Here is a 45,574-nt window from a genome sequence, read left to right as displayed (position 1 = left end):
TCTTTGCTTATCTTTCTTTGCGGCGGCAAAGAAAGTAAGTGCCGCCCCGCACAGGGGCAACGCTAATAAACCAATAACAAAACAAGGAAAGGCCAACGCCACAGGCCAACAGACAATAAACGCCGCGCAGGCAAAAAAATCAATCGAGGAAAGGAAACCCCCACCGCCAAAGGCAAAAAACCCTCATACAAGAGCCACTTCCACAGCGCGAACGCGCTCCTGATGCACCGCATCCTTAATCCCTGCAGGCGAATCAACGAGCCGCTTAGCCACACCCCCTGCATCCACGCCTCGCGCAGCGACCAGCGCAACCCGCAACCGCTCAGCCTGCGGATACTCCCGCATCTCAAACCCAAGCCGCCCACGAGCATCCGCCTCACAAGCCTGCAAGGCTTCAGCAAAACGCGCTGGTTTCCGAATCGCGTCGCTGCGCTCAAGCAGCCTCACCAACGCGCCAGCGCCCATCTCCATCACGCGATGAATATTCCCATGCTCCCGTGCGACCAGCAGCGCCAGGTCGCGACACTCATTCGGCACCCGCAACCGCTCGCATAACGGCTTCAGCAAATCCACACTGCGCCCCTCATGCCCGATATGCCGCGGCAACACGTCATCCGGCGTCGTCGCTTTGCCCAGGTCGTGCGTGAGTGCCGCAAACCGAACCGGCAACGCGTACCCCTGCTGAGCAGCATGGTCGATCACCATCATCACATGCACGCCCGTATCCACTTCAGGGTGGTAATCAGCCCGCTGCGGCACGCCGAACAACGCGTCGATTTCCGGCAGGATCCGCGCCAGTGCGCCACATTCCCGCAGTACCTCGAACATGCGGGACGGCTTCTTCTCCATCAACCCGCGCGACACTTCCTGCCATACACGCTCGGCCACCAGCGCATCCACCTCACCGTCGGCCACCATCTTGCGCATCAGCGCCATCGTCTCCGGCGCAACAGTGAAATCGACGAAACGTGCCGCGAACCGCGCAATCCGCAAAATTCGCACAGGATCTTCGAGAAACGCATCGCTAACGTGACGGAAGAGTCGTGCCTGCAAATCACCCTGACCATTGAACGGGTCGATCACCGGACCGGTCAGTTCGCCGTCCGGGCGCACCTCGCGCGCCATCGCGTTGATCGTCAGGTCGCGGCGAGCGAGATCCTCTTCGAGCGTGACGTTCGGCGCGTAGAAGAACTGGAAGCCGTGATAGCCCGCGGCCGTCTTGCGCTCGGTGCGCGCGAGCGCGTATTCCTCGTGAGTCTGCGGGTGCAGGAACACGGGGAAATCCTTGCCCACCGGACGATAACCCTGCGCCACCATCTGTTCAGGCGTCGCGCCAACCACCACGTAATCACGGTCCTGCACCGGCACGCCCAGCAACTCGTCGCGGATGGCTCCGCCTACCGCGTAGATATTCATGGGCATACGTCTTGATAGGGAATCGTGTGCGTTTCCCGATGCGCGTCGTCGACCCACGCCTTCACCGCCGGCAGCGCTATCACGCGATCCACATAGGCCGCAGAGGCTTCCGACAGCGCCGGCTGCCACGTCTTGAAGCGCATCACGACTGGTGCGTACATCGCGTCGGCAATGCTGAACTCACCGAACAGGAAGGGGCCACCATACGTGTCGAGACCGTGGCGCCAGATCGCCTCGATACGAGCGATATCGGCCAGCGCGCCCGGCGTGGCGTTCTTGCCAGGAAACGATGCGCGAATGTTCATCCACATATTCGAGCGCAAGTCGCCGAAACCCGAATGCATTTCGGCGCTCACGCTGCGCGCGTGGCTGCGCGCCACCGGGTCGCGCGGCCACAGCGCATGCTGCGGGAAGCGCTCAGCCAGCGTCTCGGCGATCGCCAGTGAATCCCAGGTGGCCGATCCGTCGTCGCCGATCAAACACGGCACCTTGCCTGGACCCGTCGGCGCGTGCGCCAGGATCGCGGGCTTCGTACCGGGCACATACAGGTGAATCAGCACCTCTTCGAACGGAATGCCGAAATGTTTGAACAGCAGCCACGGACGCATCGACCATGACGAATAGTTTTTGTCACCGATGAGCAGCTTCATGCTTCGTATAAAAAGGAAGTTGAAAAAGGTTCAGCGGCCCGCGCTGGCGCGAAACGAGTCGAAGCGCGAACGCGCCGATGCGCCGGTCAGATATACAGGTGCGATCGCTTCAATGCTGGCGGGTTCGATGCCGAGTTCAGGCGCAAGCGGTCCGCTCAACACGTTGTCGACTTTCATCGAATCGAGGTTGTCGCGCGAGATCACCGGTTCGCCTGGCGCCATTTCGAACGTCAGCGCTTGCAGGCGCGCCAAGGCTTCCGGCAAGCGAATGATTCGCGCATGCCGGCCAATCACATCGCCGCAATACTTCACGAGGTCTTCGAGCGCATAGACGGTGGGACCACCGAGTTCGTAGGTATGGCCGCTGGCCGCATCGAGGTCGAGCACGTTGCAGATCGCTTTTGCCACGTCGCCGACGTACACCGGCTGGAATTTCGCATCCGGCATGGCAAGCGGAATCACCGGAAACATTCGCTGCAAGAACGCAAACTTGTTGAGGAACTGGTCTTCGGGACCGAACACCACGGACGGCCGGAAAACCGTCCACGCGAGGTTCGCCGCGTGCACGGCTTTTTCGCCATCACCCTTCGAGCGCGAATACATGCTCGGCCCGTTCGAATCGGCGCCGAGGGCGCTGATATGAATCAGCCGGTGCACGCCCTTGCCTTCACACGCCGCAACGATTTTGGTCGGCAATTCGACGTGCGCGCGCGCGAATTCCGGACCATAGGGTGTGCCACGTTTGCCATGTAGCGTGGCAACGAGGTTGATCACGCAATCGGCGCCTTCCACGAAACGCGCGAGCTGCACCGGATCGAACACGTCGGCTTCGATCACGTCGATGGGTAGCAGGGTGAGATGGCGGGCGTTGTAGCGGCGCCGGGTGGCGATGCGCACGTCTTTGCCCATTTCAACGAGGGCGTTGACAAGATGGCTGCCAATAAAACCGGAACCGCCGATAATCGCAATGGCTTTATGTCGCATTTTTCGACTCCCTGGTGGAAGCCGCGGCAACAGCTGGCGTGCACACCGCCGCATCAGCAATGACGCGACGGCGGCACGGCGCTTACGGTGCGATGTAACCCAGACGCGCCTTCAGCGATTGCGGACGGCCTTCGAACAATGCCGCGTAGTAGACCGTGTTGGACAACACATTCTTCACGTAATCGCGCGTTTCCTGGAACGGAATCGATTCAGCGAAGATCGCGCCTTCAACCGGGCGCTGCAACGACTGCCGCCAGTTGCGCGGACGGCCGGGACCGGCGTTATAACCGGCGGTGGCCAGCACAGCGGATCCGTCGAACTGATTGTAGATCATCGACAGATAGTTCGTGCCGAGCAGGATGTTGGTGTTGATGTCGTTCATCTGCTCGCGCGAAATGGGGCCGAGGCCGATCTTCTTCGCCACCAGTTGCGCGGTGCCCGGCATCAGTTGCATCAAACCGCTCGCGCCGACTTCCGAGCGCGCGTTCATGATGAAGCGCGATTCCTGGCGAATCAGCCCGTACGCCCATTCCACATCCAGCCCGTTCGACTGCGCATCGCGCTCAACGATATCCTTGAATGGCGACAGATAACGCAGCGAGAAATCGTGCTCGGTCTTCGTGCGGTCCGCCGTGTTGACGGTGCGGTCATATAACTCGATCCGGCGCGCGTATTCGGCCACGGCGATCAGCTGCCGGTCGCTCATGGTGCGCAGCGGCCAGTTCCATTCGCGATTGCCTTCGAGCCGCAGATTCAATGCGTAGAACCGTTGCGCCAGATCGAAGCCCGGCGTGTTGCCGGCCTGCTGGACTTCGGCGTCGCTCACCGTCGTTTTCGGCGGCACGGTGATCTTCTGGCCGAGCTCTTCCGAAGCCAGTTGGCCGTAGAAGTTGAAGCCCTGCGAGATCGACTCGAATTCCTGATTGGCCGTGGCCGTGTCGCCAGCTTGCTTGAGCGCACGGGCATGCCAGTACACCCACGACGGCTGATTGCGCAGCGCCGCCGGCATCTGTTCGATCGACCAGCGCACCATCGTCCAGTCGCCCGCGAGCAGCGCGGTGCGGGTGCGCCATTCGTACGCCGGGTTCGACAGCGGTGCATTGACCGAGAGCCGGTACCAGTCCACCGCGCTCGGCATCTGCTTGGCGGCGGCCTGATAGGCGATCGTGCCCCAGCCAATGGCACGCTCGGGCGAACTCAGCGACGGCGCCACAGAAGCAAACGTGGCCGCCGCCATGGCCGGATCGTTGCGCGCCATGCGCGTGATCGCGAGCAACGCGAGTTGGTGCGACTGCGTATCCGGACCGACGCCCCGCGCCAGCAGCAACGGCGGCGTACTCGTGGCCTGGTTGAACAGCACCGGGTCGGGCGGCTGGTTGCTGAGCGCATCGACGAGCTTGCTGCCCGTGTTGGTGTAGTTCTGTTCGTACGCGAGACGGATCTGTTGCCACACGTCGTCAGAACTGAATTGCTGGTTGACTGCCAGTGAGGTGATCAGATCGACGCAACCATCGCCGTACCACTTGGGATCGACCAGCAACGCACGCGCCTCAGCCGCGACGTTTTCACCACGCGCGGCGCGCGATTCGAGCGCATAGCACTTCACCTGCGTATCGTCGTTCAACACGAAGCGCGCGTATTGCTGATCGAAGTTGCGCCAGTCGTGACGTGCACCGAGTACGGTGAGGTAGTCGTTGCGCATGCGGTCGGCGATCGCTTGCCCATCGTACTTCTGCAGGAACGCCAGCACCGGCGCATCCGGCGCGTCGATACGCGCATGGCCGCTGGAATCGAACAACTGCGGCTTGATCTGGAAGTACTCGAGATACGAAGGCGCCGGATAGTTCGGGATCATGCTCGCCAATTGCGCCGCGCGCGCCGCGTCATTCGTGCGGGCGGCTTCGCGAAGCTGGACGAAGGTCTGGTCGTCGTTTGTGAGTTGCGAAAGGGGAATGGGCTTGACGGCCGAGGCCGTGCTGCACGCGACGAGTGCCGCAGCGGCAAGCGCCAGACCGGCCGCGCGATATACTCGATAGAGGCGTTTTGACATCGTTGTTTCTGGAGCGCGAATTGAACCCAAGCATAGCATGCAACCCCGTCGCGGAATCGAAAAAGGCACTGCGTCGAATGCTATTGGAAGCAAGGCTACAAGCGGCTTCCGAGCCGGCGCACGCCTCCGCGCTCAGTCGTCGCATTCTCGATGCGTTGAAACACTACGGCGTGAGCAGCGTGGGGTTCTATTGGCCGCTGGCGGGCGAATTCGACGCACGCGCCGCCATTGCGATCTGGCTCGCAGCCGGCGCGCAACGCGAGGCGAGCTTACCGATCGTCAAGGAACGCGGCGTACCGCTCGAATTCCACGCATGGGCGCCGGATACGCCGATGAAGATCGGCCATCACAAGATCGCCGAGCCCACCTCCGGGCGTGTCGTGGTTCCCGATCTGCTGTTCGTGCCGTGCGTCGGCTTTAACGCCGACGGCTTCCGGCTAGGCTACGGTGGCGGCTACTACGACCGCACGCTGGCTGCGTGGCCGGGTGGGAAGAAACCGGTCACGGTCGGCATCGCCTATGAAGCGTGCCGCACGGATGCGTTGCAGCGCGAAGCCCATGACATCCCGCTCGATCTGATCGTGACGGAAGCCGGCCTCTATCCACGCCCGGCAGAGTAGGCGTTCGAACAGCGGCGCGGCGCATCCTTCATCAGCCGCCGAGCCCGCGGCCCCTGTTATAAAGACGCCGCCGCCCGCGCGGCCGTGTCATACAGTCCGGACGCATTGCGCATCAGTTGCGCCGCCTCGCCGATCTGCTCATTGGTCAGGCCGCTTTCTTTCAGTGTCGAAATCAGGCAGCTCTCGCGCACCTCGCGGTACTTCAGACAGAGCTCACGGCCCGCATCGGTGGCCGAGAAAAACACTTCCTTGCCGGTCTTTTCGCTTTTTACATACCCTCTAGCTACGAGCTTCTTCAACGCGTAAGTGGCGACGTGCGTGTCTTCGATGTTCAACACGAAGCAGATGTCCGCCAGCTTCTTGCGCCGCTCGCGATGGCTGACGTGGTGCAGCAGCGAGACTTCGATCGCGGTCATGTCCTTTTCGCCGGCTGCCGACATACAACGCACCATCCAGCGGTTGAATGCATTGCCGGCCATGATGAGCGCGTACTCCAACTCGGATAGCTCCGCGCTTGTGTCAGACACGAGATGTTCCGAGGACACGATCTTGGTGGGATGGCGCGACATGGTGAAAATTCTCGAGAAACAGGATGGGAAGGTGTCGGGAGTGTACGACGAGCGGCCCACTCCCGGGAGCCTGGCGAAAACGCTTATAGATAAATTGTTGATATTTTATTGATAATGTACGCTTCAAACATTGCATGCCCTATGCCGATAAATGTCCATAGGGTCCGATATGCTCGACATTTCCGACTCGATCTGGGCCATTAAACGATGAGCCAACCAAGAATCTTTCCGCTCGGCGATGCGGCGCTAGTCTGCGAGGCGCCTCCACCTGCCACGCTGGACTGCCAGCGGCGCGTGTGGGCGGCCGCCGAGGCTGCGCGCGACTGGCCGCACGTGCTGGAGGTCGTGCCGGGCATGAACAATCTGACGCTCGTGTTCGATCCGCTCGAAGCCGACCGCGAGGCGCTGGTCGGTCACCTGCAAGCGGCCTGGAACGCGGTGAGCGACGTGCCCGCGCCCGGCCGCGAAGTCGAAATCCCGGTGCAATACGGCGGCGAGTTCGGCCCCGACCTGCAAGCGGTCGCCAATCACACCGGCCTGAGCGTGCGTGAGGTCGTGCAACGTCATGCGGACGGCGAGTACGTGGTGTTTTTCCTCGGTTTTCAGCCGGGCTTCGCCTATATGGGCGGCCTCGATGAAGCCCTGCACACGCCGCGCCGTTCGTCGCCGCGGCTGGAAGTACCGGCCGGTTCGGTCGGCATCGGTGGGGAGCAGACCGGTATTTATCCGGCGACCTCGCCTGGCGGCTGGCAGTTGATCGGCCGCACCGAACTGCCGCTGTTCGATCCGGCTCGCCGTCCGCCCACGCTGTTGCAACCGGGCGACCGGGTGCGCTTTACCGTCGCGGGGATACACGCATGATCGATGTGATTCGCGCGGGCCTTCTGACCACGATTCAGGATCTTGGCCGTCACGGCTACCGGCACCTCGGCGTTGCGATGGGCGGCGCGCTCGACCGTCTGTCGCTCGAAGTCGGTAACCGGCTGGTCGGCAACCGGCCCGACGCGGCCGGACTGGAAATTACCTTCGGCCCGACCGTGCTGCGCTTCCTGCGCGCCACGCGCGTGGCCATCACCGGCACCGAATTCGGCGCAACCCTCGACGGCAAGCCGGTCTATTCATGGTGGAGCCTGCCGGTGCAGGCCGGTCAGGAGCTGGTGCTAAACGCAGCCAGGCGCGGCATGCGCGGCTACGTCTGCATCGCCGGCGGCATCGACGTTTTGCCGATGCTCGGCTCGCGCAGCACCGACCTCGCGGGCCATTTCGGCGGACTCGGCGGCCGGGCGCTGCGCGATGGCGATCGTCTGCCGGTCGGCGCGCCGCTGCAGCGCGGCCACGTCGGCTTTACGCCCGAAGCGCCCGAGTTCGGCGTGAAAGCGCCCGCCTGGTGCAAGTTCGTGCTGGTTCACGAACCGCTGCGGCGCGGCCGTCATCCGTCCGGCGTGCCGTGGGCCGTGCCGATCCGCGTGCTGCAAGGCCCCGAGTACGACGGCTTCACCGAAAAAGCGCACGAATCGTTCTGGTCCGATGAATGGCTCGTCACACCGAACAGCAACCGCATGGGTTACCGCCTCGCCGGCGCTGAGCTAAAACGCACCCAGAAAAGCGATCTGCTCTCGCATGCGGTGTTGCCAGGCACCATTCAGGTCCCGCCGAACGGCCAGCCGATCGTACTGATGAGCGATGCGCAGACCACCGGCGGCTATCCGAAGATCGGCGCCGTGATCCAGGCCGATCTATGGAAGCTCGCGCAGGTTCGCCTGAACGCGGCCATCCGGTTCATCCCGACGACGCTCTATGAGGCGCGGCAGGCTTTACTGGAAGAACGCACGTATTTGCGGCAGATCGACGCCGCGATTGGCATGCACGAAGAACGCTGCGCGCGCCAGCCAGCGGCCGCAGCGCTGTAACAATGAGCGCCCTCGAACCTGGCGCTTCGCACCAGGCCCCCCAAGCGGCAATCCCCCAAGGGGATTGCCTGCGGAGCGGAAAACTTGGGGCGGCCCGGCGCTTTCTTGAGAGTAGAGGAACACCATGGAAATCGATTTGAACGCCGACCTCGGCGAAGGCTGTGGCTCAGACGAGGCGCTGCTTGATCTCGTCAGCTCGGCCAACATCGCGTGCGGCTGGCACGCGGGCGGCGCCAACGCCATGCGCGACTGCGTGCGCTGGGCAGTGCAAAAAGGCGTGTCGATCGGCGCGCATCCAAGCTTTAACGATCCTGAGAATTTTGGTCGCAAGGAAATGGACCTGCCGGTCAACGACATTTACGCGGGCGTGCTGTATCAGCTCGGCGCATTGTCGGCGATCGCACAGGCCGAGGGCGGCCGCATCGCGCACGTCAAGCCACACGGCGCGCTCTACAACCAGGCCGCGCGCGACGCGAAGATCGCCGACGCGATCGTCTCGGCGGTCCACGATTTCGATCCGTCGGTGGCGGTGTTCGCGCTCGCCAATAGCGGGCTCGTGACAGCCGCACGCGAAGCGGGCCTGACTGCTGTCGAAGAAGTATTCGCCGACCGTGGCTATCGCGCCGACGGCTCGCTCGTGCCGCGCAAGGAGCCGGGCGCACTGCTCGACGACGAAGACATGGTGCTGGAGCGCACGCTCGCCATGGTGCGCGAGCGCCGCGTGCAGGCGGTCGACGGACACTGGGTGCCGCTCAACGCGCAAACCATCTGCCTGCATGGCGACGGACCGCATGCGCTGGCATTCGCGCGACGCATCCGCAGCGCGCTAGAGGATGCCGGCATTGAAGTTCACGCGGCCGGCGCCGCGAGCGTCTGATCCGGGCGCCAATCAACGCGAGCCGGACAGCGCGATTCAACCGTTGCCCAACCCCGAACGCCCCGCTTCATGCGGGGCGTTTGCCAGGTGCAGGACGCATTGCAGTACCGCAGTGAGCAGAAGCAGATGTAAGTGCAAATGCAGGTGCAGGTGTAGTCGAAGCAAGGCGGCCATCAAGAGCCGCGGCAACAAGACGGCGCATGGGTACCCTGGCGCCGGCCCACGTTAGCCGCCACAAGCGGCAAGGTTGAAACCCTGTTTGGAGATCCAGATGCAGACAACAGTCAGTCTATGGCCGCTCATTGGCGTGGCCGTCATCATTGTCGGCTTTTTATTACGGTTCAATCCGATGCTGATCGTGGCGGTTGCCGCGATCGTCACGGGTCTGGCCGCGCACTTTCCGCCTGAAAAGATCCTCGCTGAAATCGGCACCGGCTTCATCAAGACCCGCAATATCCCGCTAATCATCCTGCTGCCGCTGGCGGTGATCGGCCTGCTGGAACGGCATGGCCTGCGCGAGCGCGCACAAGCGTGGATCGGCGGCATCAAGGCCGCGACCGCGGGGCGTTTGCTGATCGTCTATCTGCTGGTACGGGAACTGACCGCCGCTGTCGGCCTAACCGGTCTCGGTGGTCATCCGCAGATGGTGCGTCCGCTGATCGCGCCGATGGCCGAAGGCGCGACTGAAACCCGCTTCGGCAAGATCAGCGACGCGGTCCGCTTCAAGCTGCGCGCCTACTCCGCGGCGACTGACAATGTCGGCCTGTTCTTCGGTGAAGATATCTTCGTCGCCTTCGGCGCGATCGTGCTGATGACGACCTTCCTGAAAGAAGCCGGCATCGTCGTCGAGCCGATTCACGTAGCCGTCTGGGGCATCCCGACCGCGATCTGCGCGTTCATCGTTCACGGCTTCCGCCTGTATCTGCTCGACCGCAGGCTCGAACGCGAACTGCGCGGTAACGCGACTGCCAATGCCGCAGCTGTTTCGCCGACGCAATCCGCCGCAGGAGACAAAGCATGACGCTCACGATTACCTATCTGTTCTGGTTGCTGGGCGTGGTGCTGCTCATCATTGGCGGCATGATCGTCACGGACAAGGAACACCCGCGCCGTTTCACCGCCGGCGGTTTCTGGATCCTTTACGCGCTGATCTTCCTGATCGGTGACAAGCTGCCGCCCTCGGTAGTCGGCGTGCTGGTGATCGTGATGGCGCTGATTGCGGGCTTCGGCGGTGTGACGGCGGCCAAACCGAAAGTGTTGTCGCTCGAAGCGCGTATGGCCAGCGCCGCGCGTCTCGGCAACAAACTGTTCGTGCCCGCGCTGACGATTCCGGTCGTCACCGTGATCATTACGCTGTCGGCCAGCCATCTGATCTTCGGCGGCATGCCGCTGATCGAAAAGGCTAACGTCACGCTGATCGGCTTCGGTATCGGCTGCGTGATCGCACTTGCGATTGCCTGCGTGATGACGCGCGATACCGTCGGCCAGTCGATGAAAGAGGCGCGCCGCCTGGTCGATGCGCTGTCATGGGCCGCGGTGCTGCCGCAGATGCTCGGCATGCTCGGCCTCGTGTTCTCGGACGCCGGCGTCGGCAAGGCGGTGGCGCACGTCACCACGGCCTACATCAGCCTCGACTACCGGTTTGTCGCGGTGGCCGTGTACTGCATCGGCATGGCGCTGTTCACGATGGTGATGGGCAACGGCTTTGCCGCGTTCCCGGTGATGACAGGCGGCGTCGGTGTGCCGATTCTGGTCGGCGTGTTTCACGGCAATCCCGCGGTCATGGTCGCGATCGGCATGTTCTCGGGCTACTGCGGCACGCTGATGACGCCGATGGCCGCGAACTTCAACATGGTGCCCGCCGCGCTGCTGGAACTGCCGGATAAGAATGCGGTGATCAAGGTGCAGGTGCCCACTGCGCTGACCTTGCTGGTCGTGAATATTTTCCTGCTGAATTTCTTGATGTTCCTGTAGGAATCTTGACTCACCGCTTCGGCAAACATAAACGAACAACGCGTTCGAATGTGTGGGCTGAAGCGGCGCTGCGCGCCCGGTCCGCCGCCAGCAAGACAGTAGCCAGATTGGCGCGTGCGCGACGTGTGACGACCCGTAACGAGTCATCGCGAGACGCTCATCAATCGGTCGGGCGCATCTGCCTGCGGCAAACAGACGCCGCGGATTTAGGAGGCGTCCGATCGTCAGGAAAGGGGCCGGAACATAAGCTGATGGATGGTCTCCCCATCCACATACGCTGGCGACGCGTGCAATGCGCGCCGCCGGCGCTTTCCAGCAGGTCTCTCATGGAACACCCATCCCATCCCGACACGGCGCCCGCCAACGCGCAACCCTCCACCTATCTAGCCTCGCTGATCGACGCCGCGCTCGAAGCGCATCAGGCCGGCCAACTCGATACTGCTGAACCGTTCTATCGCGAAGCCCTTGCGCTCGATCCTGCTCACGCCAAAGCGCTGCACTACTTCGGCGTGCTGCAACATCAGCGCGGCGACCATGTCCTCGCCGCTGAGTTGATGAGCGAAGCGCTCAAACTCGATCGTACCGACGCCGTCTGCTGGAGCAACCGCGGTCTCGTAGCTGCCGCGCTCGGCCATTCCAGCGAAGCAATGATCTGCTATGACCAGGCGTTGCAGTTGCAGCCCGATTTCGCCGACGCACGCAACAACTTCGGAGTCGCTCTACAGGCGCAAGGCGCGTTCGAAGAAGCGATCGGACAGTATCGGCTGGCGTTGGCGGCGAATTCGTCGCTGGTCGACGCGCATCTGAACCTCGGCACGGCGCTGAGCAAGGGCGGGCGCTACGAAGAAGCGCTGGTCTGCTATCAAAACGCGCTGTCGCTCAATCCGCAATCGGCGGAAGCGCACTTCAACGCGGGCAATGCGCACAACGCGCGAGGCGATCACGCAGCGGCCATCGCCAGTTTCGAACGGGCCCTGGCACTGCGCGGCGACTACGCCGAGGCGCATATCAATCTGGGCAGTCTGATCGGCAAGCTCGGCGACTACGCCGGTGCAGAATCGCAATATCGCCGAGCGGTCGCGCTCCGGCCGAATCCCACGAATCTGGTTTGCCTCGGCGGGTCGCTCGGCGCACAGGGCCGCCTCGACGAAGAGGAAGGCTTTTACCGCCACGCGCTAAACCTCGATCCACACTATGCCGATGCGCATCAAAACCTCGCGTGGCTGTTGCTCAAGCGCGGCGATTACAAGCGGGGTTGGGCAGAGTTTGCGAAACGCTGGCGCAAGAGCGACTACGAGGCGATCGCCGTGCCGGGTGTTGCCGAGTGGCATGGCGAGCCGCTCGACGGGCGCCGTCTGTTGCTGGTTGGCGAACAGGGTTTCGGCGATCATTTCCAGTTTCTGCGCTATGCGCGTGTGCTCGAGCAACTCGGCGCGACCGTCGACATTTGCGTGCGTGAGCCGCTGCTGCCGCTGGCTGAGCGCATTCCAGGCGTGCACCGCGCGTTCAGCGGCGAGCCCGAAGGCCAGTACGATTTCTGGGTGCCGATGATGAACGTGCCGTCGTGCGTCGACACCGAACTGTCGACCATTCCCGCAGATGTACCGTACGTGTTTGCGGACAAGGCAAAGATCAAGGCATGGCGCAAGCGGTTGGACGCAGCCGGCAAAGCAAAACGCAAAGTGGGTCTGGTGTGGTCCGGCAGTCCGACATTTGGCAACGACAGCTACCGGTCGATGGCGCTCGCCGATCTGAGCCCGCTAAGCGAACTGGAGAGCATCGCATGGTACCCGCTGCAAAAGGGCTCCGCGCACGCACAATTGATCGATGCGCCTGACGCTTTCCGCGCTCACGATTTCACCGCCGATCTGCATACCTTCGACGACACCGCCGCGCTCATCATGAGTCTCGATCTGGTGATTGCTGTGGACACCGGCGTGGCGCACCTGGCGGCCGCACTGGGCAAACCGACGTGGGTGCTGTTGCCCGCCAACTCGGACTGGCGTTGGCTCGAAGAGCGCAGCGATTCGCCGTGGTATCCGACAATGAAATTATTCCGGCAGAAGTTGCTGGGCGATTGGGCGCCGGTAGTCGCCGAAGTCGCCAAAGCGCTGCAGGACCAATAACCTCACCACGCATCCACCACGAACCCGTGCTGCCGCAAAAGCTGCAGCACACCCTTGCGGCCACCCAGATGCAACGCGCCGATCGCCACGAACACGGGCTTATTCGGCCCGGCGATCAGCAGCATCCGTGACACAAAACGCCGGTTGCGCTCGTACACGATCCTGTTGTCGATCGAGTCGGAGACGCGTTTGTCGCGTGCCAGCTTTTCGGACTTCGCCGCCTGCCAGGCCGCAATCGCATCGGCATCCCCCACTCGCCACAATCGATGCAACGTCTTCACATCGTCGACATTTTCAGCAGGCGTCTGCACCAGGTCCTGCGCGAGCATTTCGCGCTGCTGCGCAAGTGTGAGGCTGGTGAATGCGCGCATCTGCTGATGCAGCGTCTCGAGACCGACGATCTTGCCGCGCGTCCTGATATACACGTTCTGCAATTGCGCTTCCGTGCCGTACTCAGTCTGCAAACCGGCACTCAATGAATCATAGGTTTCGACCACCAGCGACGCGAGCCATGGCCGCATCTTCTTGATTTCATCCAGCGCCGCGGGATTGCCCCGCAGGCGAAAGGCCAGCTTGCGCCACAAAGGCTCGGGCAGCAGGCCCGGCAGACAGTCCCGGCGGCATATGCCGTACTTCGACACGTCGTCTTGCGACACCAGCAGTTCGTCGGGCGAGAGTTCGAGCGCCAGCGTCGGCGAGGCCGCCAGTGCGCCGAGGATTGGCGCGCGGAACGGTTGCCTCGCCGGATAGTCGGCGGGATCGCCCACGTGCAACGTGCCGAGCACGTAGAGGGTCGTGGTGCCGCGCGTCGCGACATAGAACGGCATGCGCGCCGGCTGCGTTTGCACGGGTCCGCTCGCCGTAGTGCCCCGAGCGGCGGGCGGCGGATTGAAACCCGGTAAGGTGGCGCGTGGCGGCGCAGGCAGATTGGGCACCGGCATCGCCGGCCGCCCTGCCTGAGACGGTGCGTTGGCGGCTGCGCCGGCCGCATGCGCGACGCCGATCAGCCCCGCGCTCAGGTGAAAAACGGAACAAACACCAAAGAGCGCGGCACCGGTCAGTGCGCGTGCTCCCCAGCGCCGCGCCAAAGCAGCGTTGCGGCCGCCATTACGCGAGCGGCGCGTAAGACGACGCGCCGCCACTGCATCAGGCATCCATGTCCCCCACCTCCTCGGCGCGGTGACATGACACCTGACGACCATCCACTTCGCGCAACTTCGGCTCTTCGCTACGGCAACGGTCGATCACGTAAGGGCAGCGCTGATGGAACGTGCAACCCGACGGCGGATTCAGCGGCGAGGGCATTTCGCCTTGCAGCTTGATCTTGATCGTGCGATCCGCTTCGAAGATCGAAGGCGTGGCCGACATCAGCGCGCGCGTGTACGGATGCCGCGGATTCGAGAAAATCCGCTTCTTGTCGCCGAGCTCCGCCACGCCACCGAAGTACATCACCATCACATCGTCGGCAATATGCTCCACCACCGAGAGGTTGTGCGAGATGAACACATAGCTGGTCTTGAACTGCTCCTGCAGATCCATGAACAGATTGAGAATCTGCGCCTGGATCGACACGTCGAGCGCGGACACCGGTTCATCGGCGACCACGATCTGCGGATCGAGAATCATCGCGCGCGCGATCGCCACACGTTGCCGCTGACCACCCGAGAACATGTGCGGATAGCGCTTTGCATGTTCCGGACGCAGGCCGACCGTACGCATCATCTGCGCGATCCGTTCAGCGCGTTCGGAAACGCTCAATTGCGTGTTGATCGCGAGCGGTTCGCCGAGCGTCTGCTCGACCGTCTTGCGCGGATTCAGTGAGGCAAACGGGTTCTGAAACACCATCTGCACGCGCCGCCGTAACGCGGCGATCTTCGCGTGATCGGCGCCGGCCACATCTTCACCGTCGATCAACAGGCGGCCCGCGCTGGGCGCTTCGATCATGGTGAGTTGCCGCGCGAGCGTCGATTTGCCGCAGCCGGATTCGCCGACTACTGCCAAGGTCTTGCCGCGCTCGAGCGCGAATGAAACCCCGTTGAGCGCCTTCACCGTGCCGGACGTGAACATGCCCCGCTTCACCGTGTAGTAACGCGCAAGCTTGTCGGCGACCAGCACGTGATCGCCCGCATGGTCCGACTGGCGCCGCGGTTCGAGTACTGCGTTCATCGTGCGCCTCCATGAGTGTGAACGTTGGCGTCGCCGCTCAGGTTCAGGGGTTTGATGCAGCGCACGCGCGCAACTTCCGCGTGGTCTTGCAGCGGCGCGAGTGCCGGCCGCGCCTTCATGCAGTCATCGACCACGTACTTGCAGCGTGGTGCGAAGAGACAGCCTTTCGGCCGGTCGTCACGCCCCGGCACCATGCCCGGCAATGCAGCAAGCCGCACCGCGCCGACATTGTGCTCAGGAATCGCCGCCAGCAACGCTTCCGTGTACGGATGATGCGGCGCCGCGAAGATGTCCGGCACGCGGTTGGTTTCGATCACTTCGCCAGCGTACATGACCGCGACGCGCTGCGCGACTTCGGACACCACCGCCAGATCGTGCGAGATCAGCACAAGCGCCATGCCGCGTTCCTTCTGCAGCTTGATCAGCAACTCCATGATCTGCGCCTGGATCGTCACGTCGAGCGCGGTGGTGGGTTCGTCGGCGATCAGCAGCTTCGGGTTGCAGGCAATCGCCATCGCGATCATGACGCGCTGATTCATGCCGCCCGACATCTGATGCGGGAACGACGTGATGCGACTCTTCGCGTCCGGAATGCCGACCTGGTCGAGCAACTCCAGCGCGCGTTTGTCCAACGCGCTGCCGCGCAGACCTTCGTGCAGCTTGAGCACTTCCTTGATCTGATAGCCGACCGTGTAGCTCGGATTCAGACTGGTGAGCGCGTCCTGGAACACCATCGCGATGTCTTTGCCGATGATCTTGCGGCGTTCTCTCGCCGTTGCCTTCAGCAGGTTCTTGCCGTTGAAGGTGATCTCATCCGCGGTGACTATGCCCGGCGCATCGATCAGGCCCATCAGCGCCATCATCGTCACGCTTTTGCCCGAGCCCGATTCGCCGACCACGCCGACGACTTCGCCCGGCGCGACATCGAGGTTAATCCGATCGACAGCGGGCAGGCCGTTGAAGTTCACCGCCAGATTGCGGATGGTCAATAAGTTACCGTCAGTACGCGCATGGTCGCCCGAAGCGTGCTGGCCCGGCCCCTCGGGGGGCAGCGAATGAGTTGAACGTGGAGGTTGTTCCATTCAGGCCATCCGCTTCAGTTTGGGATCGAGTGCGTCGCGCAGCCCGTCGCCGAGCAGATTGATCGCGAGCACCGAGATCAGAATGGAGAGACCTGGCATCGTGACGATCCACCAGGCGCTGTCGATATAGTCGCGCGCCGAGGCCAGCATCGCGCCCCACTCCGCCGACGGCGGCTGCACGCCGAGCCCGAGGAAGCCGAGTGCCGCCGCATCGAGAATCGCCGACGAAAAACCCAGCGTAGCCTGCACGATCAACGGTGCGGTGCAGTTCGGCAGCACTTGCGAGAACATCAACCGCAGCGTGCTCGCGCCTGCAACCCGCGAAGCCGTCACGTATTCCTTCTGCAATTCGCCTTGTGCCGAGGCGCGCGTCAAACGCACATAGCCCGGCAACGCGACGATCGCAATCGCGAGCATCGTATTGACGAGCCCCGGGCCGATGATCGCGACCACCGCGACTGCGAGCAGCAGCGACGGCAATGCGAGCAGCACGTCCATGATGCGCATGATCGGCGTATCGGCCCACTTCTCGAAGAATGCCGCGATCAAACCGAGCACGATGCCCGGGAGCAGCGCGAGCACGACCGAGACGAAGCCGATCCAGAACGACAGCCGCGCGCCGTACATCAGACGCGAGAGGATGTCGCGGCCTGCTTCGTCGGTACCGAGAATGAACTTCCAGTTGCCGCCGTCGAGCCACGCGGGCGGGATTTTCACGAAGTCGCGATACTGCTCGATCGGGCTGTGCGGCGCGATCAACGGCGCGAAGATAGCGATGAAAATCAGCGCCAGCACAATGATGCCGGCGGCGACCGCACCGCGGTTACGCGAGAAATTCGCCCAGAATTCGCGGGCGGCGATGGCGCGGCCGCTTGGCGGCGTCACCGATTGGGGGACTGTATTTTGTATGTCTGCCATGATCTGTTCATGCCTCCCGCAGAGCCGCCTCAAGGGCGCCATGCGCCCCCTCGGGGGGCAGCGAACGCAAGTTTGCGTGGGGGTTCATATTTACCTCGTATGGCGAATGCGCGGGTTCAACACGCCGTACAACAGATCGACGACGAGGTTCACGACGATCACCAGCGTAGCGATCATCAGAATACCGCCCTGCACCACCGGATAGTCGCGCCGGCCGATCGCGTCGATCAGCCACTTGCCGATACCCGGCCACGAAAACAGCGTCTCGGTCAGCACCGCGCCGGCCAGCAACGTGCCGACCTGCAAACCGATCACGGTCACGACCGGAATCAGCGCATTACGCAACGCATGCACGATGATCACGCGGGCGGGGGACAAACCCTTCGCACGCGCAGTGCGGATGTAGTCTTCGCGCAGCACTTCGAGCATCGACGAACGCGTCATCCGGGCGATAACAGCCAATGGAATCGTGCCAAGCACAATGGCCGGCAAAATCAGATGGCTGAGCGCGGATTTGAACGCGCCTTCGTCGGTGGACATCAAGGCGTCGATCAGCATGAAGCCAGTCACGTGCGGAATGTCGTATTCGACCGCGATGCGGCCCGACACCGGCGTCCAGCCGAGGTCCACGGAAAAGAACATGATGAGGATCAAACCCCACCAGAAAATCGGCATCGAGTAGCCGGTCAGGGCCGTGCCCATCACGCCGTGATCGACCACCGTGCCGCGCCTGAGCGCCGCGAACACGCCCGCCGGCAAGCCGACGATCAGCGCAAACAGCATCGCGCATATCGATAATTCGATGGTGGCGGGAAAGCGTGCGAGGAATTCGCCCATCACGCTGGTATTGGTGATGATCGAAGTGCCGAGGTCGCCGTGCATGGCGCGGCCGACATAGTGGATGTACTGCATCGGCAGTGGCTCGTCGAGCCCGAGGCGATGCAATGCGGCGGCATGCATGGCCGGATCGACGCCGCGCTCGCCCATCATCACTTCGATGGGATCGCCCGGTATCAGGTGAATCAGCGCGAACGCGAGGATCGTGATGCCGATGAACGTCGGTATCACCATGCCGATGCGGCGCAAAACAAAGCGGAACATGGTTCGTCCCTATGGTCTTGATGAAGAAAAAACGCAACCGGCGACGAGGGCTTGTGACCCCGGTCGCCGGACCATTTCGACCAGTTTTCTAACGGTACGAAAAGCTACTGCGTAAGCTTGACTGTATTACCTTTACTTGACGCTGACGCCGTCGAAGCGCGCGTAACCAAGCGGCTCGATGCGCATGTCGACCACCTTCTTGCTGACAGGCTGGTACACGGTCGAGTGAGCGATCGGCGAGAACGGCAGTTGCTGCGCGAAAATCTGCTGCGCCTGCATGTACGCCGTCGTGCGCGCGCCTTGATCGGACGACTCGCGACCCTTCTGGATCAGATCGTCGAACGGCTTGTAGCACCACTTCGAGAAGTTGTTGCCGTTAATCGCTTCGCAGCCGAGCAACGTGCCGAGCCAGTTATCCGGATCGCCGTTGTCGCCGGTCCAGCCGATCAGCATCGTGTCGTCTTCACCTGCGTGAGCGCGCTTGATGTACTCGCCCCATTCATACGTGACGATCTTCGCCTTCACGCCGATCTTCGCCCAGTCGGCCTGGATCATTTCCGCCATCAGACGGGCGTTCGGGTTGTACGCGCGCTGCACCGGCATCGCCCACAGCGTGATGTCGAAGCCGTTCGGATAACCGGCCTTGGCCAACAAAGCCTTGGCCTTGTCCGTATCGTACGATGCGCTCTTCAGATTCTTGTCGTACGACCATTGGGTCGGCGGCATCGGATTCGTCGCGGCCTGACCTGCGCCCTGATACACCGACTCGATGATCGCCTTCTTGTTGATCGCCATGTCGAGCGCCTGACGCACTTCAACCTTGTCCACCGGCTTGTGCGTCACGTTGTACGCGAGGTAGCCGAGGTTGAAACCCGGCTGCGACGGCATCGCGATATTGGCTTCAGCCTTCAGCGGTGCGATGTCGGCCGGACGCGGATAGCTCATCACCTGACATTCGTCGCGCTTGATCTTCTGCACGCGCACGCCGGCATCCGGCGTGATCGAGAAGATCAGCTTCGAGATCTTCACTGCGTTCGGCTTCCAGTAATCCGGATTGCCGTCGAAGCGGATCGTCGCGTCTTTCGTGTAGCTGCGGAAGATGAACGGGCCCGTGCCGACCGGGTACTGGTTGATATCGGCAGCCTTGCCGGCCTTCAGCAACTGGTCCGCGTATTCACCCGAGAGGATCGACGCGTATTCCATCGCCAGATTCTGGATGAACGGCGCGTTGACTTCCTTCAGCGTGAACTTGACCGTGTACGGATCGACCTTTTCGACGCTGGTAATCAGCTTGTCGAGGCCCATGTCCGTGAAGTACGGGAACTGAACCGGGTACGCCTTACGGAACGGCTGGTTGGTGTCCAGCATGCGCTGGAACGTGAACACGACGTCGTCCGCGTTAAATTCGCGCGTCGGCTTGAAGAACGACGTGGTCTGGAACTTCACACCATGGCGCAGATGGAACGTGTAGGTCTTGCCATCCGGCGAGACATCCCACTTTTCTGCCAGACCCGGCTCGACTTTCGTGCCGCCGCGCTCGAACTCAACGAGGCGGTTATAAACGGTGAACGTGTTGGCCGTGAAGTCGACACCAGTCGTGTACTGGGCCGGATCGAAACCCGCAGGGCTGCCTTCTGAGCAGTAAACGAGTGTTTTGTTCGGGATCTCGGCATGGGCGCTCGTAGCGCCCAGCATCGATGCCGCTGCAGCTGCGACGAGCGTCGTAACACGCGCGGCGCGCAACAGATTGTTTTGCTTCATGTTTCCTCCAGGATCGGGGCCGGCTTCCGCCAGCGTAGCGCGATCTTACTTGAGCTTGGCTCGCCCCAACAAGCGGAGGAAAATACCCCGGTTGACGATCGGAAACAGATGGGGCATAAGGGCGGTCGCACGCCGGCGCTGGCCGGAACGTGCGACGTTAGAGGCGGCCTCGGCAAAAAGCGGCCCACCGGGCGTTACCGGCGGCTATCTCAGGCCGACACCCATGAATTGCGTCGGACCGAACGGGTCGATCTTGAAGCCCGTGACGTCTTTGCTGATCGGCTGGTAGACGGTGGAGTGGGCAATCGGCGTAAACGGCACCTGCTGCTTGAAGATCTCCTGCGCTTCCACGTAGTCCTTGGTGCGCTCGGCGAGATCGGTGGTGCCACGAGCCTTCCTGATCAGGTCGTCGAACGGTTTGTAGCACCATTTGGAAAAATTGCTGCCCTTCACCGCATCGCAACCCAGCAGCACACCAAGCCAATTGTCAGGATCGCCGTAGTCGCCCGTCCAGCCGATCAGGATTGCCTCGTGTTCGCCGGCATGGGCGCGGCGGATGTACTCGCCCCACTCGTACGTGGCAATCGTCACCTTGACGCCAATCTTCGCCCAGTCGGCCTGTAGCATTTCGGCCATCAGCCGGGCGTTCGGGTTGTAGGGCCGCTGTACCGGCATGGCCCACAGCGTAAGATCAAAGCCGTCCGGGTAGCCCGCCTCCTTCAGCAACGCCTTGGCCTTATCAACGTCATAAGGCGCGTCTTTCAGGTTCTTGTCGTAGCCCCATTGGGTCGGCGGCATGGGATTCGTCGCGATTTGCCCGGCGCCCTGATATACCGACTCGATAATCGCTTTCTTGTTGACCGACATATCCAGCGCACGTCGCACCAGCACGTTGTCGAGCGGTTTTTTCGTCGTGTTGTACCCGAGGATGCCCAGATTGAAGCCGACCTCACTCGGCAGGGCCAGCGACGAGTCGGCCTTGATCTGCGGGATATCCGCAGGACGCGGGTAGCTCATCACCTGACATTCTCCACGTTTCAGCTTCTGCAGCCGCACGGCCGGATCCGTGGTGATCGAGAAGAGGAGCTTGCCGACCTTTACGACGCCCGGTTTCCAGTAGTCGGGATTGCCGTCGAAGCGGATCGTGTCGTCCTTCGTATAGCTGCGGAAAATGAACGGCCCGGTGCCGACCGGGTATTGGTTGATATCGGAAGCCTTGCCGGCTTTCAGCAGTTGATCCGTGTATTCCGCCGACAGAATCGATGCGAACGGCATCGCGATCTGCTGCAGGAACGGCGCATCGACCTCCTTAAGCGTAAAACGCACCGTGTACGGATCCAGCTTCTCGACCTTGGCGATGTTCTTGGCCAGCCCGAGATCGACGAAATAGGGAAACGGAACCGGGTACGCCTTACGGAACGGCTGGTCGGGATCCAGCATCCGCTGGTAAGTGAAGACAACGTCGTCGGCATTGAATTCGCGGGTCGGCTTGAAGAACGAGGTGGTCTGAAACTTCACGCCGTGCCGCAGGTGGAACGTGTATTGGAGACCGTCCTGCGACACATCCCACTTTTCGGCGAGGCCTGGCTCGATATCGGTGCTGCCGCGGGCGAACTCGACAAGGCGGTTATAGACCGTGTACGAGGCGGCGGTGAATTCGACGCTAGTGGTGTACTGCGCGGAATCGAAGCCGGCAGGACTGCCTTCGGAGCAGAACACGAGGGTTTTGTCGGGCAAGCCGGCCGCGGTGGCTGTGGCGGGCGTGAGGCCGGCAGCGAGGACCACGCAGGCACTCAAGACCGGCAGACAGGTATGGCGAACTGCAAACAGCAATCGGGATACTGTCATCTTGTTCTCCGCACAGCAGCCAAGTCAGCTGCGCTTCGATCATAGACAGCACAAAAATCGGGTTCAATGCGGGCTTATACGCCGCAGGAAAACGCCGCTGGCACATATTTGCTGCGCCGCAGCAGCGGTTTAAGAATGGAATTGCAAGGCTGGCACTTCTGTACGTGACGGCCCGATACAAGGCGACGACGCACAACAGGCCTTGAGGCACGATAACGCACGATTCAAGCGCAGGCGTGCCGGCTCACGATGCCCGGACTGCCCAAACACGAGATTTTCGGCGTAAAAAAGCCGCGCGACTCGATAAGCCACGCGGCTTTGTACAGAGGCTACTTAGAACTTAAACGCCCAGCCGTTCGCAGATCGCCTTGGTCGCCGCTGCGCCATTGAGCGTGTAGAAGTGCAGGCCCGGCACCTTCGCGTCGATGAGACGCCCGCACAGGTCCGTCACCACATCCAGCCCGAACGCGCGGATCGACTCGCGGTCGTCGCCGAAACTTTCCAGCCGGCGCGCGACCCAGCGCGGCACTTCCGCGCCGCACATCTCCGAGAAACGCATCAACTGCGAAAAGTTCGTGATCGGCATGATGCCCGGCACGATCGGCACGTCCACGCCAAGCTTCCTCACATCGTCGACGAAACGGAAATACGCGTCCGCGTTGAAGAAATACTGCGTGATCGCCGAATTGGCGCCGGCCCTCACCTTGCTAGCGAAGTTTTCCAGATCGTGACGCGGTGAGCGCGACTGCGGATGGTACTCGGGATAACCGGCCACCTCGATCCAGAACCAGTCGCCGAACTCGGCGCGGATGAAGCTCACCAGTTCCGACGCATAACGCAGCTCGCCGACTTCGCCCATGCCGGACGGCAGATCGCCGCGCAGCGCGACGATATGGCGGATGCCATGTGCGCGGTACTCGTTGAGGATCGCGCGCAGGCTCTCTTTTGACGAGCCGATGCACGACACGTGCGGCGCCGCTTCGAGCCCTTCCTTCGCCATATCGACGACGGTATCGAGCGTGCCCTGCTGCGTCGAGCCGCCGGCGCCGAACGTGACGGACACGAACTTGGGCTTGAGCGACGCGAGCTGCGCGCGGGTGGCGCGCAGCTTGTCGACGCCTTCCTGCGTTTTCGGCGGGAAGAATTCGAATGAAAGTTCGATCGGGTTCATGATTCAGTAGATCAACCGATACTGCGGTTGCCGAAAATAAGCGCGGACAGCAGCCACGAAACGATGCTGTACAGAATCGAGCCGAAGAACGCCGACCAGAAACCCGACACTTCGAATCCCTTCAGGAGCGACGCGCATAACCAGAAGCACAGCGCATTGACCACCAGAATGAAGAGGCCGAGGGTGACGATCGTGACGGGCAGCGTCAACAGGATCAGCACCGGTCGCAGGATCGTATTAATCAACCCGAGCACTACCGCGACGATCAAGGCGGTGCCGAAACTGCGGATATGAATCGACGGTACGAGGTAGGTGATGATCAGAAGCGCCAGCGCGTTGATCAGCCAGGTCAGCAGCACGGTCATGTAGAGCTCCTTTGAGGCAGGATGTCCGTTTGAACGGAAAGAGGCGGGCATGGCGAACAAAGCGGCGCATTACGCGCCGCCCTGTCGTCAAACTGTCATGCGTTTAAACCGCCCGCGTGCTTAATCTTACTTAGTCGCGTGACTTGCGTGACTTAATAGCGGTAATGATTCGGCTTGAACGGGCCGTTCTTGTCGACGCTGATATAGCCTGCCTGATAGTCCGACAGCACCGTCAGTTCTGCGCCGATACGGCCCAGATGCAGACGCGCCACCTTTTCATCAAGGTGCTTCGGCAAGACATAGACCTTGTTTTCGTACTTGTCGCCGTGAACGAACAGCTCGATCTGCGCGATCGTCTGGTTCGTGAACGATGCCGACATCACGAACGACGGATGGCCCGTCGCGCAACCCAGGTTCACGAGGCGGCCTTCAGCCAGCAGGATGACGCGCTTGCCGTCCGGGAAAATGATGTGGTCGACTTGCGGCTTGATGTTTTCCCACGTGTACTGGCGCGTCGATGCGACGTCGATTTCCGAATCGAAGTGACCGATGTTGCAGACAATCGCGTTGTTGCGCATGGCTGCCATATGATCGTGGCCGATCACGTGGAAGTTGCCCGTTGCCGTCACGAAGATGTCGGCCTTGTCGGCCGCATATTCCATCGTCACGACGCGATAGCCTTCCATTGCCGCCTGCAGTGCGCAGATCGGATCGATTTCCGTGACCCACACCGTGGCGCCCAGGCCGCGCAGCGATTGCGCGCAACCCTTGCCCACGTCGCCGTAACCGGCAACAACCGCGATCTTGCCCGCGATCATCACGTCGGTTGCGCGCTTGATACCGTCGACGAGTGATTCGCGGCAGCCATACAGATTGTCAAACTTCGACTTCGTGACCGAATCGTTCACATTGATGGCCGGGAACGGCAGGCGCCCTTCCTTTTCCATCTGATACAGACGATGCACGCCCGTTGTGGTTTCTTCCGTCACGCCCTTGATATGCGCGAGACGCGTGGAGTACCACACCGGATCCGCGTCGAGATGCTTCGCGATCGACTTGTACAGCGCCACTTCTTCTTCGTTTTCCGGCTTCGAGATGACCGAGCGGTCTTTTTCAGCCTTCGAGCCGAGGATCAGCAACAACGTGGCATCGCCGCCGTCGTCGAGGATCATGTTGGCGAATTCGCCATTCGGCCATTCGAAAATGCGGTGCGAGAACTCCCAGTATTCGTCGAGCGATTCGCCCTTGAATGCGAACACCGGCACGCCGCCTGCCGCAATCGCGGCGGCTGCATGATCCTGCGTCGAGAAAATATTGCACGATGCCCAGCGAACGTCTGCGCCGAGCGCCGTCAAAGTTTCGATCAGCACGCCGGTTTGAATCGTCATGTGCAGCGAACCCGCGACGCGCGCGCCCTTCAGCGGCTGCGAGCTCTTGTATTCCTCGCGCGTCTGCATGAGGCCGGGCATTTCGGTTTCAGCGATGTTCAGTTCCTTGCGGCCCCAGGCTGCAAGCGACATATCGGCGACGAGGAAATCCTGCTTGGAATTTGAATCGAGAACTGCGGCGTTCATCACGCCCTCCTTTCTAAAAAATTGACTAGAAATTTGACGTGAGCGCGGTTCGATGCGGTGGATGGGAGCGCTATGCGCATCCTGGCCCTCCGATTGAAGCCTCCGAGCCTGGCGGGCGGCCGGCGAACATGCTGATTCGCGGTACCCGTCGCAACGCTCCTCGGAGACGAACGGCGATTGTAGCAAATCGAGATGGCTTCGGGGCGTGGATCGGGTTGGTGCCGGGTTGGTGCCGGGTTGGTGCCGGGTTGGTGACTATGCGGCTTGATTCGGGAGCGCAGATGCGGCTGCGTCGGCAGCGACGCTAGCCGTGCGCAATGGCTCGATGCCCGCGCGCGCTGCTTCGAGGAACTGCCTCGAAAACCGGAATGCCTCGGCCACGTCGGCAGGATCCGGCGTCTCCAAGCCAAGTGCGATGCGGAAATAACGTTCAGCGTGAATGCCCGCGTGGTAATGCATGCGCACGCGCTTCGCGTCGTCCAGACGCCGGTTGCCGAAAATCTCGCGCAGGGCCCACGAAAACGCGCCGTCTTCACCACCGATGCGGCGGAACGCGTCATCCATCGGGAAGCCGCCAAGTGCGGCATACACCGCGCGACGGATGATCAGGCTGCTCGGCACGGTATTGCTGAGCGTGGCGGCATGCTTGTCGAAACCGGGGTGACGGACGATGTCAGCCGGAAAATCCGTGTAGTCGACGTCGAGCCGCACGGACACTTCCTTCGGGTTCTGGGTGAGAAACGCGCTCGCGGCGGCTAACGCGCCGGGCAGGTATTCATCGTCGGCGTCGAGGAAGGCCAGCAGACCGTGAGGCGCATGCATCGCGCCCCAGTTGCGCGCCCGAGCCGGGCCACCGTTGTACGGCATCTGCAGCAGACACACACGAGGGTCGAGGCGACCGTAATGTGCGACGAGGTCGGTGGAAGCATCAGTCGAGCCGTCGTCCACCACGATGATCTGCGCGGCGTCCGGCTGAATCAGGCAACTTTGGAGCGCGCGGGCGAGCGTCGCCGAGCCGTTGTAGCAGGGAATGATGATCGAGATGGGTGTCATGAACTGAAACGGGCGCTGCAGGCCGAACGTAGGGAACCGTCGATGTTATCCCGTTTCCGGCGGCGCCCATCCTGGAAAAGCGACGTGCTCGAGTTCGCCGAACAGTGTCGCTCACACTCCTGTCACGATCACCATCAATGCGCTCAGATCCTTCGGCGCGTGAATCCTGCCGAAGACAGCACGCGCGAACGGCGTCGATACGACGTGCGTCATCCGGTTGCGTCCGCGGCATAAATATAATGACTTACAATCACTCAGATCATTCCAATTTGGAATTCTGGAGACTGAGATCGTGGAACTACGTGCGCTGCGGTATTTCGTCGAAGTGGTCCGTCAACAGAGCTTCACTGTCGCCGCTGAGCAGATGTTCGTCACGCAGCCGACCATCAGCAAGATGGTCAAGTCTCTGGAAGACGAAATCGGCTCGCCGCTGCTATTGCGCGACGGGCGCCAGATGGTGCTGACCGACGCCGGCCGGATCGTCTACCAGCGCGGTCAGGACGTCCTCGCCGCGCACGCTCAATTGCAGGCCGAGCTGAACGATCTCGACACGCTCGGTCGCGGCGAGCTGACCATCGGCATTCCGCCGATGGGCGGCTCGCTGTTCACGCCGGCCATCGCCGCCTTCCGCCAGCGCTACCCGAAAATCGAACTGAAGCTGTTCGAGCAGGGTTCGCGCGCAATCGAAGCCGCGCTGATCCACGGTGAGCTTGAATTAGGCGGCGTGCTGCAACCGGTCGACCCGGACAACATCGAGGTGTTACCGATGACACGGCAATTGCTGTGGCTGGTCGCGCGCACGGGCTCCCGCTGGGACGATCTGCACGAAGTGCCGCTCGCCGAACTCGCCAACGAGCCGTTCGTGTTCTACGGCGAGAGCCTCGCGCTCAATGATGTCGTATTGAATGCGTGCCGCACCGCCGGCTTTGCGCCGACCATCGTCGGACGAAGCGGGCACTGGGATTTCATGGCGGCACTGGTGCTGGCGGGCGTCGGCATTGCACTACTGCCGGCGCCGTACTGCCGGCGGCTCGACGCGGCGCAGTTCACCTGCCGGCCGGTGGTGGAACCAGAGATTCCGTGGGAGATGGCAATCGGCTGGCGCCGAAATGGCTATCTGTCGCATGCGGCGCGCGCGTGGCTAGAGGTGGCTCGCGAGGCGCTGCCGGGCCAGGCAGGCGACGATTTCATGCTGGGGCCGGGTATCGGCATAACCGGTATCACGGCGCCGGTTCAGACACCGCCGCCGCAAACGCCGTCGCCGTCGCCGTAAATGTCGCCACCGCAAACGCGGCCAGCGCAAAAGCGGCCACCACAAATGCGGCCAGCCAAATGACAACATGCCGCCTGGCGCGAACCGGGCGGCATGTTTTTTTGGGCTCACCTCAACGGCTTACCTTGAAGGTTCAATAAACGTTCACTGAGCGATCAACGAACCCTCAGTGAACGCCGTTATTATTGCTGCGCGACGAACTCAATGCGACGGTTGGCAAAGCGGCCGCTCGCGGTATCGTTGCTCGCGACCGGGCGCGCGTCGCCGTAACCTTGCGCGATCAGCGAAGCCGCCGGCACGCCCGTCTTCACAAGATACGCACGAACCGCTTCAGCGCGCTTCTTCGACAGTTGCAGATTGGCTTGTGCGCCGCCGACATTGTCCGAATAACCGGCCACTTCGAGCTTGGCCATCTTGCCATTGCGTGCGCACGCGTTCAGCACTTGCGCCGACTGGTTCAGATCCTCAATCGCCGAGACCGGCACGTGAGCGCTGGCGCTCGTGAAGTTGATCACCTGCAGGTTCAGCACCTTGACCACGTCCGCTGCCGCGCACGAGCTATCCGGCGTGAGCAGGCCCTTGATCGCGCCGCGGAAGTTCTCGGTTGCGTTTGCGACCGCCTGTTCGACGTTGAACGAACCGATCTGATACGACGCACCGAACAGCGACTTCAATTTATCGAGCCAGCCGAGCTTCGCGTTCGCCGCGCTGCCGCTCAGTTCGATGTGCGCGCCGTCCACTTTCACTTCCGCGCCCGGCAATGCCATCAGCGGCAGCAGGCCGTCCAGATGAGCGAGCCAGTCGGCCGGCTTGGTGTCCTGGTCGACCGTGACGTTCGCGACGAAATGGTCAGCGCCGAAGCGCTTTGTCAGCGCGTCGATCAGTTGAGTCTTTTCGGCTTCGCTGCCGACCGTCGCGGTGAGCGTCGGCTTGCCGGCGGCGTCGACCGCGAAGCTGAGCTGGCTATCTTTGGTCGCGGCGGGCGCGGCGGCGGGTTGCTCCGTTTCGCTGGCGGCACTTGCTGCCGCGGCGCTGGCCCCGGGCGTCGAAGCCGCGACATCGCTGGCCGGTACTGCGGCGGCCGAGGCTTCAGCCGGAGCGGACGCAGACTGCGCAGCGGCCACGGCTCCCGCGCTGGCGCGCTCGGGTTGTTGTTCACCCTGTTGTTCGCTATGACAACCACGCAGGAACAGGAAGGCCAGCACGGCGGCGATTGCCGCAAGCAGCCACCAGAGCCATGTGCGCGAACGGCGCTCTTCGCGTACCACCGCGTCGGCGGGCACACGGATGCTCGACAGGGCTTCGGCCACCGGCTTGGCGGCAGGCGTCGGATGGTCGATGTGCGCCGAGACCGCTTTTAACTGCGACAGAATATTGCCGGTGAACGCGCCGAGTCCGCTCAGGCCGAGGCCTGTCATCAGACGGTCGTTCAGGTACGGCGCAATAGCCGGCAGTTGATGGCCCAGCAGTGTCGGCAGTTGGCCGACGTTACCCTGACCCTCGAGAAAATGCCGCTTCAGCAGGCCCAGCAGCGTTGCGCCGACGATGCCCGTTATGGCATGCGTCGCATGCGCCGGCACGCCGGTTTGATTCGCGACTTCGTCGCTGAGCGTATCGACGCGGCGATCGAGCACGCGTTCGAGCAATTGACGCCCCGCGCCTTCCAGCTGGCTCACACCGGTAGTCGTGCCGAGCAGCTGCGGCAGCTGCTCGGCGATGTGCCCGTTCACCTCAGGCGAGAGGATCGCCGCGAACAGCGAACGCGCGCCGTCGAGTGTCGCGCCCTTTTGCATCAGGCCGGCAACTAGCGCCGGGCCGGTTGTTGCAAGCACCTTCTGGGTCGCGTCCGGCGGCAGCCCGAAGCGGCCCGCCAGCTGTCGCACGACACCGTCCGTCATCGCGGACTGAATCAGCTGAATCACATTGATACTCATCGCTTCGCTTCCTTGAGTTCCCGAACGCGCCACCTGACGCGCTCTTTTTCGCGGCGCGATTATAGGTTTGGGGAAATCTCATAAACGAAACGGCACAATTTATGACGAATTAACAGACGTTCGCCTAATTTTTCTTATATTTATCAGCCAGATTAGGAGGGTTGGTTCATCGTCAAGCCGCCACACCAGTGACTCCCGTCGACGCCATCGCCGACGCTTCTTGCCCCTCACGCCGGCTCGCCGCGATCAGGTCGGCCGCGCGCTCGCCGATCATCACCGTCGGCGAATTCGTATTGCCGCCGATCAGCGTCGGCATCACCGATGCATCGACGATCCGCAGCCCCGTCACGCCGCGCACCCGCAACTGCGGGTCGACCACGGATCGCGCATCGCCGCCCATCCGGCACGTCGCTACCGGGTGATAGATCGTGTCGGCATGCTCGGCGATGGTCCGGCGCAATTCCGCCTCCGTCTGACCGGAATGCGTGTACAGCTCCTTGCCGCCATGCAACGCCAGCGAAGGTGCATCGAGAATGCGCCGCGCCATCTGCGCGCCTTCCACCAGCAGGTCGAGATCGCGCGAATCGCTGAAAAAACGCGGATCGATCACCGGCGCGGTACGCGCATCGGCGCTCGCGAGGGTCACGGTGCCGCGGCTATGCGGCCGCAACACGCACACGTGCAGCGAATAACCATGGCCCCAGTGCATATGGCGGTTATGGTCGTCGACGATCGCCGCGCAGAAATGCAGTTGCAGGTCCGGGCGCTCGAGCGTCGGCCGGCTCTTCAGAAAGCCGCCCGCTTCAGCGACGTTGCTCGACAGCATGCCCTGCCCATGCCGCATGAACGTCACAAACTGCGGCAACATCCGCGCGATGCCGCGAATCGAAAAACCGGTCGGCTCGGTCGACGACACCCGTTTGTTGATCGTGAAATCGACGTGGTCGATCAGATTCTGTCCGACCTCGGGCGCATCGTGCAGCACCGCGATGCCGAGCTTCTGCAAATCCGCCGCCGGCCCGATACCCGAGCACATCAGCAGTTGTGGCGAATTGAACGCACCCGCGGCCAGCACGACCTCGGCGCGCGCCTCCAGCGTTTCTGTACGGCCGCCGCGCACGATTTCGACGCCGCTCGCATGCTTGCCGTTGAAGGCCACACGCAGCACCGTCGCATCGGCGATCGTATGCAGATTGGGTCGTTCGCGGTCGTAAATATAGGCGCGCGCGACGCTGCAACGCCGTCCATCACGTTGCGTCACCTGATAGAAGCCGATGCCTTCCTGATCCGCGCCATTGAAGTCGCCGTTCAATTTGTAACCGGCTTCGCTCGCGGCCTGCACGAAACGCTTCGAAAACGGATTGCGATAGCGCAGATCGGACACCGTCAGCGGACCGTTGGCGCCGTGCCATGCGTCGGCGCCGCGCTCGTTGCCTTCCGCACGGCGGAAATACGGCAGCACCTCGGCCCATGACCAGCCGTCGCAGCCGAGTTGCGCCCATTCGTCGTAATCGAGTGGATGGCCGCGCGTGTAGATCATCGCGTTGATCGCGCTCGATCCGCCGAAGCCCCGCCCACGCGGCTGATAGCCCTGACGGCCGCCCAGCCCGGGCTGGGGCGTCGTCAGATAGCCGTAGTTGGTTTTGAGTTTGTGCGGCACGACGGCCGCCACGCCGACCGGCATGTTCACGAAGAGATTCCGGTCCGTATGCGGACCGGCTTCGATCAGGGCGATCGTTGCATCGGGGCAGCTATCCGCCAGACGGCTCGCAAGCGAGCAACCGCCTGAGCCCGCACCGACGATGATGTAGTCGTATTGCATCCGCTCCTCCTGTTAGGGCCGCGCTGGTCGCAGCCCCTGTCTCTGTCGGTCCGAGTTAGCGCTTCAGCTGTCTACTCCGACCCTCTGCACGCAATTGCTGCACACTTGTCTACGTGTGTTTCATCGGCATTGTAGGGAGCGTTCGGGCGCGACGGCCGGTTCATGTCAGAGCGATCCCTCTAAACGAAAGCCCTTCCGCGACCCTATGATGAAAGACGCGCACGCGCCCGCCAGGCGGCTGTGCACGGCATTCAAACACGGCGCCCGGCGCGCCGTCCTCTGAGCGTGTGGCACGACACGCCGTGATAAAACAAGCACACCGTCGATCAGTGGCGGCGCGCATCCGGTGAACGGAGACAGTAGATGGAACGGCACAGCTTCGGCCACACCCACGACGTGACCAATCAGGCGCCTCCGCTCGCGGACTACAACCTGTTTTCGAGCGATGTGGCTCTGTCCGCCGCCCTCGAACGCGAAGGGGCCGCGTGGCATCGCGAGGCGCTGCAACGGCACGGCGCGGCGCTCACTACGCCGGAGACACTCGCGCTTGCCGAACTGGCCAACCGCCACACGCCCGAACTCGTCACGCACAGCCCGCGCGGCGAACGCATCGACGCGCTGGAGTTTCACCCATCGTGGCATACGCTGCTGTCGCTGTTACGCCGTGAAGGCCTGCACGCGTTACCGTTTTCGGATCCGCAGCGCGGCGCAATGGTCGCGCGTTGCGCCGGCTACTTCCTGCACGCGCAACTCGAATCCGGCTCCCTCTGCCCGCTGACAATGACCTTCGCGAGCATCCCGGTGCTGCAACGCGAACCCGCATTGTTCGCCACGCTGCGCGACAAGCTCTACGCCCGCGAACACGATCCACGCGACCTGCCGCTCACGCACAAAACCTCGGCCATGATCGGTATGGGCATGACCGAGAAACAAGGCGGCTCGGACGTGCGCAGCAATCAGACCCATGCGTATGCCACACGCGGCAGCGGCCGCGGCGCGGAATACCGCCTCGTCGGTCACAAATGGTTTTTCTCCGCGCCACAATGCGACGCGCATCTGGTGCTCGCCCGCACGGACGATCACGAAGGCCTCTCATGCTTCTTCGTGCCGCGTTTCGCGCCGGACGGCAGCAAGAATGGTGTGCAGATCCAGCGTCTGAAGGACAAACTCGGCAACCGCTCGAATGCCAGCAGCGAGGTCGAATTCTTCGACGCGTTCGGCATCATGATCGGCGACGAAGGCCGCGGTGTGCCGACCATCATCGAAATGGCGAACTACACGCGGCTCGATTGTGTGGTCGGCAGCGCGGCGTTAATGCGCGCTGCGCTTGTGCAGGCGATCCATCATGCACGGCACCGCAGCGCGTTCGGCCGGCATCTGGCCGATCAACCGCTGATGCGCAATGTGCTCGCCGACCTGGCGTTGGAATCGGAGGCAGCGACCGTGCTGTTCATGCGACTCGCACGCGCTTTCGAAGCGTCGGCCGATGCGCCGTCGGCCGCGCCCGTCGAGCGCGCGTGGCGCCGGATCGTCACCCCTGCCGCGAAGTACTGGGTCTGCAAGCGCACGCTCGAATTCACCGGCGAGGCGATGGAAGTCTGGGGTGGCAACGGTTACGTTGAAACCGGGCCGATGGCGCGCTTCTATCGTGAAGCGCCCGTGAATTCGATCTGGGAAGGCTCGGGCAACGTGATGTGCCTCGACGTACTGCGCGCCATGGAGCGCGAGCCCGAAGCCGCGCAGGCCTTGTTCGCTGCATGGCAAGCGGATGCGCAGGGGCATCCGGCTTTAAGCGCCGCGCTCGGCAAGCTCGCTGCCACGCTCAACGGACCCGCCGAACATCGCGAAGCCTCCGCGCGACGCATCGCGCAGCAGATCGTGCTGATCGCGCAGGCCACCTTGCTGGTGAAGCACGCACCGCCGCAAATCGCCGATGCCTTCATCGCGACGCGTCTCGCCGACGGCTGCGGTGAAAGTGGCCGTGTGTACGGCACGCTGCCGGCGACGATCGACCACGCGGCGATCATCGAGCGGGCATTTCCAGCGTGACATAGCTTTTCGCAAGGCCGTCGCACGACAGGACAACACACCAATAAGCGCGATTCGACGCGTACCGATATCCATCAGGGAGTGGACACACATGAAGAACGATCTGCCAGAGATCGCCGCGCTCGAAGCGCTGCTGCGCGATCAACGCCATGCTTATTTGCGTGCGCCGTATCCGTCGTGGGAAGCCCGCGCCGGACATCTGAAAGCACTGCGCACAGTCATGCTCGACAACCGTGACGCACTCGCCGACGCGATGAATGCCGACTTCGGCAATCGCGCGAAACAGGAAGTCCTGCTCGCCGAATTCCTGCTGATCAAGGGGGAGATCGACGCCGCGCTCAGACACGGCAAACGCTGGATGAAAGCGCAACGCCGCAGCACCAACAAATGGCTGATGCCGGCGCGGGCGAAAGTTGTGCCGCAGCCGCTCGGTGTGATCGGCATTATCGTGCCGTGGAATTACCCCGTATTGCTCGCCGTCGGCCCGCTAATCAGCGCGCTGACGGCCGGCAACCGCGCCATCATCAAGATGTCGGAGCTGACACCGCGCACCTCGGCGCTATTCGAGCAACTTATCGGCCAGACCTTCGCGCGCGACCACGTCGCGGTGGTAAACGGCGACGCCGCATTGGCCGCCGCGTTCAGCGCGCAACCGTTCGATCATCTGCTGTTCACCGGCTCGACCAAGGTCGGCCATGAAGTGATGCGCGCCGCCGCTGAACATCTGACGCCGGTCACGCTCGAGCTTGGCGGCAAGTCGCCGGCCATCATCGGTCAGCATGCGCGCTTCGACAACGCCGTGGATAACCTCGTCGCCGGCAAGACGCTCAACGCGGGCCAGACCTGCGTCGCGCCGGACTACGTGCTGGTGCCGCGCGGTAAGGAGCAGGCATTCATCGAACGGGCGCGCGCACGGATGGCGAAGATGTACCCCGACTTTGCGCGCAACCTCGATTACACGTCGATCATCTCGGAGCGGCATTTTGCCCGGCTGCATCGTCTTGCCGACGAAGCACAAGCCGCCGGCGCGCAACTGCACACGCTCGTCGACAGCACGCCGGACGAGGCAAGCCGCCGTTTCCCGCTGATCGCCGTCACGAATGCGCCGGATGAAAGCGCGCTGATGCAGGAGGAAATCTTCGGCCCGCTGCTGCCGATCGTCCCCTACGACACGCTCGACGACGCGATCGCGTGGATCAACGCGCGTCCCCGGCCGCTCGCGCTATATCTCTACGCCGACGACTCGGCGACCATCGCGCGCGTCACGCACGAAACGATCGCGGGCGGCATGGCGATCAATGAAACGCTGATGCATCTGGCGTGCGAAAGCCTGCCGTTCGGCGGTGTCGGTGCAAGCGGGATGGGGGCGTATCACGGCCACGAAGGCTTCGTGACTTTCTCGAAGATGAAGCCGGTACTGACGCAGGCGCGCCTGAACGCGCGAGGTTGGATCTCGCCGCCGTACGGCAAGCGGGTGAATGCGCTGCTGAAGTTGATGATGCGGTTTTGATGGGGCGGGGCGAACGTTCAGCGCCCGGCCACCCCACCAGAAACATCCGCGATGTCCGTCGCAACCACATCGGTCACGTCCTGCGCGGCGGACACGCCGCTTTCTGGCTCATTCTCGGCGCCGCTTTCCAGCCGATGCAACCAGGCGAGCAACTCCGCCACCGCCTGATAGAGCTGCGGCGGAATCCGCGTATCCAGATCGACCTGCATCAGCAGCGAGACCATTTCCGGCGCCTCGTGCACATACAGGCCGGCTTCCTTGGCCCGCTGCACGATCATCTCGGCCAGCATGCCGTAGCCCTTGGCGACCACGCGCGGTGCGGAATCGCCGCCTTGTGCGTCGTAGACGAGCGCGGCCGCGCTGCGGCGATGTTTGCGGCTCATCACATATCCCAATCGAAATCGTCGAGCGGCGCGGCTCCCGGGCGGGCAACGCGGGCTGTGCGACGCCCCGCCGACGCCTTGTCGGCCTGATCAGCCGCCGAAGCCGCCGAAGCCGAGCGCGCATACGCCGACGCCGCCTGCGCGGTCGCCGCAGCACCCGCCGCGGTAACCGGCGCGCCACCGCCGATCTCGCGAATCGTCAACGCATTCAGTTCGATCCCCGCTGCCGCAAGCCGCTGACGAAAGCTCTCACCCTGCATTGTCAGTCGTGCCGCGCCCACCGGACTCGCCTGCACACGCGCGACAAGCCGCGTGCCGGTCAAGGTCAAGTCTGCATCGACGGTGCCGAGCGTCGGCAACGACAGCGTCAGCCGCGTACGCCACGGTTGATCGTCCTCGCTCGCCGAACCGCCGCCGCTGCGGTCCCATTCGTCACCTTCCTGCTCGATGGTCCAGTCGAACCTGGCGCCCGGCCATGCTTCGCCGGTCCAGCGAAACTGCCCGGTGGCGAGCATATCGAGTTGCTGACGCACCAAAGGAACGGTCGCGGGATGCACCGCGGCCGCCATCGATGGCGAGTTTTGCGAGGTTCCGCCGTCGGCCAGTAGCGCCGCAGCGTTGTGCAAGCTCGCGTGCGCGGGCTGGCCGTTCAGGTCGGAGAGAGAACTTGCCAGCACCTCGCCGGCCACAAAGCGCGCGGCTTGCGCGGTCTGGATCGACGGCATCGTGCGGGCTGCCGCGTTGCCGTCCGCTGCGCCGTTGGCCGGACCGTTTGGTGCTGCACCCATGCCCTGCCGGGGTGTCGCGTTTGAGGAGGCGGCCTGATCGGCGTCGCTTGCCCAGTCGAGCGGCAATTGCGCGGCGGCCACTAGCTTGTTTTGCGGCTCGCCGGCCAGTGCGGCGGGCGAGCGCTGGCCCGCCAGCCATTGCGCGAGATGGGATTCGTAAAACAGGCCGCTGTCGCCGACCGTCTGTTCAAGCGCGGCCGCGAGCATCGCGACCGGCACCTGAGCCGCCGCCACATTGGCCGTGGCCGCGGTACCGGTGGTATTTGGATTCGCGGATGAAGCAGCCGGGGCGGCCGGCGTATCGAAGAGCGGCAAGCCGCCGGCCTCGACGTCGAGCGCCGGAGCGGCCGGCCAGATCGGCGTCTGGCCGAGCACCGCCGGGGTCGCCTCGCCGCCCGCGCTCACGATCGCATTGAGCGTCAAGGCGACGGCGGACAGCGCGGTCTGCGCGGAAGCCTGCGGTGTCGCGGCGGGCGTGGCAGGTGGAACAGTGACGGGCGCGGTATCGACGCCCGCCGCACCGGTCTGCGAAGCAGTGGCACTACCGGGCGCGAGATTGAGCAGACTGTCGACCCGGTTCGCGAGCAGCGAAGTGACGACCGTGTCGATTCCGTTCATACCGATTCCTTAGTCACATTGGCGGCAGCACGTTCAAATCCAGTCAGACGGACTCGAGCAACGTGTTGCCCGCAGCAAACTCAGCGCGCCCCGTAGAGTTCCTTGAGCACGCGAGTCGGCCGTCCGGTGAACAGCGCCGACAGATTGGCCATGCGCGGATTCGCAAGATCGCGGATCGCGGCGTCGTCGGCCAGGATCTGACGGATCAGGGCGTATTTGCGCAGACGCTCCGCATCGTCCAGCCTGACACCGGATTCCGCGTCTCTCAGCGCGTCGACCAGATTCCGGTATTCCTCCTGCAAGTGGACCAGATCGTTCCATAGGGCGCGCCGGGCAGCCATCAGCATGCGGCGGGAAATCGCTGCAATCGCCTCGTAGCGGGCGAAATATTCTGCGTTCGATGTCATCTCATGCTTTCCGCGGCCGGCTGGGTTGCCATCCGCGCGATCTCCGGGGCAATCCCGATCCATGCCTCTTCGAGCGTCGCAAGCAGGCCATCGACCTCGACCAGCATCGCCTCGCTCTGTTTTATATTGGCTTCGAGCAGCCGGCGCGACATATAGGCATATAGCGCGTCCAACCGCTCTGCAATCTCGCCGCCCACCTCAACGTTCAGCGATAGTTGCAGCCCGCTTTCGACGATCTGAATCGCCTTGCCGATCGCCTCACCACGAGCCGGCACATTGCCTTGCTGTACATGCATGCGTGCTTGCGCGATCGCTTGCCGGGCGCCCTGATACAACATCACGATCAGACGATGCGGACTCGCGCCCATCACCCCTGTCTCGACGCCGACGCGTGCGTACGCATTGGCTCCAGAGTGTCCTGGGGAAAACATCGGCGCTCCTCCTCTCTTGCACTGCGGTTGGTCGTAGCACCCCATCTGGACACGTTGCCGCGTTCAGATTTCTGCCTGTACCTGGTTATCGGATAGGCAGCGGGAAAGCTTTAGGCCGGTGTAAGGAGGATTAAGGGGCCGATGGGGGCAATATCGCGCTGAGCGCGGCAAGGCCGCCTGCCACGAAGCGCCTCGAGGGCGCGCCGGGCGGACTTCCTGCCGTGCAGCCACACAGCGTTGCATCTGGGCGCATGCGTTCGGGCGGGCGGAACAGCCCTGCCGCCCGAGTCGCACTCACACCGACATCTGCATGATGTCGTTATAGGCCGACACCAGTTTGTTGCGCACTTGCAGGCCGAACTGGAAACCGACGTTGGCCTTCTGCATATCGACCATCACGTCGTTCAGCGAGACGTTGGACGCGCCGAGTTCGAACGCCTGAGATTCGCCGACCGCCTTGGTCTGATCGCCGCTGATCTTGTCCAGCGACGCCTTCAGCGCCGAGGCAAAGCCACCGGTGGTAGCCGCGCCGGACTGATCGGCGACGGCATTATTGGCGCCGGCCGCTTGCGCTGCCATCGACTGCATCTGTTGCAGCGCCGACGAGAGCGCGTTCACGGGCAAAGTCATGTTCTCTCCAGGGAATGACGACCGGCATGCCAGAAACCGTGCCGATCTGAACGAAAGCATAGCAGTGGGCCATGCGGGAAAGCCCCGAAACTAGGGGGGAAACCCGGCTCTATTCAAGCAATCGGGTTGAGCCGCACTGCGGATAATTTCAATGGTGAAAGTCTCTGTTCGCACGCCCGCCGACCCTCGGCGAGTTTGAGCGGCAGAACGCAAAAGGCATCCCGGAGATACCCGACGCATGGATTCGTCAGCCAACTCTTTGATCAACCCCGACGCCCGTATGGGCCTCGCCGGCGCGCAGCCGGGCGCAGGCGCTGCCGGCACCGGCCAGGCCGGCGCTGCCGCGGACCTCGGCGGCCTGGGGAGCAACCTGGGCGGCAATTTCGGCCAGCGCCTGTCCGGTCTCGCGCAAATGCGTGGCAACCCGCGCGCGCCGCTGATTTTCGCGGTCGCACTGCTTGTCGCCATCGTCGCGGGTCTGTTCCTGTGGTCACGCGCGCCGGACTACAAGGTGCTCTACAGCAACCTGTCGGACCGCGACGGCGGCGCCATCATCACCGCGCTGCAGGCGGCCAACATCCCCTATAAGTTCACCGACGCCGGTGGTGCGATCCTCGTGCCGGCCGAGCAGGTGCATGAAATGCGTCTGCGTCTGGCTTCGCAAGGTCTGCCCAAGAGCGGCTCGGTCGGCTTCGAATTGATGGACAACCAGAAGTTCGGTATCAGCCAGTTCGCTGAGCAGATCAATTACCAGCGCGCGCTGGAAGGTGAGCTGGAGCGCACGATCGAGTCGATTTCGTCGGTAAAGTCGGCGCGTGTGCATCTGGCCATTCCCAAGCCGTCCGTGTTCGTGCGCGACAAGGAAGCGCCGTCTGCCTCGGTACTGGTGAACCTCTACCCGGGCCGCGCGCTCGACGAAGGCCAGGTGCTGGCGATCACCCATATGGTGTCGTCGGCGGTGCCGGACATGCCGGTGAAGGGCGTGACCATCCTCGATCAGGACGGCAATCTGCTGACGCAGCCGTCGACCGGCAGCGGTCTGGACGCCTCGCAACTCAAGTATCGCCAGCAGATCGAGCGCAACACGCAGCAACGCATCGACGCAATCCTGTCGCCCCTGTTCGGCTCCGGCAACGCGCATTCCCAGGTCAGCGCCGATATCGACTTCTCGCGCAGCGAGCAGACCTCGGAAAATTACAGCCCCAACGGCACCCCGCAGCAGGCGGCGATCCGCAGCCAGCAATCGAGCACCTCCACCGAAATGTCGCAGGCCGGTGCCTCCGGCGTGCCGGGCGCGCTGTCGAACCAGCCGCCGCAGCCGGCTTCCGCGCCGATCACGGCGGGTAACGGCACGCCTGGCGTGACCACGACGCCGGTCAGCGACCGCAAGGACTCGACCACCAACTACGAGCTCAACAAGACCGTGCAGCATCTGGAGCAACCGATGGGCGGCATCAAGCGTTTGTCGGTGGCGGTGGTGGTCAACTATATGCGGGTGGTCGACGCCAAGGGCCACGCGACGATGCAGCCGGTCACCGCGGACAAGCTCGCGCAGGTCAATCAGCTGGTGAAGGACGCGATGGGTTTCGACGCCACGCGCGGCGACTCGGTCAACGTGGTCAACAGCCCGTTCACCGTCGACGTCGATCCGGATGCCGACCTGCCATGGTGGCGCACGCCGGACATGATCGCGCTCGCCAAGCAGATCGCGACCTACCTCGGTATTGGCCTCGTCGCCCTGTTCCTCTACTTCGTGATGGTGAAACCGGCGCTGCGCCGCGCTTTCCCGCCGCCGGAGCCGGTCACCGCAGCGCTGCCGTCGCCGGACGAGCCGGTTCTGCTGGACGGCATCCCCGCCGCCGAGCGCGCGGGCGCCGTCACGGAAATGGAAACCGACACCGAACTGCTGGCGTTCGAAAACGAGAAACACAAATACGAGCGGAATCTGGAATTCGCGCGCAACATCGCGCGCCAGGATCCAAAGATCGTTGCAACCGTCGTGAAAAACTGGGTGTCCGATGAGCGCTGAAGGCGTAGTGAAGAGCGCGCTCCTGCTGATGTCGATCGGCGAGGAAGAAGCCGCGCAGGTGTTCAAATTCCTCGGGCCGCGCGAAGTCCAGAAGATCGGCGTCGCGATGGCCGCGCTGAAGAATGTGACACGCGAGCAGGTGGACGAGGTGTTGCAGGAATTCGTGCGCGAGGCCGAGCAGCACACCGCCCTTTCGCTCGATTCGAGCGAGTACATCCGCTCGGTGCTGACCAAGGCGCTCGGCGGCGACAAGGCCGGGGTGATCATCGACCGGATTCTGCAGGGCAGCGATACCAGCGGTATCGAAGGCCTCAAGTGGATGGACTCGGCTGCGGTGGCTGAGCTCATCAAGAACGAGCATCCGCAGATTATCGCGACCATCCTCGTTCACCTGGACCGCGATCAGGCGTCGGAAATCGTCGCCTGCTTCACCGAACGTCTGCGTAACGACGTGCTGCTGCGAATCGCGACGCTCGACGGCATCCAGCCGGCCGCGCTGCGCGAACTCGACGACGTGTTGACCGGCCTCCTGTCCGGTAGCGACAACCTGAAGCGCAGCCCGATGGGCGGCATCCGCACGGCGGCCGAAATTCTCAACTTCATGTCGAGCAATCATGAAGAAGGTGTCATCGAGAACGTTCGCCAATACGACGCGGAACTTGCGCAGAAGATTATCGATCAGATGTTTGTGTTCGAGAACCTGCTCGATCTGGAAGACCGCGCGATCCAGCTGTTGCTGAAGGAAGTCGAGTCCGAGGCGTTGATCATCTCGCTGAAGGGCGCGCCGCCCGCGCTGCGCCAGAAGTTCCTGTCGAACATGTCGCAGCGTGCTGCCGAACTGCTCGCCGAAGACCTCGATGCGCGCGGCCCGGTCCGTGTCTCCGAAGTCGAGACGCAGCAGCGCCGCATCCTGCAAATCGTGCGCAATCTGGCGGAAAGCGGCCAGATCGTTCTAGGCGGCAAGGCGGAAGACGCATATGTCTGATCAGAACTCCACGGCGAAGGAGAGCCTCTCGGCCTACCAGCGCTGGGAGATGGCCTCCTTCGATCCGGTGCCACCCGCACCGCCCGAACCCGAAGTCGACGACGGCGCATTTGAAGCCGAACTCGAACGTCTGCGCGACACCGCGCATGCGCAGGGCGTCGCGACGGGTCACGTGGCCGGGCAGGCGCTCGGTTATCAGGCCGGTTACGAGCAAGGCCACGCACAGGGTTTCGAGCAGGGCCAGAGCGAAGCGCGTGAAGAAGCGGCGCGTCTTGCCGCGCTGGCCGAGACCTTCAAGGCGGCACTCGACGGTGCCCAGGGCGCGATCTCCGAGACACTGGTTGCGTTGGCGCTGGACATCGCCCAACAGGTGGTACGCCAGCATGTGCAACACGATCCGACCGCGCTGATTGCGGCCGCCCGTGAGGTGCTGGCGTCCGAACCGGCGCTGCTCGGCGCACCGGCGTTGATCGTCAGCCCCGCTGATCTGCCGGTCGTCGAAGCCTATCTGATGGAAGAACTGCAAACGCGTGGCTGGACCGTGCGTACCGATCCGTCGGTCGAACGCGGCGGCTGCCGCGCGCAGGCGGCCACCGGCGAAGTAGACGCCGGCATCGACACGCGCTGGGAGCGCGTCGCCGCCGCACTCGGCAAGGTGAGCACATGGTGAAGCCGACGCTCGAAGAGATCCGCGCCAGCGATCTGACGCCGCTCGAACGCGAACTGGCGCTGGCGTCGTTTGGCGCCGAGGCGCTGGCGGACGAGCCGGCTATGGCTACACCCGCTGCGGCTGCGGTCGCGGCTATCGAAGCGGCGCTGCGGGATACGGGCGCCGGGCATCCGGGCGCCGGGCATCCGGGCGCCGGGCATCCGGGCGCCGGGCACCCGGCTCATGGGCATCCGGCGACAGATGCGGCGAGCCGTGAGTCTGCCGCCTCAAATGCCACTTCGAGCCGCCCTTCCCCCGTCGTCCACGCCCCGTACGACCCCGCCCTCGACAGCAATCCGCACATGCAAGCCTGGCGCGGCCGGCTCGACGCGCTGCGCGCGCGCAACGCGATCGCCAAGCCAATGCGTGCGTGCGGACGTTTGACGCGCGCCGCCGGCCTGGTGCTCGAAGCGGTCGGCCTGCGCCTTTCGGTGGGCGCCGAAGTCATGATCGAACTGCCACTCGGCAGTTCGCTGCCGATGGCCGAAGCCGAAGTCGTCGGCTTCTCCGGCGACAAACTGTTTCTGATGCCGACCACCGAAGTGATCGGCCTGCTGCCCGGCGCACGCGTGTACCCGCTCGAAAGCGCGCCCATCGCCGATCCGATGGCGGGCGCGAAGCGCCTGCCGGTCGGCTGGGAACTGCTCGGCCGAGTGCTGGACGCTTCCGGCCGCCCGCTCGACGGCCTCGGCCCACTCGGCGCGCATGCCGATGCGCCGCTGTCCTCGCCGGTCATCAACCCGCTGAACCGCGAGCCAATTCACAAGGTGCTCGACGTCGGCGTGCGCGCGATCAATGCACTCCTGACCGTCGGCCGCGGCCAGCGCATGGGCCTGTTCGCCGGTTCGGGCGTGGGTAAATCGGTGCTGCTCGGCACGATGGCGCGCTACACCAGCGCCGAGGTGATCGTGATCGGCCTGATCGGCGAACGCGGCCGCGAAGTGAAGGAATTCATCGAACAGATTCTCGGCGAGGAGGGCCTCGCGCGCTCGGTCGTCATCGCCGCGCCAGCCGACGTCTCGCCGCTCTTGCGGATGCAGGCCGCGTCGTACTCGACCTCGCTCGCCGAATATTTCCGCGATCAGGGCAAGCACGTGCTGCTGCTGATGGATTCGCTGACCCGTTACGCGATGGCGCAGCGCGAAATCGCGCTGGCCGTGGGCGAGCCGCCCGCCACCAAAGGCTATCCGCCTTCGGTGTTCGCCAAACTGCCGGCGCTCGTCGAACGGACCGGCAACGGCCCGGCGGGCGGCGGTTCGATCACCGCGTTCTACACCGTGCTGACCGAAGGCGACGACCAGCAGGACCCGATCGCCGACTCCGCGCGGGCGATTCTCGACGGCCACATCGTGCTGTCGCGCTCGCTCGCCGAGGCCGGTCACTATCCCGCGATCGACATCGAAGCGTCGATTAGCCGGGCAATGACCGCGCTGATCGACGATAACCATCTCGAGAAGACGCGTATGTTCAAGCAGATGCTGTCGCGCTATCAGCGCAACCGCGATCTGATCAATGTCGGCGCCTATTCGAGCGGGCGCGACGCGCTGCTCGACCGTGCGATTGCGCTGTATCCGCGAATGGAAGCGTTTTTGCAGCAGGGTTTTCGCGAGTGCGCGAACTTTGAACCGAGTCTCGAGATGCTGGACGCGCTGTTTGCCCAAGGAGCCTGACGATGGCGAAACACTTTCCGATCAAGACCCTCATCGGCCTCGCCCAGGATGATGTGGACGCCGCCGCGCAACGCCTGGGCCGCGCCCAGCGCGAGCGCAACGACGTCGAGGCTCAGCTGAACGCGCTTGTGCAATACCGCGACGAATATCACGCGCGCTTCACGGCGACCGCCCAAACGGGCATGCCCGCCGGCAATATGCGCAATTTCCAGGCATTCATCGACACACTCGACGCCGCCATCGAACAGCAGCGCAACCTGCTGGTGACGGCGAATGCGCGCGTCGAGGCCGCCAAGCCCGACTGGCAGCGTCAGAAGCAGAAGCTCGGCTCGTATGAAGTGCTGCAGGCGCGCGGCGAAGCTGCCGAAGCGAAAGTCGTGGCGCGGCGCGACCAGCGCGATTCCGACGAACACGCCGCCCGCATTCTGAGGATGCGCGCCGAGGGCGTCTAACGCGCCCGAGCGTCGTCTCGATTGACCGAACACCCCGTTTGACGGATTGACAGGATTCCCTATGTCGCTTCTTTCACAGGTCGGTTCACTGCTCGGCTCTGCCAGCAGCACGTCCACCAACGCGGCCATGGCCGCTGCGGCGAACGCCAAACCGTTCTCGCAAACCCTGCAGCAGAGCATCGACCTGCAAAACAACGCGGCCGCGCAAAGCGCGAGCAAGCCGCCGGCTCCGTCCCCCTCTTCGTCTGCTTCGTCGTCGAGCGTGCATGACGCACCGCCGCCGCCCGATCCTTCGACGAAGAGCGCGGATGCCGCGAGCAGCAACACGAACGACAGCAAATCGACGAGCGCGTCCTCATCCAGCTCGTCGTCGGCCTCAGCGTCGGCTTCGTCGTCCGCATCGTCGTCAAACACGCAGCAGGCTTCGGCCAACAAGAGCAACGCGACGCCACCGAAGCCCGGCACCGCGACCACGCAGACCGCCGCGGACACGGCAGCGGCAGCCGCCGCTGCGCAGGCTCAAGCTCAGGCCAACGCGAACAACACCACTGACCCGGCGAGCGCTGATCCTGCCGCGGCACTGACGGACGCGGCAACCACACAGCCCGGCACGGACACCACGACAGGCGGCACCACGGGTAAAAAGACTGGCGCGACCGATCCGAAGTCGCTGCAGGACGCTTTGCAAGCGGCCTTGGCCGCCCTGGCGAACGGCCAGGGCGTGGTGCCGGCGCAGGCCTTGGCGAGCGGCGCGGCGGCGAGCGGTCTGGCTGCTGACGCGAACGCGGGGCTGAACGGATCGGCGGACGGCAAGACGCTTGCGGCCGGTCTGTTTGGCGACGGCAAGGGATCGAGTGCCGGCAAGACTGCGTTGACGGCTGCGGCCACGACCATGGCGGATCCGTCGACGGCGGCGAAGGCCGCGGCTGACGCGTTGACCGCGACGGCTGCCGGCGGTGTGCAGGCTGACGATCTGGCGTCCTTCAAGAGTGCAACCGATGCTGCGACGGCGGCGCTGGCGGCCAGCCAGGCCGCAGCGGGCGCTGCGAGTGCGACGGCGGCTGTGCAAACGACGGGCAACGCCGGTGCTGCGGAAGCCGCGAATGCGTTATCGCCGCAGGTGGGCACGAGTGACTGGGAAGATGCGTTGAGTCAGAAGGTGGTGTTTTTGTCGAATGCGCATTCGCAGAGCGCCGAGCTGACTTTGAATCCAAAGGATTTGGGGCCGCTACAGGTTGTGTTGCAGGTTGCCGATAACCATGCACATGCGTTGTTTGTTTCGCAGCACCAGCAGGTGCGGGAGGCTGTCGAGGCCGCGTTGCCGAAGCTTCGCGAGGCGTTGGAGTCCAATGGGATTGGGCTGGGGAGCGCTAGCGTTAGCGATGGGTTTGCCCGGCAGGGCGGGCAGCAGCAGAGTGCTGATTCAGGGCGGTCCGGTGCGCGGGGCAGCGCGGGGGGTTTTGCCGGCGGCGCCGGGGGGGATTCTGATTCTGTTGTGGCTAATGTTGCCGTGCGGCGGAGTGTGGGGTTGGTCGATACGTTTGCATGATGGGGGGGGTTGCCTGCACGGCGCTTATTGTCTGGTCGCCTGCGGCGTTGGCCTTTCCTTGTTTTGTTATTGGTTTATTAGCGTCGCCCCTGTGCGGGGCAGGCACTTACTTCTCTTTGC

39 protein-coding genes, 1 pseudogene and 1 riboswitch are annotated in these 45,574 nt (G+C 63.3%); of the genes and pseudogenes, 16 read left to right on the top strand and 24 right to left on the bottom strand.

Translation table 11 applies throughout. From position 1 onward, the window contains the following. Window positions 1-183: 183 nt before the first annotated feature. The 4 genes from PQQ52_RS33150 to PQQ52_RS33135 form a co-directional block, all read right to left on the bottom strand. On the bottom strand, window positions 184-1,416 hold the full coding sequence (locus PQQ52_RS33150) for a multifunctional CCA addition/repair protein (protein ID WP_408221012.1): 1,233 nt from the start codon (window positions 1,414-1,416) through the stop codon (window positions 184-186). Further along, the gene (locus PQQ52_RS33145) at window positions 1,413-2,066 is read right to left on the bottom strand and encodes a glutathione S-transferase family protein (protein WP_408221010.1); all 654 of its coding nucleotides are present in this window, start codon (window positions 2,064-2,066) and stop codon (window positions 1,413-1,415) included. The genes PQQ52_RS33150 and PQQ52_RS33145 overlap by 4 nt, the downstream gene beginning before the upstream one ends. Window positions 2,067-2,096: 30 nt before the next feature. Next, window positions 2,097-3,050, bottom strand: coding sequence for a complex I NDUFA9 subunit family protein (locus tag PQQ52_RS33140; RefSeq protein WP_408221009.1), 954 nt, complete (start codon window positions 3,048-3,050; stop codon window positions 2,097-2,099). 82 nt (window positions 3,051-3,132) lie between these two features. After that, window positions 3,133-5,100, bottom strand: coding sequence for a lytic transglycosylase domain-containing protein (locus PQQ52_RS33135; protein WP_408221007.1), 1,968 nt, complete (start codon window positions 5,098-5,100; stop codon window positions 3,133-3,135). A 77-nt stretch (window positions 5,101-5,177) separates the two neighbouring features. Between PQQ52_RS33135 and PQQ52_RS33130 the strand changes: the two genes are divergently transcribed. Next, on the top strand, window positions 5,178-5,720 hold the full coding sequence (locus tag PQQ52_RS33130; RefSeq protein ID WP_408221005.1) for a 5-formyltetrahydrofolate cyclo-ligase: 543 nt from the start codon (window positions 5,178-5,180) through the stop codon (window positions 5,718-5,720). Between the two features lie 56 nt (window positions 5,721-5,776). Here PQQ52_RS33130 and PQQ52_RS33125 read toward each other — a convergent pair whose 3' ends face one another. Beyond that, on the bottom strand, window positions 5,777-6,289 hold the full coding sequence (locus PQQ52_RS33125; RefSeq protein WP_054040851.1) for a winged helix DNA-binding protein: 513 nt from the start codon (window positions 6,287-6,289) through the stop codon (window positions 5,777-5,779). 207 nt (window positions 6,290-6,496) lie between these two features. Between PQQ52_RS33125 and pxpB the strand changes: the two genes are divergently transcribed. From pxpB to PQQ52_RS33095, 6 genes are all read left to right on the top strand, one after another. After that, complete coding sequence (gene pxpB / locus PQQ52_RS33120) at window positions 6,497-7,150, top strand: 5-oxoprolinase subunit PxpB (RefSeq protein ID WP_408221003.1); 654 nt, start codon at window positions 6,497-6,499, stop codon at window positions 7,148-7,150. Then, window positions 7,147-8,199, top strand: coding sequence for a 5-oxoprolinase subunit C family protein (locus PQQ52_RS33115; RefSeq protein ID WP_408221002.1), 1,053 nt, complete (start codon window positions 7,147-7,149; stop codon window positions 8,197-8,199). The genes pxpB and PQQ52_RS33115 overlap by 4 nt, the downstream gene beginning before the upstream one ends. A 124-nt stretch (window positions 8,200-8,323) precedes the next feature. Then, a complete protein-coding gene (gene pxpA / locus PQQ52_RS33110; RefSeq protein WP_408221000.1) occupies window positions 8,324-9,076 on the top strand; it encodes a 5-oxoprolinase subunit PxpA in 753 nt (250 codons plus the stop codon). Between the two features lie 271 nt (window positions 9,077-9,347). Next, window positions 9,348-10,097, top strand: a complete 750-nt coding sequence (locus tag PQQ52_RS33105; protein WP_408220998.1) for a DUF969 domain-containing protein — start codon at window positions 9,348-9,350, stop codon at window positions 10,095-10,097. Then, window positions 10,094-11,050 carry a DUF979 domain-containing protein gene (locus PQQ52_RS33100; RefSeq protein WP_408220996.1) on the top strand — a complete coding sequence of 319 codons (957 nt, stop codon included), beginning with the start codon at window positions 10,094-10,096 and terminating at the stop codon, window positions 11,048-11,050. The genes PQQ52_RS33105 and PQQ52_RS33100 overlap by 4 nt, the downstream gene beginning before the upstream one ends. A 326-nt stretch (window positions 11,051-11,376) precedes the next feature. Beyond that, complete coding sequence (locus PQQ52_RS33095) at window positions 11,377-13,176, top strand: tetratricopeptide repeat protein (RefSeq protein WP_408220994.1); 1,800 nt, start codon at window positions 11,377-11,379, stop codon at window positions 13,174-13,176. A 2-nt stretch (window positions 13,177-13,178) separates the two neighbouring features. Here the strand turns inward: PQQ52_RS33095 and PQQ52_RS33090 are convergent, their stop codons facing one another. The 12 genes and pseudogenes from PQQ52_RS33090 to PQQ52_RS33035 all read right to left on the bottom strand — a co-directional run. Next, a complete protein-coding gene (locus PQQ52_RS33090; protein WP_408220992.1) occupies window positions 13,179-14,330 on the bottom strand; it encodes a TraB/GumN family protein in 1,152 nt (383 codons plus the stop codon). Further along, window positions 14,323-15,342 (bottom strand): peptide ABC transporter ATP-binding protein, encoded by a 1,020-nt coding sequence (locus tag PQQ52_RS33085; RefSeq protein ID WP_408220990.1) that lies wholly within the window; start codon window positions 15,340-15,342, stop codon window positions 14,323-14,325. The genes PQQ52_RS33090 and PQQ52_RS33085 overlap by 8 nt, the downstream gene beginning before the upstream one ends. Then, window positions 15,339-16,331, bottom strand: coding sequence for an ABC transporter ATP-binding protein (locus PQQ52_RS33080; protein WP_408221014.1), 993 nt, complete (start codon window positions 16,329-16,331; stop codon window positions 15,339-15,341). Before PQQ52_RS33080 ends, PQQ52_RS33085 begins: the two co-directional genes overlap by 4 nt. A gap of 93 nt (window positions 16,332-16,424) precedes the next feature. Beyond that, window positions 16,425-17,342 carry an ABC transporter permease subunit gene (locus PQQ52_RS33075; RefSeq protein WP_408220988.1) on the bottom strand — a complete coding sequence of 306 codons (918 nt, stop codon included), beginning with the start codon at window positions 17,340-17,342 and terminating at the stop codon, window positions 16,425-16,427. 90 nt (window positions 17,343-17,432) lie between these two features. Beyond that, a complete protein-coding gene (locus PQQ52_RS33070; RefSeq protein WP_408220986.1) occupies window positions 17,433-18,443 on the bottom strand; it encodes an ABC transporter permease subunit in 1,011 nt (336 codons plus the stop codon). Between the two features lie 132 nt (window positions 18,444-18,575). Further along, on the bottom strand, window positions 18,576-20,204 hold the full coding sequence (locus tag PQQ52_RS33065) for an ABC transporter substrate-binding protein (protein ID WP_408220984.1): 1,629 nt from the start codon (window positions 20,202-20,204) through the stop codon (window positions 18,576-18,578). 204 nt (window positions 20,205-20,408) lie between these two features. Further along, the gene (locus PQQ52_RS33060) at window positions 20,409-22,052 is read right to left on the bottom strand and encodes an ABC transporter substrate-binding protein (RefSeq protein WP_408220982.1); all 1,644 of its coding nucleotides are present in this window, start codon (window positions 22,050-22,052) and stop codon (window positions 20,409-20,411) included. Window positions 22,053-22,392: 340 nt separating this feature from the next. Next, on the bottom strand, window positions 22,393-23,223 hold the full coding sequence (gene metF / locus PQQ52_RS33055; protein ID WP_408220980.1) for a methylenetetrahydrofolate reductase [NAD(P)H]: 831 nt from the start codon (window positions 23,221-23,223) through the stop codon (window positions 22,393-22,395). A gap of 11 nt (window positions 23,224-23,234) precedes the next feature. After that, a complete protein-coding gene (locus tag PQQ52_RS33050) occupies window positions 23,235-23,588 on the bottom strand; it encodes a phage holin family protein (RefSeq protein WP_028198543.1) in 354 nt (117 codons plus the stop codon). Window positions 23,589-23,740: 152 nt separating this feature from the next. Then, window positions 23,741-25,162 carry an adenosylhomocysteinase gene (gene ahcY, locus PQQ52_RS33045; RefSeq protein ID WP_325047491.1) on the bottom strand — a complete coding sequence of 474 codons (1,422 nt, stop codon included), beginning with the start codon at window positions 25,160-25,162 and terminating at the stop codon, window positions 23,741-23,743. A gap of 33 nt (window positions 25,163-25,195) precedes the next feature. Continuing rightward, a riboswitch (S-adenosyl-L-homocysteine riboswitch) is annotated at window positions 25,196-25,330 on the bottom strand. 87 nt (window positions 25,331-25,417) lie between these two features. After that, the gene (locus PQQ52_RS33040) at window positions 25,418-26,215 is read right to left on the bottom strand and encodes a glycosyltransferase family 2 protein (protein ID WP_408220978.1); all 798 of its coding nucleotides are present in this window, start codon (window positions 26,213-26,215) and stop codon (window positions 25,418-25,420) included. Window positions 26,216-26,329: 114 nt separating this feature from the next. Continuing rightward, a pseudogene (locus tag PQQ52_RS33035) lies at window positions 26,330-26,437 on the bottom strand (LrgB family protein); the annotation flags it as partial. Between the two features lie 70 nt (window positions 26,438-26,507). On the opposite strand from PQQ52_RS33035, the gene PQQ52_RS33030 reads away from it, so the two are divergent. Continuing rightward, window positions 26,508-27,488 carry a LysR family transcriptional regulator gene (locus PQQ52_RS33030; RefSeq protein WP_408220976.1) on the top strand — a complete coding sequence of 327 codons (981 nt, stop codon included), beginning with the start codon at window positions 26,508-26,510 and terminating at the stop codon, window positions 27,486-27,488. A gap of 182 nt (window positions 27,489-27,670) precedes the next feature. Here the strand turns inward: PQQ52_RS33030 and PQQ52_RS33025 are convergent, their stop codons facing one another. After that, a complete protein-coding gene (locus PQQ52_RS33025; RefSeq protein ID WP_408220974.1) occupies window positions 27,671-29,422 on the bottom strand; it encodes an OmpA family protein in 1,752 nt (583 codons plus the stop codon). A 172-nt stretch (window positions 29,423-29,594) separates the two neighbouring features. After that, entirely contained in the window at window positions 29,595-31,244 is a 1,650-nt protein-coding gene (locus tag PQQ52_RS33020; protein ID WP_408220972.1) for a GMC family oxidoreductase, read from the bottom strand. A gap of 363 nt (window positions 31,245-31,607) precedes the next feature. Between PQQ52_RS33020 and PQQ52_RS33015 the strand changes: the two genes are divergently transcribed. Together PQQ52_RS33015 and PQQ52_RS33010 are read left to right on the top strand one after the other, a co-directional pair. Next, window positions 31,608-33,293, top strand: coding sequence for an isovaleryl-CoA dehydrogenase (locus PQQ52_RS33015; RefSeq protein ID WP_408220970.1), 1,686 nt, complete (start codon window positions 31,608-31,610; stop codon window positions 33,291-33,293). A 91-nt stretch (window positions 33,294-33,384) separates the two neighbouring features. Further along, complete coding sequence (locus PQQ52_RS33010) at window positions 33,385-34,803, top strand: coniferyl aldehyde dehydrogenase (protein ID WP_408220968.1); 1,419 nt, start codon at window positions 33,385-33,387, stop codon at window positions 34,801-34,803. A gap of 17 nt (window positions 34,804-34,820) precedes the next feature. Here the strand turns inward: PQQ52_RS33010 and PQQ52_RS33005 are convergent, their stop codons facing one another. From PQQ52_RS33005 to fliE, 5 genes are all read right to left on the bottom strand, one after another. Next, window positions 34,821-35,186 (bottom strand): EscU/YscU/HrcU family type III secretion system export apparatus switch protein, encoded by a 366-nt coding sequence (locus tag PQQ52_RS33005; RefSeq protein WP_408220967.1) that lies wholly within the window; start codon window positions 35,184-35,186, stop codon window positions 34,821-34,823. Further along, window positions 35,186-36,592: a flagellar hook-length control protein FliK gene (gene fliK / locus PQQ52_RS33000; protein WP_408220965.1), complete on the bottom strand. Its 1,407-nt coding sequence runs from the start codon at window positions 36,590-36,592 to the stop codon at window positions 35,186-35,188. Before fliK ends, PQQ52_RS33005 begins: the two co-directional genes overlap by 1 nt. An 80-nt stretch (window positions 36,593-36,672) precedes the next feature. Then, window positions 36,673-36,999, bottom strand: coding sequence for a flagellar protein FliT (locus tag PQQ52_RS32995; RefSeq protein WP_408220963.1), 327 nt, complete (start codon window positions 36,997-36,999; stop codon window positions 36,673-36,675). Further along, entirely contained in the window at window positions 36,996-37,430 is a 435-nt protein-coding gene (fliS, locus tag PQQ52_RS32990) for a flagellar export chaperone FliS (protein ID WP_408220961.1), read from the bottom strand. Before fliS ends, PQQ52_RS32995 begins: the two co-directional genes overlap by 4 nt. 294 nt (window positions 37,431-37,724) lie before the next feature. Beyond that, the gene (gene fliE, locus PQQ52_RS32985; RefSeq protein ID WP_408220959.1) at window positions 37,725-38,060 is read right to left on the bottom strand and encodes a flagellar hook-basal body complex protein FliE; all 336 of its coding nucleotides are present in this window, start codon (window positions 38,058-38,060) and stop codon (window positions 37,725-37,727) included. A gap of 238 nt (window positions 38,061-38,298) precedes the next feature. Here fliE and fliF point away from each other — a divergent pair, with 238 nt between their 5' ends. The 6 genes from fliF to PQQ52_RS32955 all read left to right on the top strand — a co-directional run bounded on the left by fliF (window position 38,299) and on the right by PQQ52_RS32955 (window position 45,454). Continuing rightward, complete coding sequence (gene fliF / locus PQQ52_RS32980) at window positions 38,299-40,089, top strand: flagellar basal-body MS-ring/collar protein FliF (protein WP_408220957.1); 1,791 nt, start codon at window positions 38,299-38,301, stop codon at window positions 40,087-40,089. Then, window positions 40,079-41,074, top strand: a complete 996-nt coding sequence (fliG, locus tag PQQ52_RS32975) for a flagellar motor switch protein FliG (protein ID WP_408220955.1) — start codon at window positions 40,079-40,081, stop codon at window positions 41,072-41,074. Before fliF ends, fliG begins: the two co-directional genes overlap by 11 nt. Next, the gene (gene fliH, locus PQQ52_RS32970; RefSeq protein WP_408220953.1) at window positions 41,067-41,744 is read left to right on the top strand and encodes a flagellar assembly protein FliH; all 678 of its coding nucleotides are present in this window, start codon (window positions 41,067-41,069) and stop codon (window positions 41,742-41,744) included. The genes fliG and fliH overlap by 8 nt, the downstream gene beginning before the upstream one ends. After that, window positions 41,738-43,453 carry a flagellar protein export ATPase FliI gene (gene fliI / locus PQQ52_RS32965; protein WP_408220951.1) on the top strand — a complete coding sequence of 572 codons (1,716 nt, stop codon included), beginning with the start codon at window positions 41,738-41,740 and terminating at the stop codon, window positions 43,451-43,453. Before fliH ends, fliI begins: the two co-directional genes overlap by 7 nt. Before the next feature lie 2 nt (window positions 43,454-43,455). Next, window positions 43,456-43,905: a flagellar export protein FliJ gene (gene fliJ / locus PQQ52_RS32960; protein WP_408220949.1), complete on the top strand. Its 450-nt coding sequence runs from the start codon at window positions 43,456-43,458 to the stop codon at window positions 43,903-43,905. Window positions 43,906-43,966: 61 nt separating this feature from the next. Continuing rightward, complete coding sequence (locus PQQ52_RS32955) at window positions 43,967-45,454, top strand: flagellar hook-length control protein FliK (RefSeq protein ID WP_408220947.1); 1,488 nt, start codon at window positions 43,967-43,969, stop codon at window positions 45,452-45,454. The last annotated feature ends 120 nt before the right edge of the window (window positions 45,455-45,574 follow it).

Source organism: Paraburkholderia sediminicola, from assembly GCF_046030555.1.
Taxonomy (GTDB): Bacteria; Pseudomonadota; Gammaproteobacteria; order Burkholderiales; family Burkholderiaceae; genus Paraburkholderia; species Paraburkholderia sediminicola_E.
This window is presented reverse-complemented; position numbering and strand designations above follow the sequence as displayed.

Bases quoted from the DNA above. Each gene is read 5' to 3' on its own strand.
- PQQ52_RS33150 (WP_408221012.1), bottom strand. From the start codon at position 1,416: ATGAATATCTACGCGGTAGGCGGAGCCATCCGCGACGAGTTGCTGGGC.
- PQQ52_RS33145 (WP_408221010.1), bottom strand. From the start codon at position 2,066: ATGAAGCTGCTCATCGGTGACAAAAACTATTCGTCATGGTCGATGCGT.
- PQQ52_RS33140 (WP_408221009.1), bottom strand. From the start codon at position 3,050: ATGCGACATAAAGCCATTGCGATTATCGGCGGTTCCGGTTTTATTGGC.
- PQQ52_RS33135 (WP_408221007.1), bottom strand. From the start codon at position 5,100: ATGTCAAAACGCCTCTATCGAGTATATCGCGCGGCCGGTCTGGCGCTT.
- PQQ52_RS33130 (WP_408221005.1), top strand. From the start codon at position 5,178: ATGCTATTGGAAGCAAGGCTACAAGCGGCTTCCGAGCCGGCGCACGCC.
- PQQ52_RS33125 (WP_054040851.1), bottom strand. From the start codon at position 6,289: ATGTCGCGCCATCCCACCAAGATCGTGTCCTCGGAACATCTCGTGTCT.
- pxpB (WP_408221003.1), top strand. From the start codon at position 6,497: ATGAGCCAACCAAGAATCTTTCCGCTCGGCGATGCGGCGCTAGTCTGC.
- PQQ52_RS33115 (WP_408221002.1), top strand. From the start codon at position 7,147: ATGATCGATGTGATTCGCGCGGGCCTTCTGACCACGATTCAGGATCTT.
- pxpA (WP_408221000.1), top strand. From the start codon at position 8,324: ATGGAAATCGATTTGAACGCCGACCTCGGCGAAGGCTGTGGCTCAGAC.
- PQQ52_RS33105 (WP_408220998.1), top strand. From the start codon at position 9,348: ATGCAGACAACAGTCAGTCTATGGCCGCTCATTGGCGTGGCCGTCATC.
- PQQ52_RS33100 (WP_408220996.1), top strand. From the start codon at position 10,094: ATGACGCTCACGATTACCTATCTGTTCTGGTTGCTGGGCGTGGTGCTG.
- PQQ52_RS33095 (WP_408220994.1), top strand. From the start codon at position 11,377: ATGGAACACCCATCCCATCCCGACACGGCGCCCGCCAACGCGCAACCC.
- PQQ52_RS33090 (WP_408220992.1), bottom strand. From the start codon at position 14,330: ATGCCTGATGCAGTGGCGGCGCGTCGTCTTACGCGCCGCTCGCGTAAT.
- PQQ52_RS33085 (WP_408220990.1), bottom strand. From the start codon at position 15,342: ATGAACGCAGTACTCGAACCGCGGCGCCAGTCGGACCATGCGGGCGAT.
- PQQ52_RS33075 (WP_408220988.1), bottom strand. From the start codon at position 17,342: ATGGCAGACATACAAAATACAGTCCCCCAATCGGTGACGCCGCCAAGC.
- PQQ52_RS33070 (WP_408220986.1), bottom strand. From the start codon at position 18,443: ATGTTCCGCTTTGTTTTGCGCCGCATCGGCATGGTGATACCGACGTTC.
- PQQ52_RS33065 (WP_408220984.1), bottom strand. From the start codon at position 20,204: ATGAAGCAAAACAATCTGTTGCGCGCCGCGCGTGTTACGACGCTCGTC.
- PQQ52_RS33060 (WP_408220982.1), bottom strand. From the start codon at position 22,052: ATGACAGTATCCCGATTGCTGTTTGCAGTTCGCCATACCTGTCTGCCG.
- metF (WP_408220980.1), bottom strand. From the start codon at position 23,223: ATGAACCCGATCGAACTTTCATTCGAATTCTTCCCGCCGAAAACGCAG.
- PQQ52_RS33050 (WP_028198543.1), bottom strand. From the start codon at position 23,588: ATGACCGTGCTGCTGACCTGGCTGATCAACGCGCTGGCGCTTCTGATC.
- ahcY (WP_325047491.1), bottom strand. From the start codon at position 25,162: ATGAACGCCGCAGTTCTCGATTCAAATTCCAAGCAGGATTTCCTCGTC.
- PQQ52_RS33040 (WP_408220978.1), bottom strand. From the start codon at position 26,215: ATGACACCCATCTCGATCATCATTCCCTGCTACAACGGCTCGGCGACG.
- PQQ52_RS33025 (WP_408220974.1), bottom strand. From the start codon at position 29,422: ATGAGTATCAATGTGATTCAGCTGATTCAGTCCGCGATGACGGACGGT.
- PQQ52_RS33020 (WP_408220972.1), bottom strand. From the start codon at position 31,244: ATGCAATACGACTACATCATCGTCGGTGCGGGCTCAGGCGGTTGCTCG.
- PQQ52_RS33015 (WP_408220970.1), top strand. From the start codon at position 31,608: ATGGAACGGCACAGCTTCGGCCACACCCACGACGTGACCAATCAGGCG.
- PQQ52_RS33010 (WP_408220968.1), top strand. From the start codon at position 33,385: ATGAAGAACGATCTGCCAGAGATCGCCGCGCTCGAAGCGCTGCTGCGC.
- PQQ52_RS33005 (WP_408220967.1), bottom strand. From the start codon at position 35,186: ATGAGCCGCAAACATCGCCGCAGCGCGGCCGCGCTCGTCTACGACGCA.
- fliK (WP_408220965.1), bottom strand. From the start codon at position 36,592: ATGAACGGAATCGACACGGTCGTCACTTCGCTGCTCGCGAACCGGGTC.
- PQQ52_RS32995 (WP_408220963.1), bottom strand. From the start codon at position 36,999: ATGACATCGAACGCAGAATATTTCGCCCGCTACGAGGCGATTGCAGCG.
- fliS (WP_408220961.1), bottom strand. From the start codon at position 37,430: ATGTTTTCCCCAGGACACTCTGGAGCCAATGCGTACGCACGCGTCGGC.
- fliE (WP_408220959.1), bottom strand. From the start codon at position 38,060: ATGACTTTGCCCGTGAACGCGCTCTCGTCGGCGCTGCAACAGATGCAG.
- fliF (WP_408220957.1), top strand. From the start codon at position 38,299: ATGGATTCGTCAGCCAACTCTTTGATCAACCCCGACGCCCGTATGGGC.
- fliG (WP_408220955.1), top strand. From the start codon at position 40,079: ATGAGCGCTGAAGGCGTAGTGAAGAGCGCGCTCCTGCTGATGTCGATC.
- fliH (WP_408220953.1), top strand. From the start codon at position 41,067: ATGTCTGATCAGAACTCCACGGCGAAGGAGAGCCTCTCGGCCTACCAG.
- fliI (WP_408220951.1), top strand. From the start codon at position 41,738: ATGGTGAAGCCGACGCTCGAAGAGATCCGCGCCAGCGATCTGACGCCG.
- fliJ (WP_408220949.1), top strand. From the start codon at position 43,456: ATGGCGAAACACTTTCCGATCAAGACCCTCATCGGCCTCGCCCAGGAT.
- PQQ52_RS32955 (WP_408220947.1), top strand. From the start codon at position 43,967: ATGTCGCTTCTTTCACAGGTCGGTTCACTGCTCGGCTCTGCCAGCAGC.